Annotated in this window: 47 protein-coding genes, 1 tRNA gene and 1 pseudogene (2 of these 49 only partly in view); 13 read left to right on the top strand and 36 right to left on the bottom strand. The window is 67.5% G+C overall.

Going from position 1 to position 57,671, the window contains the following annotated elements; translation table 11 throughout:
- Positions 1 to 1,165, bottom strand: the 5' portion of a protein-coding gene (gene uvrB, locus CT688_RS07145) for an excinuclease ABC subunit UvrB (protein ID WP_107756332.1). It extends 971 nt beyond the left edge of the window; 1,165 of the gene's 2,136 nt are visible here — the first part of the coding sequence; the start codon lies at positions 1,163 to 1,165; its stop codon lies off the left edge, out of view.
- Between the two features lie 119 nt (positions 1,166 to 1,284).
- Between uvrB and CT688_RS07140 the strand changes: the two genes are divergently transcribed.
- Complete coding sequence (locus CT688_RS07140; RefSeq protein WP_107756331.1) at positions 1,285 to 2,706, top strand: DUF4185 domain-containing protein; 1,422 nt, start codon at positions 1,285 to 1,287, stop codon at positions 2,704 to 2,706.
- 1 nt (position 2,707) lies between these two features.
- Complete coding sequence (locus CT688_RS07135) at positions 2,708 to 4,258, top strand: DUF4185 domain-containing protein (RefSeq protein WP_107756330.1); 1,551 nt, start codon at positions 2,708 to 2,710, stop codon at positions 4,256 to 4,258.
- 31 nt (positions 4,259 to 4,289) lie between these two features.
- On the opposite strand, the gene coaE is transcribed toward CT688_RS07135, so the two are convergent.
- Positions 4,290 to 5,372, bottom strand: a complete 1,083-nt coding sequence (gene coaE, locus CT688_RS07130; protein ID WP_107756329.1) for a dephospho-CoA kinase — start codon at positions 5,370 to 5,372, stop codon at positions 4,290 to 4,292.
- A gap of 169 nt (positions 5,373 to 5,541) precedes the next feature.
- Positions 5,542 to 7,020: a 30S ribosomal protein S1 gene (gene rpsA, locus CT688_RS07125; RefSeq protein WP_107756328.1), complete on the bottom strand. Its 1,479-nt coding sequence runs from the start codon at positions 7,018 to 7,020 to the stop codon at positions 5,542 to 5,544.
- A gap of 43 nt (positions 7,021 to 7,063) precedes the next feature.
- Here rpsA and CT688_RS07120 point away from each other — a divergent pair, with 43 nt between their 5' ends.
- Complete coding sequence (locus tag CT688_RS07120) at positions 7,064 to 7,918, top strand: class I SAM-dependent methyltransferase (protein WP_107756327.1); 855 nt, start codon at positions 7,064 to 7,066, stop codon at positions 7,916 to 7,918.
- A 7-nt stretch (positions 7,919 to 7,925) separates the two neighbouring features.
- Here the strand turns inward: CT688_RS07120 and CT688_RS07115 are convergent, their stop codons facing one another.
- From CT688_RS07115 to polA, 4 genes are all read right to left on the bottom strand, one after another.
- The gene (locus CT688_RS07115; RefSeq protein ID WP_107756326.1) at positions 7,926 to 8,687 is read right to left on the bottom strand and encodes an amino acid ABC transporter ATP-binding protein; all 762 of its coding nucleotides are present in this window, start codon (positions 8,685 to 8,687) and stop codon (positions 7,926 to 7,928) included.
- Positions 8,684 to 9,667, bottom strand: a complete 984-nt coding sequence (locus CT688_RS07110; protein ID WP_107756325.1) for an amino acid ABC transporter permease — start codon at positions 9,665 to 9,667, stop codon at positions 8,684 to 8,686. The genes CT688_RS07115 and CT688_RS07110 overlap by 4 nt, the downstream gene beginning before the upstream one ends.
- Positions 9,668 to 9,678: 11 nt before the next feature.
- Positions 9,679 to 10,581, bottom strand: a complete 903-nt coding sequence (locus tag CT688_RS07105) for an ABC transporter substrate-binding protein (RefSeq protein WP_107756324.1) — start codon at positions 10,579 to 10,581, stop codon at positions 9,679 to 9,681.
- A 113-nt stretch (positions 10,582 to 10,694) separates the two neighbouring features.
- Positions 10,695 to 13,478, bottom strand: a complete 2,784-nt coding sequence (gene polA, locus CT688_RS07100; RefSeq protein ID WP_107756323.1) for a DNA polymerase I — start codon at positions 13,476 to 13,478, stop codon at positions 10,695 to 10,697.
- A 79-nt stretch (positions 13,479 to 13,557) separates the two neighbouring features.
- On the opposite strand from polA, the gene CT688_RS07095 reads away from it, so the two are divergent.
- Positions 13,558 to 13,634, top strand: a tRNA-Leu gene (locus CT688_RS07095).
- 12 nt (positions 13,635 to 13,646) lie between these two features.
- Here the strand turns inward: CT688_RS07095 and CT688_RS07090 are convergent.
- Positions 13,647 to 14,198 carry a site-specific integrase gene (locus CT688_RS07090; RefSeq protein ID WP_159077999.1) on the bottom strand — a complete coding sequence of 184 codons (552 nt, stop codon included), beginning with the start codon at positions 14,196 to 14,198 and terminating at the stop codon, positions 13,647 to 13,649.
- 748 nt (positions 14,199 to 14,946) lie between these two features.
- On the opposite strand from CT688_RS07090, the gene istA (CT688_RS07085) reads away from it, so the two are divergent.
- From istA (CT688_RS07085) to CT688_RS07075, 3 genes are all read left to right on the top strand, one after another.
- On the top strand, positions 14,947 to 16,515 hold the full coding sequence (istA, locus tag CT688_RS07085) for an IS21 family transposase (RefSeq protein ID WP_231750298.1): 1,569 nt from the start codon (positions 14,947 to 14,949) through the stop codon (positions 16,513 to 16,515).
- Positions 16,512 to 17,282 (top strand): ATP-binding protein, encoded by a 771-nt coding sequence (locus tag CT688_RS07080; protein WP_107755567.1) that lies wholly within the window; start codon positions 16,512 to 16,514, stop codon positions 17,280 to 17,282. The genes istA (CT688_RS07085) and CT688_RS07080 overlap by 4 nt, the downstream gene beginning before the upstream one ends.
- A 548-nt stretch (positions 17,283 to 17,830) precedes the next feature.
- Positions 17,831 to 18,898, top strand: a complete 1,068-nt coding sequence (locus CT688_RS07075) for a CHAT domain-containing protein (RefSeq protein ID WP_107756321.1) — start codon at positions 17,831 to 17,833, stop codon at positions 18,896 to 18,898.
- A gap of 104 nt (positions 18,899 to 19,002) precedes the next feature.
- Here CT688_RS07075 and CT688_RS07070 read toward each other — a convergent pair whose 3' ends face one another.
- Positions 19,003 to 19,407 (bottom strand): hypothetical protein, encoded by a 405-nt coding sequence (locus CT688_RS07070; RefSeq protein ID WP_107756320.1) that lies wholly within the window; start codon positions 19,405 to 19,407, stop codon positions 19,003 to 19,005.
- Positions 19,408 to 19,606: 199 nt separating this feature from the next.
- Here CT688_RS07070 and CT688_RS07065 point away from each other — a divergent pair, with 199 nt between their 5' ends.
- Positions 19,607 to 20,077: a hypothetical protein gene (locus CT688_RS07065; RefSeq protein ID WP_107756319.1), complete on the top strand. Its 471-nt coding sequence runs from the start codon at positions 19,607 to 19,609 to the stop codon at positions 20,075 to 20,077.
- Between the two features lie 102 nt (positions 20,078 to 20,179).
- Complete coding sequence (locus CT688_RS07060; protein ID WP_107755580.1) at positions 20,180 to 21,493, top strand: ISL3 family transposase; 1,314 nt, start codon at positions 20,180 to 20,182, stop codon at positions 21,491 to 21,493.
- Between the two features lie 474 nt (positions 21,494 to 21,967).
- Here CT688_RS07060 and CT688_RS07055 read toward each other — a convergent pair whose 3' ends face one another.
- Positions 21,968 to 22,855, bottom strand: a complete 888-nt coding sequence (locus CT688_RS07055) for a hypothetical protein (RefSeq protein ID WP_107756318.1) — start codon at positions 22,853 to 22,855, stop codon at positions 21,968 to 21,970.
- Positions 22,795 to 23,076 (bottom strand): hypothetical protein, encoded by a 282-nt coding sequence (locus CT688_RS17315; RefSeq protein ID WP_156607163.1) that lies wholly within the window; start codon positions 23,074 to 23,076, stop codon positions 22,795 to 22,797. The genes CT688_RS07055 and CT688_RS17315 overlap by 61 nt, the downstream gene beginning before the upstream one ends.
- Before the next feature lie 153 nt (positions 23,077 to 23,229).
- Between CT688_RS17315 and istA (CT688_RS07050) the strand changes: the two genes are divergently transcribed.
- On the top strand, positions 23,230 to 24,891 hold the full coding sequence (gene istA / locus CT688_RS07050; protein WP_231750410.1) for an IS21 family transposase: 1,662 nt from the start codon (positions 23,230 to 23,232) through the stop codon (positions 24,889 to 24,891).
- Positions 24,888 to 25,646 (top strand): ATP-binding protein, encoded by a 759-nt coding sequence (locus CT688_RS07045; protein WP_007633699.1) that lies wholly within the window; start codon positions 24,888 to 24,890, stop codon positions 25,644 to 25,646. Before istA (CT688_RS07050) ends, CT688_RS07045 begins: the two co-directional genes overlap by 4 nt.
- A gap of 956 nt (positions 25,647 to 26,602) precedes the next feature.
- On the opposite strand, the gene CT688_RS17465 is transcribed toward CT688_RS07045, so the two are convergent.
- The 19 genes from CT688_RS17465 to CT688_RS06950 all read right to left on the bottom strand — a co-directional run bounded on the left by CT688_RS17465 (position 26,603) and on the right by CT688_RS06950 (position 48,316).
- Positions 26,603 to 27,538: a hypothetical protein gene (locus tag CT688_RS17465; RefSeq protein ID WP_197431481.1), complete on the bottom strand. Its 936-nt coding sequence runs from the start codon at positions 27,536 to 27,538 to the stop codon at positions 26,603 to 26,605.
- A gap of 895 nt (positions 27,539 to 28,433) precedes the next feature.
- Positions 28,434 to 29,414 (bottom strand): pentapeptide repeat-containing protein, encoded by a 981-nt coding sequence (locus CT688_RS07035; protein WP_159077998.1) that lies wholly within the window; start codon positions 29,412 to 29,414, stop codon positions 28,434 to 28,436.
- 267 nt (positions 29,415 to 29,681) lie between these two features.
- On the bottom strand, positions 29,682 to 31,097 hold the full coding sequence (locus CT688_RS07030; RefSeq protein WP_159077997.1) for an MmgE/PrpD family protein: 1,416 nt from the start codon (positions 31,095 to 31,097) through the stop codon (positions 29,682 to 29,684).
- Positions 31,094 to 32,464, bottom strand: a complete 1,371-nt coding sequence (locus tag CT688_RS07025; protein ID WP_107756315.1) for an MmgE/PrpD family protein — start codon at positions 32,462 to 32,464, stop codon at positions 31,094 to 31,096. The genes CT688_RS07030 and CT688_RS07025 overlap by 4 nt, the downstream gene beginning before the upstream one ends.
- Entirely contained in the window at positions 32,461 to 33,855 is a 1,395-nt protein-coding gene (locus CT688_RS07020; protein ID WP_107756314.1) for an FAD-dependent oxidoreductase, read from the bottom strand. The genes CT688_RS07025 and CT688_RS07020 overlap by 4 nt, the downstream gene beginning before the upstream one ends.
- A gap of 87 nt (positions 33,856 to 33,942) precedes the next feature.
- Positions 33,943 to 34,698, bottom strand: a complete 756-nt coding sequence (locus CT688_RS07015) for an SDR family NAD(P)-dependent oxidoreductase (RefSeq protein WP_107756313.1) — start codon at positions 34,696 to 34,698, stop codon at positions 33,943 to 33,945.
- Entirely contained in the window at positions 34,695 to 35,450 is a 756-nt protein-coding gene (locus tag CT688_RS07010; protein WP_107756312.1) for an SDR family NAD(P)-dependent oxidoreductase, read from the bottom strand. Before CT688_RS07010 ends, CT688_RS07015 begins: the two co-directional genes overlap by 4 nt.
- Before the next feature lie 21 nt (positions 35,451 to 35,471).
- Positions 35,472 to 36,584: an alkene reductase gene (locus CT688_RS07005; protein ID WP_231750540.1), complete on the bottom strand. Its 1,113-nt coding sequence runs from the start codon at positions 36,582 to 36,584 to the stop codon at positions 35,472 to 35,474.
- Entirely contained in the window at positions 36,581 to 38,062 is a 1,482-nt protein-coding gene (locus CT688_RS07000; RefSeq protein WP_107756311.1) for an aldehyde dehydrogenase family protein, read from the bottom strand. Before CT688_RS07000 ends, CT688_RS07005 begins: the two co-directional genes overlap by 4 nt.
- A gap of 82 nt (positions 38,063 to 38,144) precedes the next feature.
- Entirely contained in the window at positions 38,145 to 39,257 is a 1,113-nt protein-coding gene (locus CT688_RS06995; RefSeq protein ID WP_107756310.1) for a Zn-dependent alcohol dehydrogenase, read from the bottom strand.
- 102 nt (positions 39,258 to 39,359) lie between these two features.
- Entirely contained in the window at positions 39,360 to 40,397 is a 1,038-nt protein-coding gene (locus CT688_RS06990) for an ABC transporter permease (RefSeq protein WP_107756309.1), read from the bottom strand.
- Positions 40,394 to 41,938 (bottom strand): sugar ABC transporter ATP-binding protein, encoded by a 1,545-nt coding sequence (locus tag CT688_RS06985; RefSeq protein ID WP_159077996.1) that lies wholly within the window; start codon positions 41,936 to 41,938, stop codon positions 40,394 to 40,396. The genes CT688_RS06990 and CT688_RS06985 overlap by 4 nt, the downstream gene beginning before the upstream one ends.
- A gap of 26 nt (positions 41,939 to 41,964) precedes the next feature.
- Entirely contained in the window at positions 41,965 to 43,110 is a 1,146-nt protein-coding gene (locus tag CT688_RS06980; RefSeq protein WP_107756307.1) for a substrate-binding domain-containing protein, read from the bottom strand.
- Between the two features lie 25 nt (positions 43,111 to 43,135).
- Complete coding sequence (locus CT688_RS06975) at positions 43,136 to 43,996, bottom strand: MBL fold metallo-hydrolase (protein ID WP_107756306.1); 861 nt, start codon at positions 43,994 to 43,996, stop codon at positions 43,136 to 43,138.
- The gene (locus tag CT688_RS06970) at positions 43,993 to 44,379 is read right to left on the bottom strand and encodes a cupin domain-containing protein (protein ID WP_159077995.1); all 387 of its coding nucleotides are present in this window, start codon (positions 44,377 to 44,379) and stop codon (positions 43,993 to 43,995) included. The genes CT688_RS06975 and CT688_RS06970 overlap by 4 nt, the downstream gene beginning before the upstream one ends.
- 233 nt (positions 44,380 to 44,612) lie before the next feature.
- Complete coding sequence (locus CT688_RS06965; protein WP_107756304.1) at positions 44,613 to 45,296, bottom strand: isochorismatase family protein; 684 nt, start codon at positions 45,294 to 45,296, stop codon at positions 44,613 to 44,615.
- Positions 45,293 to 46,714, bottom strand: a complete 1,422-nt coding sequence (locus CT688_RS06960) for a dihydroorotase family protein (protein ID WP_107756303.1) — start codon at positions 46,712 to 46,714, stop codon at positions 45,293 to 45,295. Before CT688_RS06960 ends, CT688_RS06965 begins: the two co-directional genes overlap by 4 nt.
- Positions 46,711 to 47,607, bottom strand: coding sequence for an oxaloacetate decarboxylase (locus CT688_RS06955; RefSeq protein ID WP_107756302.1), 897 nt, complete (start codon positions 47,605 to 47,607; stop codon positions 46,711 to 46,713). Before CT688_RS06955 ends, CT688_RS06960 begins: the two co-directional genes overlap by 4 nt.
- A 34-nt stretch (positions 47,608 to 47,641) precedes the next feature.
- Positions 47,642 to 48,316, bottom strand: coding sequence for a GntR family transcriptional regulator (locus CT688_RS06950; RefSeq protein WP_107756301.1), 675 nt, complete (start codon positions 48,314 to 48,316; stop codon positions 47,642 to 47,644).
- A 402-nt stretch (positions 48,317 to 48,718) separates the two neighbouring features.
- On the opposite strand from CT688_RS06950, the gene CT688_RS06945 reads away from it, so the two are divergent.
- Both CT688_RS06945 and CT688_RS06940 read left to right on the top strand, forming a co-directional pair.
- Entirely contained in the window at positions 48,719 to 49,189 is a 471-nt protein-coding gene (locus CT688_RS06945) for a MarR family winged helix-turn-helix transcriptional regulator (RefSeq protein WP_107756300.1), read from the top strand.
- Positions 49,186 to 51,036, top strand: coding sequence for an MDR family MFS transporter (locus CT688_RS06940; RefSeq protein WP_107756299.1), 1,851 nt, complete (start codon positions 49,186 to 49,188; stop codon positions 51,034 to 51,036). The genes CT688_RS06945 and CT688_RS06940 overlap by 4 nt, the downstream gene beginning before the upstream one ends.
- 58 nt (positions 51,037 to 51,094) lie before the next feature.
- On the opposite strand, the pseudogene CT688_RS06935 reads toward CT688_RS06940, so the two are convergent.
- The 6 genes and pseudogenes from CT688_RS06935 to pyk form a co-directional block, all read right to left on the bottom strand.
- A pseudogene (locus CT688_RS06935) lies at positions 51,095 to 51,543 on the bottom strand (SRPBCC family protein).
- A 76-nt stretch (positions 51,544 to 51,619) separates the two neighbouring features.
- Positions 51,620 to 54,373 carry a cation-translocating P-type ATPase gene (locus CT688_RS06930; RefSeq protein WP_231750539.1) on the bottom strand — a complete coding sequence of 918 codons (2,754 nt, stop codon included), beginning with the start codon at positions 54,371 to 54,373 and terminating at the stop codon, positions 51,620 to 51,622.
- 17 nt (positions 54,374 to 54,390) lie between these two features.
- Positions 54,391 to 55,050, bottom strand: a complete 660-nt coding sequence (locus tag CT688_RS06925) for an MBL fold metallo-hydrolase (protein WP_107756298.1) — start codon at positions 55,048 to 55,050, stop codon at positions 54,391 to 54,393.
- A complete protein-coding gene (locus CT688_RS06920; RefSeq protein ID WP_107756297.1) occupies positions 55,047 to 56,132 on the bottom strand; it encodes an S-(hydroxymethyl)mycothiol dehydrogenase in 1,086 nt (361 codons plus the stop codon). The genes CT688_RS06925 and CT688_RS06920 overlap by 4 nt, the downstream gene beginning before the upstream one ends.
- Positions 56,133 to 56,312: 180 nt before the next feature.
- Complete coding sequence (locus CT688_RS06915) at positions 56,313 to 57,035, bottom strand: M23 family metallopeptidase (protein WP_107756296.1); 723 nt, start codon at positions 57,033 to 57,035, stop codon at positions 56,313 to 56,315.
- A 177-nt stretch (positions 57,036 to 57,212) separates the two neighbouring features.
- Positions 57,213 to 57,671, bottom strand: the final stretch of a protein-coding gene (gene pyk / locus CT688_RS06910) for a pyruvate kinase (protein WP_107756295.1). It continues 960 nt past the right edge of the window; the window shows 459 of its 1,419 coding nt (coding positions 961–1,419); the start codon falls outside the window, past its right edge; the stop codon is at positions 57,213 to 57,215.

Here is a 57,671-nt window from a genome sequence, read left to right as displayed (position 1 = left end):
TGCGGGAGGCGTCGCCCTCGAACATCGCACCGATCTGCGGGACGGTCACGTGGGACTCGTCGATGACGGTGAGGAAGTCCTCGGGGAAGTAGTCGATCAGCGTCGCCGGAGCGCTTCCCGCCGCGCGACCGTCGATGTGTCGCGAATAGTTCTCGATCCCGGAGCAGAACCCGACCTGCTGCATCATCTCGATGTCGTACGAGGTGCGCATTCGCAGGCGTTGCGCCTCCAGGAGCTTGCCCTGGTTCTCCAGCTCCGCCAACCGGGCCTCCAGCTCCTCCTCGATCGAGGCGATGGCCTTGGCCATCCGCTCGGGCCCGGCGACGTAATGCGTCGCCGGGAAGATCCGCACCTCGTCGACCTTCCGCACGACATCGCCGGTCAACGGGTGGATGTAGTAGAGCGCGTCGATCTCGTCACCGAAGAACTCGATACGCACGGCGAGTTCCTCATAGGTGGGGATGATGTCGACGGTGTCCCCCTTGGCACGGAACGTGCCCCGCGTCATCGAGACGTCGTTGCGCTCGTACTGCACGTCCACCAGCAGTCGCAGCAGCCGGTCACGCTCGACCTCCTGACCCACCGCCAACGAGACGGACCTGTCCAGGTAGGACTGTGGCGTGCCGAGACCGTAGATGCACGAGACCGAACTGACCACGACGACGTCGCGTCGCGAGAGCAGTGACGACGTCGCGGAGTGCCTGAGCCGCTCCACGTCGTCGTTGATGGACGAGTCCTTCTCGATGAAGGTGTCCGTCTGGGCGATGTACGCCTCGGGTTGGTAGTAGTCGTAATAGGAGACGAAGTACTCGACAGCGTTGTTGGGGAGCATCTCCCTCAGTTCGTTGGCCAGCTGCGCGGCGAGGGTCTTGTTGGGGGCCATGACGAGGGTCGGTCGCTGGACCTGCTCGATGAGCCAGGCCGTCGTGGCGGACTTACCGGTACCGGTGGCGCCGAGCAGCACGACGTCCCGCTCGCCTCGCCCCAGGCGCTCGGTGAGCTCGGCGATCGCCGTCGGCTGGTCCCCGGACGGGGTGAACTCGCTGACCACTTCGAACCTGCCGGTGGACCGCTCGACATCCCCGATGGGACGGAACTCGGAATAGGACAGGACGGTCGGGTCTGCGGGGATCCCGTCGTCGGGGATCTCGGTCGCGAAAGCCATACCGCAAGCTTACGAGTCGACACCGACACCCGCCTCTCGACGAAAGAGCCCCCGCATCCCGGGTTGCCATTACTCTGCACACAGACTCCCCTCATCTCGTCCCCTCGTCTGGAGAATCCGTGTCCCGCAGCACACCTCGTCGTCGTCCCCACCTGTCCCGTCGGACGCGGGCACCCCTGGCGGCGGGTACCGTCGTCGCTCTCGCGATCGGCGCGCTCACGGCGCTGACGGCACTGCCCCCGGTCGCGTCCGCGGCGCCGTGTGACCCGTGGCCCCCGACCGGCGGGACCGGACTCGGCTCCGGTTCCCTCTCCGGATCCGCCGCCATGCCGACCGACGCACCGGCCACCCCCTGGGCGAACGGGGCCAGTGGCTACATCCCCATCCTCCAGGGACGCACGACGACGGTGGAACTGCTCACGGGGCCCACGAGTCCCAACCGGACGGTCGAACGGTTCGGCATCTCAGGAACCGACCTGGGAATCATGTGGAAGAACGGGGACGCCTCGAACCCCCAGGTACTCATGGCGCTCGGGGACACGATGGGCGACTGCAGCCTCCCCGGCACCCAGTGGCGCAGCAACATCCTGTTCCGCTCGTCCGACCGGATCCTGTCCAACGGGATGCGGGTCGACAACGCTCCGATGGAGCGCAGCGGTCTGGCCAAGTCCATCCTTCCCCGCTCGAATCTGCCGGGCGAGGTGACCGTCATCCCGACCGCGGGTGTGGAGGTCGCCGGTACGCAGTACCTGCGGTACATGTCGGTCGCCAGCTGGGGCGCCCCCGGTGAGTGGGTGACCAACTACTCCGCGCTCGCCGAATCAAGGGACAACGGGGAGAACTGGACCCCGGTGGCGGGCACCGCCCGGACCGGGACCGGCAGCGCTCGCCTCATACCGTCGGATCTCGGCGCCCCGTTCACCACCCACACCGCCGGCCAGATGAGCGCGTTCCTCAAGCACGACGGCTTCGTCTACGAGTACCTGACCCCGTCGGGCCGCAACGGCGCCGTGACCCTCGCCCGCGTGCCGGAGCGGTCGATCAGGACCATGTCGGCCTACGAGTTCTGGACCGGTGCCGGCTGGGGCCGCGACCACCGCTCCGCCGCGGCGGTGATGCACCCCCGTGTGAGTGAACTGTCCGTCTCCTGGAGTGCTCGACTGGGTCGGTTCATCGCCCTGTACACCAACGGGAACAACGACATCGTGATGCGGCAGGCCGCGAGGCCCGAGGGTCCGTGGTCCGGGGAGGACATCCTGCTGTCCTACCGGCACGTGCCCACCCTCTACGGTGCGTTCGTCCACCCGTGGAGTCCGGCGGTCGAGACGGTGGGATCCGACCTGTACTTCACCATGTCCACCTGGGACGCCTACAACGTCTTCCTCATGCGGACCGACCTCGATCTGATCCCCCCACGGACCCTCCCGGCCGCCGACTCCCGCATGCGCGTCGCGGACAACAGCTGGACCACCGACACCCCGGACCCCGCCGAGACAGGCGAGACCGTGCTCGTCGAGCGGCGTCCGATCCCGAGAACCTGAGATGAGCCGGGCACTCCAGCGGCTGGCCGCGACCGCACTTGCTGCGGTCGCGGCCTCCGTCGCCGCGATCGCCGTCACCGGGTCGGGCACCGCCACGGCCGGGCCGTGCAGCGTCATGTTCGGCAACTTCGGTTCCCTGCTGGAGAACCAGACCGGTGCCGGGATGGGCGGGGGTTCGCTGGGACCACCCGGATCGGGGTCGACCGGGCCCCTCGGGTCCGCCTCGCGGGCCCTGGGGTCGGCCGACCGCTCCGGGTCGCTCGTCCAGCAGCTCGAGACCGGGTCCCTGGGCAACGGCCTGTCCGGCTCCCTCGACACGGTCACCGGATCCGTGTACGGCATGCCGCCGTGGATCACCGGGGAGGAGGGCACAGTCCCCGTCCTCCGCGGCCCGACGCAATTCCTCCAGCTGGTCACCGGCCCCACAGGTCCCGCCGACACCGTCAGCCGCTACGGGGTGACCGGGACCGATCTCGGGATCATGTGGGACAACGGACACGCCACCGATCCGGAGATCCTCATGGCGTTCGGCGACACCATGGGTGACTGCACCCTCCCCGGGAGCCAGTGGCGGTCGAACGTCCTGTTCCGGTCCGGTGACACCGACCTCGGCGACGGGCTGTCCATCGACTCCGCGGCCACCGGTCCCGACGGCCTGGCCAAGTCCATCGTTCCCCGTTCGGGACTTCCCGGGGAGGTCACGATCATCCCGACCGCGGGAATCGCGATCGAGGGGGTCCAGTATCTGCGCTTCATGTCGATCGCCCACTGGGGCCAACCGGGGTCGTGGACCACCAACTACTCGGGGTTGGCCTATTCGACGGACAACGGCGAGAACTGGACCGTCGTGCCCGCTCTGGCACGGCCGATCACCTCCGCGGTCCCGGTCGGCGACGGCGCACCCCCGGTGGACCCTGTCTGGCGGGACTCGCAGATGAGCTCGTATCTCACCACCGACACCCACCTCTACGAGTACCTCACGCCGTCGGGTCGGCAGGGCTCAGCGATCCTCGCCCGCGTCCCGCTCGCCGGGTCACCGTCTGCGGAGGACCTCGACGCAGCCGGCGGGGCACCTCCGGCCGCGGGCGTCCTCGACCCCGCCGCTTACCGGTACTGGGACGGCGCGGAGTGGGTGGACGATCCGTCGGACGCCGCGCCGGTGCTGCCACGCCCGGCCAGCGAGCTCTCCGTGATGTGGAACCGTCACCTGGGCAAGTACATCGCCATGTACTCCCAGGGGTACAACTCCGTCGTGATCCGCACCGCAGACCGCCCGGAGGGCCCCTGGACCGGACCCACCGCCCTAGTGGACTACTCCATGCTCCCCGGTGTCTACGGCGCGTTCATGCACCCCTGGGCCCAGGGAGAGGATCTGTACTACCTCGTCACGACCTGGAACGCCTACAACGTGTTCCTCGTTCGCACCAGGTTGTCGGACGTCCTGCCCAGCAGACTCCGCAGCGCGGCGGCTCCCGCCGGGCCCGCCGCGTCGGAGGTCGTCAGGCACGTGCCGGTCTCCGAACTCGTCGACGGCGCCGTCCCCACGGAGTGACGGCGGCGCCGACACCGGGCCCCGCGACCGCTCAGCGCTCCGACGCCTGGCAGCGGGTCCGTTCCCATTCCCGTGTCTCCTCGCGGTCGGCCCGACGGAGGATCTCCGAGTATTCCGCCCGCGCGCTCGGATCCGAGCCGATGGCCTCGGCCATCAGGAGCGCGAACTCGTGCTCCGGATCGTCCTCCGCGAGGATCGACACCTCGAGGGGCCGAGCGGGGTCACACCAGTGCAGGAGCGGGCGCTCGGTGGTGCGGTCGCGCACGTATCCCGCGTCGGTCAACAATGCCAGCGCACGCTCCACCGCCGCCTCGTCCCGCACCGTCACCTGCAGGTCCACGATGTCCGGTGCGTCCAAGCCCTCGACAGCGGTGGGGCCGACGTGGTCGATGCGGGTGGCGACGTCCCCCAGGACGTGGCGGAGCCTCGCCATCGCCCTCGCCGCCTCGGCCGCCCACTCCGGCCGGAACGGCACCACGGTGCGGTCGCCCACCACGGGCGTGCCCGTCCGCAGGTTGTGCTCGAACGGCTGAAGTCGTAGCTCGACGAGCATCCGGACGATGTCGCGAACCGGTTCGCGGTCGCCCGAGTTGTCGATCAGGACGTCGGCTTCGGCCCGGCGGGCCTCGTCGGTCGCCTGGCGAGACATCCGCGCCCGGGCGTCGTCCTCCGGCATGCCGCGCTGGTCCACCAGCCGTCGGAGCCGGATCTCGGCGGGGGTGTCCACCACGATCACCAGGTGATAGGCGGGAGTCAGTCCGCCCTCCACCAGCAGGGGCATGTCGTGGACGACGATCGCGTCCTGCGGCGCCGATTCGATGAGCTCGGCCGTGCGCTCCCCGATCAGCGGATGGGTGATCGCGTTGAGCGCGGCGGTGCGCTCCTCGTCGACGAAGGCCCGGGCGGCGAGGGCGGCCCGATCAAGAGAACCGTCGGGCCCCACGATGTCGTCACCGAACTCGGCGACGAGCATCGCCAGCCCCGGGGTCCCCGGTTCGACGACCTCCCTCGCGATCCGATCCGCGTCGACGATCACCGCGCCGGCCTCCGCGAGAATCGCTGTCACCGTCGACTTGCCCGCCCCTATTCCACCGGTCAGACCCACCATCAGCATGAGACGAAGTCTAGGTGACCGCAGGTCTCGCCTGCGGACGCGACCTCCTTCACGGCACCGCGTCCGACCGGCGGAGACAGGCCACGGCCCCGGTCGGTGCCCCACCGAGGTGGGACGACCGTCCGGGGCCGTGGACGTCAGGCGCCCGTGGCGCCGTCAGGCAGAGAGGTCACTCACCGCCGGCGAGCTTGGCACGCAGAGCGGCGAGCTGCTCGTCGGACGCCAGCGAACCACCGGTCGACTCGGCCTGAGTGGCCTCCGCGGCAGCGGGACGGCTGGACGACGGCGCGGACTCCGACGAGTAGTTGGTCGGGGCGGCCTCCGCGGCCTCCGCGGCAGCGGCACGACCCTTCTCGATCTGAGCCGTGTGCATCTTGTGACGCCGCTCGGCCTCCGCGTAGCGGTTCTCCCACTCCTCACGCTGCTTCTCGAAGCCCTCGAGCCACTCGTTGGTGTCGGGATCGAAGCCCTCGGGGAAGATGTAGTTTCCGGCCTCGTCGTAGCTGTCGGCCATGCCGTACTTCGACGGGTCGAACTCCTCCGTGTAGTCCTCGTCCGCCTGCTTGAGCGAGAGCGAGATACGGCGACGATCGAGGTCGATGTCGATGACCTTGACCATGGCGTCGTCGTTGACGGACACGACCTGGTCGGGCACCTCGACGTGGCGCTCGGCCAGCTCGGAGATGTGGACGAGGCCCTCGATGCCCTCGTCGACGCGCACGAATGCACCGAAGGGGACGAGCTTGGTGACCTTGCCCGGAACGATCTGACCGATCGCGTGGGTCCGGGCGAAGTGCCGCCACGGATCCTCCTGCGTGGCCTTGAGCGACAGGGAGACGCGCTCGCGGTCCAGGTCGACGTCGAGGACCTCGACGGTGACCTCCTGGCCCACCTCGACGACCTCGGACGGGTGGTCGATGTGCTTCCAGGACAGCTCGGAGACGTGAACGAGCCCGTCGACGCCACCGAGATCGACGAACGCACCGAAGTTGACGATCGAGGACACGACGCCCTTGCGGACCTGGCCCTTCTGCAGCTGATGCAGGAACTCCGAGCGGACCGCCGACTGGGTCTGCTCGAGCCACGCGCGGCGGGAGAGCACGACGTTGTTGCGGTTCTTGTCCAGCTCGATGATCTTCGCCTCGAGCTCCTGCCCCACGTAGGGAAGGAGGTCGCGGACGCGGCGCATCTCCACCAGGGAGGCGGGAAGGAAGCCGCGCAGACCGATGTCGAGGATCAGGCCACCCTTGACGACCTCGATGACGGTGCCCTTGACGGCCTCGTCCTTCTCCTTGAGCTCCTCGATCGTGCCCCAGGCGCGCTCGTACTGGGCGCGCTTCTTGGACAGGATCAGCCGGCCGTCCTTGTCCTCCTTGGTCAGAACCAGGGCCTCGACCTCGTCGCCCACCTCGACGACCTCACCGGGGTCGACATCGTGCTTGATGGAGAGTTCGCGCGAGGGGATGACACCCTCGGTCTTGTAGCCGATGTCGAGCAGGACCTCGTCACGGTCGACCTTGACGATCGTGCCCTCGACGATGTCGCCATCGTTGAAGTACTTGATCGTGGCGTCGATGGCGGCGAGGAAGTCCTCCGCGGAGCCGATGTCGTTGACGGCTACCTGCGGGGAGGTGGTGTTGGTGGTCATATGGTGGGGTGCTCCGGAGTGGATAGGAATCGTAGGTGGGCAGATGTTCGCGAGCGTGTACGCACGCGACCGTCAACTGTACTCTGCCAGCGTGACGTCCACAAACCCCCCCGACCACGGTGAGTCCGTCCGCGCCTCCCGCGCGTGGTGGGACGCCGAGGCGGTCGACTACCACCACGAACACGGGGAATTCCTCGGTGCCCACTCCCCCGACGGCGAGTTCGTGTGGTGCCCCGAGGGCCTGCACGAGGGCGACTGGGCGCTCCTCGGCGACGTCGCCGGCCGCGACGTCCTCGAGATCGGCTGCGGATCGGCGCCGTGCTCACGCTGGATCGCCGGCCGCGGGGCCCGCGCCGTCGCCGTCGACCTCTCCGCCGGGATGCTCCGGGTGGGTGCCCGGGCCGCGAGCCGGTCGACCGGCCCGGCGGCCCGGGTGCCGCTGCTCCAGGCCGACGCCCGCCGCCTGCCCTTCGCCGCCGACAGCTTCGATGTCGCGTTCTCCGCTTTCGGGGCCATCCCCTTCGTGGCGGACACCGCCGGGGTGATGGCGGAGGCGGCTCGCGTGCTCCGCCCCGGCGGACGGTTCGTCTTCTCCGTCAACCACCCCATGCGGTGGATCTTCCGGGACGATCCGGGCCCCGAGGGTCTCGTGGCCGCGTTCCCGTACTTCGACCGCACGCCGTACACCGAGTACGACGAGGAGGGCGGCCTGACCTACGTCGAACACCACCGCACGGTGGGCGACCGGATCCGCGAACTCGTCGGCGCCGGATTCGTGGTCCGGGACCTGATCGAGCCCGAGTGGCCGGAGTGGCTCGAGCAGGAGTGGGGGCAGTGGAGCCCGCTGCGCGGCAGTGTGTTCCCCGGGACCGCGATCTTCGTGGCCACCCTCGGCTGATCGCCGACTACAGGATCTTGGACAGGAAGTCCTGCGTCCGCTGGTGCCGGGGCGCCCCGAGCACATCGGACGGACGCCCGGCCTCGACCACCGCCCCGTCGTCCATGAAGGCGACCGTATCGGCCACCTCCCGGGCGAAGCCCATCTCGTGGGTGACCACGATCATCGTCATGCCCGCGCCGGCCAGGTCCCGCATGACGCCCAGCACCTCACCGACCAGCTCGGGGTCCAGGGCCGAGGTGGGCTCGTCGAACAGCATGAGCTTGGGCTCCATCGCCAGCGCCCGGGCGATCGCCACCCGCTGCTGCTGCCCACCGGACAGCTGCGCCGGATAGGCGTCCGCCTTCGCCGCGAGCCCGACCGTGTCGAGCAGGGCCCGTGCCCGCTCCGTCGCTTCCGCGCGGGATTCGCCCTTGACGAGCATCGGGGCCTCGATGATGTTCTCGAGGGCCGTGCGGTGCAGGAACAGGTTGAAGTGTTGGAACACCATCCCGATGTCGCGGCGCTGCCTGGCCGCGTGCCTCGGCGAGATCTCGTAGAGCTTGCCGCCCTTCTCCCGGTACCCCACCAGGTCGCCGTCGACGTAGAGCCGACCCGCGTCGACGCGCTCGAGGTGGTTGATACACCGGAGGAAGGTGGACTTGCCGGATCCGGACGGACCGACGAGGCACAGCACCTCCCCGGCCGCCACCTCGATGTCGATGCCCTTGAGCACCCTCAGTGAGCCGAAGCTCTTGCAGACCTGTTCGGCTCTGACCATCGGGGTCATGGCATTCCTCCCGACTGATCGGTACCCCTGGCCGCGGCGAGCCCAGAGGGGGTGAGTCCGTCCGCCTCGGCCAGCGCGCGCAGCTGTTTGGCCGTGAGCTGACGGGTGGAACCGCGGGAGAACTTCTTCTCGAGGAAGTGCTGGCCCACCATGAGCACGCTGGTGATCACCAGGTACCAGGTGGCCGCCACGAGGAGCAACGGGATCGGTTGGAAGTTGACCCCGGAGATGTCGCGGGCCTGACCGTAGAGCTCACCGGAGAACGGGATCGCCACGACGAGCGAGGTGGTCTTGAGCATCGAGATCAACTCGTTCCCGGTGGGCGGGATGATCACGCGCATGGCCTGCGGCAGGATGGTGCGGCGCATGGTCTGACCCCATGACATGCCGAGCGCGGTGGAGGCCTCGGCCTGGCCCTCCGGAACGGACGAGATCCCCGCCCGCACGATCTCGGCCATGTAGGCGGCCTCGTTCATGGCCAGACCCACCACCGCGAGCCAGAACGCGGAGTACAACACCATCGTGTCGTCGAAGCGGATGATCTGGAAGTCGGTGAAGGGGATGCCGAACTGCACCTGCCGGTACAGCGTGAAGATCAGGCCCCAGAACAGCAGCTGGACGTAGATCGGGGTCCCGCGAAAGATCCACAGGTACACCCAGGCCACGGCCTTGAGCACGGGGTTGCTGCTCATCCGCATGACCGAGAGGATGACCCCCAGGATGACGGCGAGGATCATCGACAGCACCGTCAGCGCGATGGTGTAGAACACCGCCATGCCGAACCTGGTGTCGAAGAGGTAGCGGCCGTAGGTGCCCCAGCCATAGGCGGGGTTGGTCGCGGCGCCCCAGACGAACAGGAACACCAGGGCCAGGACGATCGTCGCCGACACCCAGCGCCACGGGTGCCGGAGCGGTACCGCCTCGATGGGGTCGGGCGCGTCCGCCCGGGGCGCGGAGGCGCCGTTGTGCGCGGTGCTCACCGACCGGTCACTCAGCCCTTCCGGATCTCGGCGTCGTCGATCAACCCGTCCTCGAGGCCCCAGTTCTGGGCGATCCTCTCGAAGTCTCCGGTCTCGATGAGCTTGTCGGCCGAGGCTTCGAGTGCGGCAGCCAGTTCGGAGCCCTTACGCACGGGCCAACCGTAGGGGGCGGAGTCGAAGACGTCGCCGGCAAGCTGCATCTTGCCCTCGGACTGCTTGACCGCGTACGCCGAGATCGGGGAATCGGCGGACATGGCGTCGACCTTGCCGAGCGCCACGGCGGTGGAGGCCTCGTCCTGCGAGTCGAACTGGACCTTCTCGATCGGCGGATCGCCGGCCTCCACGCACGCCTCGCTCCGTGCGGGCACGTCCTCCTGGTCGGAGACCGTGGTGCGCTGGACGGCCACGCTCAGTCCGCAGGCATCGTCGGGGTCCACGTCGTTGCCGGCCGCCGACGCCCACTGGATACCGGCCTCGAAGTAGGTGACGAAGTCGACGGTCTGCAGTCGCTCGTCGTTGACCGTGAACGACGAGGCACCCATGTCCATGGTGCCGCCCTCGATCGCGGGGATGATCTTCTCGAAGTCCGACTCGCGGAACTCCGCGCGCAGTCCCATGAGCTGGGCGGCGGCGGTCATCACGTCGATGTCGAAACCGACGATCTCCCCTCGCTCGTTCTTGAACTCGTTGGGGGCGTACGGCGGGTTGGTGCCGATCACCAGCACGCCCTTCTCGCGGATCTCTGCTGGGACGAGGGCCGCGATCTCGTCGTCGGTCTCGAGCGAGACCTCCTGCCTGGGCTCTCCCGAGTCCTCGGGCCCCTCGGTGTTGGTGGTGCAGCCGGTGAGCGCGAGGGCCGCTGTGGCGGTCAGTGCCAGTGCGGCACGGAGGCCGCGCCGTGAGGTGAGGGTCATGTGCGTGCCCTTTCAGGCGTCGGGTAGCCGAATCTGCAATGAACCTAGGGCATACACCGGGCACCACCAAACGCACCGCCCGCATTCGGTGTCAGTGGTTACTCACCGGTTACTCAGTGAGCGGCGGAGTCCCAGTCGGGCCCAGTGCCGGTGGAGACGTCCAGCGGCACGTTGAGTTCGATGGCGGAGTACATCCGGTCGACGACGAGGCCTCGGACCTCGTCGAGTTCGCCTTTCGCCACCTCGAGGACCAGTTCGTCGTGGACCTGGAGCAACAGCCGGCTCTGCAGACCCCGCTCGTCGAGGTCGGCGTCCACCTTGAGCATCGCGGCCTTGATGATGTCGGCGGCGGTGCCCTGGATGGGGGCGTTGAGGGCGGCGCGCTCGGCGTTCTCGCGCTTGAGCCGGTTGTCGGAGTTGAGCTCGGGCAGGTAGCGCCGGCGGCCGAAGAGGGTCTCGGTGTAGCCGTCACGACGGGCCTGGTCCACCACCGCGTGCAGATAGTCGCGGACACCACCGAAGCGGGAGAAGTAGGCGTCCATCTGCTCGCGGGCCTCGGTCTGGCTGATGCCGAGCTGCGCGGCCAGCCCGAAGGCACTGAGCCCGTAGGCGAGCCCGTAGCTCATCGCCTTGACCCGGCGCCGGAGCTCGGGGGTGACCTGGTCGATGGGCACCCCGAACGCCCGGGAACCAACGAAGGAGTGCAGGTCCTCGCCGGTCCGGAACGCCTCGATCAGGCCCTCGTCGCCCGAGAGGTGGGCCATCACGCGCATCTCGATCTGGCTGTAGTCGGCGGTGAGGATGCAGTCGTACCCCTCTCCCACGACGAACGACTTCCGGATCCGTCGACCGTCCTCGGTGCGGACGGGGATGTTCTGCAGGTTCGGGTCGGTGGACGACAGGCGTCCGGTGGCGGCGACCGTCTGGTTGAAGGTGGTGTGGATGCGCCCGTCGTCCCCGATGGTCTTGATCAGACCCTCGACCGTGGTGCGCATCTTGGTCGCCTCGCGGTGCAGGAGCAACGCCTCCAGGAAGGCCCGCCCGGGAGTGTCCCCCGTCTCCTTGGCCAGCAGCTCCTCGAGCGCTTTGGCGTCGGTGGTGTACCCCGTCTTGGTCTTCTTGGTCTTGGGCATGCCGAGGGTGTCGAACAGCACCACCTGGAGTTGTTTGGGCGACCCGAGGTTGATCTGCTCACCGCCGATCGCGGCGTAGGCCGCTTCTGCCGCGCCACGCCCGCGGTCGGCGAACCCGTCACGTAGGTCGTCGAGGGCCGCCGCGTCGACGGCGATGCCTTTCGCCTCCATCCTGGCCAGGACGGGGACGAGCGGCAGTTCCATGTCCGCGAGCAGCTGCGCCCCGTGCACCTGCTCCAGCTCCACGTCCAGGCGCTCGGCGAGGTCGATGACGGCGCGGGCCCGGGTGGCGGCCGAGTTGGCCGCCTGTTGCTCTGCCTCGGACTCGTCGACCTCGTCCAGGAGCGACAGCTGCTTCTCCGCCGCCTCCGGCTCGGGTAATTCGCGCTGCAGGTGGCGCTGGAACAACTCCGCCAGCCCGTAACTACGCTGACCGGGACGGACGAGGTAGGCCGCGAGAGCGACATCCAGCGTGACACCGGCCAAGCGGAGGTTCCGGCCCATGAGGGCGTGGGTGGCGGCCTTCGCGTCGTGGACCGCCTTGAACACCGCGTCGTCTTCCAGCCACGCCTGTAGAGCCTGCTCGTCACCCGCGTCGATGCGTCCGAGGTCGATGTGACCGGATGCCCCGTCCGCCGCGGCCACGGTGACCGACTGCGCGTCCCCCGCGCCCGGTCGGGATGGCCCGACGACGACGAGGCCGTGCCGGCTGCCGGCCGGCGCGTGCGCGGCGAGCCAGTCCGAGACCTCACCCGCGCGGAGGACCGCGGCCTGCTCGAGTTCGATCTCCGACACCGGCTCGGGCGCGCCCTCCGGGAGGAACGCCGAGAGGAAGCGGTCTCGGGCCTGGGGGCCGAACTCCAGCCGGTCGAACAGGGCGTTGACGTCCGCCCGCTCGGGCAGACGCCGGGTGAGTTCATCCAACTGAACGCCGAGGTCGAGGTCCCGGGTCAGTTCGGTGATGCGACGGTTGAGCTGCACCTGCGGGAGGTGTTCGCGGAAGCTCTCCCCCACTTTGCCCTTGACCTCATCTGCGTGCGCGATGAGTTCCGACAGGCTGCCGTACTGGACGATCCACTTCGCCGCTGTCTTGTCGCCCACCTTGGGCACGCCGGGGAGGTTGTCGGAGGTGTCGCCGCGCAGCGCGGCGACATCGGGGTACTGCGCGGGGGTCACCCCGTACTTGGCCTCCACCGCGTCCGGGGTGAATCGGGCGAGCTCCGAGACCCCCTTGACCGGGTAGAGCACGGTCACCTCCTCGGAGACCAGCTGCAGCGCGTCGCGGTCCCCGGTGCAGATGAGCGTCTCGGCACCGGTCGCCTGGGTGGCCAGGGTCGCGATGATGTCATCGGCCTCGTGCCCTTCCAGGGACAGCGTGCGGACCCCGAGTGCCACCAGCGCCTCCTGGATCAACTCGACCTGTCCCTTGAACTCCTCGGGAGCCGTCGAACGCGTGGACTTGTACTCCGGGTACTCGGCCGTCCGGTGCAGGGTCGCCCTGGAGACGTCGAACGCCACCGCCAGGTGGGTGGGTTCCTCTGTGGTGACCAGGTTGGCGACCATCGACAGGAAGCCGTAGACCGCGTTGGTGTGCTGCCCGGAGGCCGTGGAGAAGTTCTCTGCAGGAAGGGCGTAGAACGCACGAAACGCCAGCGAATGCCCGTCGAGGAGCAACAGACGGGTGGGGCCCTGCGCCTCGGAGGCGTCGCTGGACGCGGTGGTGGCGGCGGAACTGACTTCGGCGGTCTGGCTCGTGGTGCTCACACGGCCACTCTAGGGCGGGCGTCGGACAGCCGCTCACCGGTCGTCGGTTAGACTCCTCCACCAGCGGCTCGCCGCGATCGCCCCCGTAGCCCAATTGGCAGAGGCAACGGATTCAAAACCCGTCCAGTGTCGGTTCGAGTCCGACCGGGGGCACCACTACGCCGCAGCTCAGACGGCATTTTTGATCGGAACGACCGTCTTCTTCTCCCCCTCGGTACGCAGAGAGTACGCACGAGATTCACCAAGGTTCGCCGCGAGGTGGTCGAGGTCGTCGTCGAACAGGTGGCCGTACCGGTCCAGCGTCAGCGTGGCGGTGGCATGGCCGAGCATCCGCTGGACGGCCTTGATGTTCGCCCCCGCCTGGATCGCCATAGACGCCGCTGAATGCCGGAGATCGTGCGGTGTCATCTCCTTGTAGGGCCGTGCCGCATCGAACCTCGAGCGGTACGTCCACGACGTCAGGAACCCGCCTATGGGTGCCTCAAAGACCAGCTCGTCTTCGTCCAGCTCCTCGATGAGTGGCCGGAGTTCCTCGACGAGGAACGCGGGCACCGGCACCGGCACCGACCGGTGAGCGTACGACTTCGGAGGCCCGACCACCAGCTCTCGACCGACCCGCGTCGCCGACTCGGCAACCTCGATCCGTCCCCGGTCCAGATCGACGCGCCTGGCACAAAGTTCCACGGCCTCCCCCCAGCGCAGGCCGGTGTACGCCAGCACGAGCGTGAGGAGCCGCCACTCTCCCATCTGCGCTGCAAAATCCTCCCCTGGCGGTGCGTCAGATACCGGCGCTCGAGGCTCACCTTCCGCGGGAGATCCACACCCAGGGCAGGATTCACGGCAATGTGGCGGCGCTTCACAGCGTAGTCAAGGACGCCACGCAGCACTTGATATGCCTGGATCGTCCGCGACGGCGAGAGTCCCTTCTCGGTGTCTCTCACTCCGCTCGAGCGCATCTCCGAGATCCACGCCTGCACACCCTCGTGGGAGACGTCCCCGACCGGGACGCCGCCCCACTTTGGCAGGACGAGCGTGTCGAGCAGACCCCGGTACCCTTCTAGGGTTTTCGGCTTCAGCTCTGACTTCGTCCCGTACCAGCCCTCAGCGAGGTCCTGGACGAGGGCCTTCTTCTTCGCGGGCTGGAAATAGGTGCCAGTCACGAGATCCGCGGTCTTATGGTCCAACCATGATTCGGCGTCACGCTTCCGGGCGAACCGCTTGGTCGTTTCCCGGCCGTCATCGTCCACATAGCGGGCCCGCCAGCGCATCCCCTTGCCGCGTAGTCGGGTGGGCTGGCCGGTGGCTGGCGCGTAGGGCCTGATGGTTGCGCAGATCCATCGACCCGGTAGCAAGATTCTGGATACCCGGTAGGGGCGGGTTGGTGTGTGCTCGGCTGAGGGCGACGGCACAAGGGGTGTCGTCGTTCGTGGCATGAGAGGCGGGATCCGTGGCGGATTACCGAAGGATTATGGCGCTGTTGCTCCAGGGCCGCAGCTACCGGGAGGTCGTGGAGACGGCGGGCTGCTCGCACCGTGACGTCGCGCGGGCCAAGCAGGTGATCGGAATGAACGGCATCACCTCAGTGGAGGGCGTCTCGGATGCGGAGGTCGCCGGATGGTTCCCCGACGGGCGACGGCGGGTCTCGGATGAGTACGAGCGGCCGGAATTCGAATCTGTACTCCAAGCGCTCAAGCACCGTCGCCACTTCACCTTGCTGCAAGGGTGGCGTCGGTACGCCGATGCCGCCGGCACGGGGAAGAAAAAGTACGGATACGCGCAGTACTGCGCCCTGTTCTCCGAGTGGGCGCGAACGAATGACCTGGTCGCGGTCCTGCGCCACGAGCCGGGCCGGGCGATGCACGTGGACTGGGCCGGGGACACCCTCGACGTGGTGGACCGGGCCGACGGCGTAGTGGTCAAGGCCTACTTGTTCGTGGCGGTCCTGCCGTACTCGGGCGCGGTGTTCTGCCGGGCGTATCCGGACATGAAGTCCGAGGCCTGGCTGGACGCCCACGTCCAAGCATTCGCCTTCTTCGGGGGCGTGCCCCAGCTGGTGGTTCCCGACAATCCGACCACCTCGACGCACCAACGACACAAGGGCGATGCAGAGCGGGTCGTCAACGCCCGCTACCAGCAGCTGGCCGACCATTACCAGTGCGCCATCGTCCCAGCTAGAGCCAAGAAACCAAGGGATAAGGCTGCCGCAGAGTCCGCGGTGAACGTGGTGAACCTACGCGTCATCGGCTATCTCGAGGGCGAGACGTGGTTCTCGGTGTCCGAGCTCAACGAGGCGATCGACGAGCGGGTGCGCGAGGTCAACCGCGACCTGAGGCGAGCCGACGATTCCACCCGGTGGGAGCGCTTCGAAACCGAGGAGCAGCACCTGCTCACAGCCCTGCCGGATGCCCGGTTCGAGGAGGTGGCCTGGAAGCAGCTCAAGGCCGCCCGCAACTACCACATCACCGCCGACTACCAGCATTACTCAGTGCCGTACTCGCTGGCCGGGCAGCTGCTGCGGGTTCGGCTGACCTCGAGCCGAGTCACGGTGTTCAACGGCAACGAAGTCGTCTGCGAGCACCCGCGGCTGAGCGGCCGCAAGGGCCAGTACTCCACGCTCGCCGAGCACGTGCCAGACAAGCACCGCGACATCGACGGCCTATGGTCCAGGACCTGGTTCAGCGATCGCGCCCGCAGCTTCGGTCCGGCCACCCAGGAGGTGATCGAGCAGATCCTGGACCGCCACCAGATCGAGGCCCAGGGGTATCTGGACTGCCAGAACATCCTGGGCGGACTCGGCAAGAAGAACCGACAGCGCCTCGAGGCCGCCTGCGGAGAACTCCTGGCCCGCGGCGGCTATCCCACCTACACCACCCTCAAGCGACTGATGGCCGCGATCGACTCCGATGCCAAGGCGCCCAGGACCATCAGGCCCGCAGCCTCAACCCGCAAACACACCGAGACCCGAGAACCCGGACCCGAGGTCTACGTCCGCGACGCCTCCCACTACGAAATCGGCAGTCAGGGGGCAGGGCAGTGACGTTCACCGACATCGACTACGACAAGTTCCGCGCCCTGCGCGTGACCAGGGTCGCCGCCCGGCTGGAGCAGCTCATCGGCGACGAAGCCAACGACGAGCTGACCCCCGAGCAACTGTTCCTCACCGCCGTGGATGATGCCCTCGAAGATCGCCGGGCACACAAGGTCGACAAACTCATCCGGGCCGCCGGGTTGCCGATCCCGGAGGCGAATGTCGCCGAGCTCGACTACCGGGAGGGCCGAGGGATCAACCCGGTGCGGATGAAACGCTACGCCGCCCACGACTGGGCCGCCGACCCCACGAACCTGCTGGTCATCTCCCCAACCGGAGGAGGAAAAACGTACCTGGCCTGCGCCATCGGCATCGCCGCCTGCCACAACGGCCACGCCGTCACCTACGCCAGAATGGACTCGCTCGCACGGCAATTGGTCATCACCCGCGCCGACGGGATCGCACACCAGAAGCTGCTCAACGATCTGTCGAACACCGATCTGCTGATCATCGACGACTTTCTCACCGTCGGCATCGACAGCGACGCCGCCTCCGACCTGTTCGCCATTCTGGCCAACCGAGAACACCGCCTGCCGACGATGATCGCCTCGCAGACAGGACCGGCCCACTGGGTCGCAGAACTACCCGACCGGGTCGCCGCTGACTCCATCGTCAACCGTCTGGCCAACAACGCGCGGACGATCAACCTCGGCCAGATCGATATGCGCCGACAGCGCCAAGACCAGGCTCGCACCACCGACGGCTACTGGGAGTAAACGCCAGCGGCTGCGGCCCCGCCCAGAAGCAGGGGCCGCAACCGACCCCCCAGAACAGCGCTACCAACTCCGTGGACTCGCGCAACCGAGTAGCCCTACGCGCCAGGTGGCCTTAGAGGTCCACAGGTCTTCGACGCCGGAACGTCTGTTACGCACCATCGACACGCACCTCCCGGTCGTGTGCGCTCCCGACGTAACGAAGCCGCGGACGTTTGCTGTGGGCGCTCTGTATTGGCCAGAGTTCATTCAACCGCTCGTTGACGAGCTTTAACGACCCTTCACTTTGGATCGAGGAATACGTCTGGCGCACTGCGTTCATGAGATCATCCAGTTCCCATCGCAGGACGTCCAAGTAGTCGTCGCTCAGCGCGAGAGCCTCGCTCGACAAGGGCTTTGTCACGTGTCCCTGCTCGAAGCTCTCAGTATCGTGTTGAGCCCGGCCTCTGACACCGAGCGCGTGCCCGGGGGACACCCTGCGAATTGCCAGTATTGTCGGGGACCCGACGTAGCGTGAGAACTGCGGGCATGTCGATGTGAGGAAAAGGCAGATGAGCGCCAGCCAGCACCGACGAGAACTCGAACGCAAGCGGAAGCAGCGGGTCGACGCGGAGAAGAAGGCCGGGGACTACCGATCGAAGGAGTCCACGAAGCGTGCTGAGGCGGCCAAGGCCCGCCAGGCCGCAGCGAAGACTCAGAGCGAGACCACCATGAAGAGCAAGCGGCGGGAGGCCGAGCGGAAGGACAAGGAGGCTGAGACCGCGGGCAAGGAGTCGGGCCGTTGGCAGACCAAGGCCGCCAGCTACGCGAAAGAAGAGTTGACGATACAGACGAGGCTCACGCGTGCAGAGCAGTCCGAAGCCGATGCCGCCGAACGACTGCGCAAGCAAGAGCAGCAGCGGGCCGACCGGCGTGCCGCCGCCGAGAGAGCGGCGCTTGACTCACGCATGAGCCAGACCGAATCCGCCGTGGATCACGCTCTGCGGCAATTCCCCGCGCCGAAGCCCGAGAAGCTCCGAGTCCTGATCTTAGGAGCCTCGTCTCTAGGGGACCTCCGCGTGGGGCGTGAGCAGAAACGCATTCGATCAGCGGTCGACTCGGCCTTGCACCGCGACCAGATCGACCTCGACGTGCGGCCTGCAGCCACGACGTCCGATCTCCTCGACGGCGTCACGAGGTTCCGCCCCCATGTTGTGCACTTCTCCGGACACAGCAACGACGACCTCATCTTGTTCGAGGACGAGGATGATGAACCCCATGAAGGCGTGATCGTCACCGCAATGGCCTTCGCGAACGCCATCCGAGCAACCGACGACCCGCCGCTGTTGGTCTTGCTGAACTCCTGTAACTCCGCGTCACAGCTTGAAGCCCTCGTGGAGCAGGTGGTGCCATTCGCCATCGGAATGACCGATGAGATTGACGACGCTGATGCGATCAACTACGCCGCTCAGTTCTACGCCTCGATCGCCAACGGTCAGTCCATCAACTCGGCCCACTTGGCAGGAAAGGCTCGTCTCCAACTCGACGGCCTTGATGGTTCAGAGCTCCCGACGCTGGCTTGGGCTCTCGACGTCGACCCGACCGCAACCATCCTCGTGAAGGCAATTAGCTCAGAGTGAGCTAGTACTGCTGACCAGAGAACCACGAATAGACGGGACTACCGAAAACCCCTGACCCTGTCACCTCTCCGTGCATCAGCCCCCTACTCTAAAGAAGCAGGAAACTAACCCTCCCGGTACGCATCTCTCACCCTATCGACTTCCTCTAGGAAGAACTTGATGTCCTCTTCCCCAGAAGACATGCGGCGTAGATCCCGGGCGAGCTTGAAGAACCCTGCACCTGGCATACCGCCGGACTTGCTCAGCACAACGGCGGACAGCATGACTTTTCGATCCGCGTAGGACCGCCTCGACACCTCGGCCAGCAGCACCGACATTCCATTCTGGCCCCGCCAATTTCCAAGCTCGAACGGATCACCTAAGGCCTCATTGAGTTCAGAATAAAAGGTGAAGTCCTTCTCCCTCCCCCTTGCCGGACGACGCGCCACTTCCGCGAGAATTTCCTCCGCTCTGTCGACCAGCTCCTCCCAGTCCCCGTCGTACCACTGGTTCCCCTTGTCGGCGCTCATGACCTCACGCTACGACGATTTCTGGACGGTTGTAGCCGGTTAGCTTGCGGTGGCACACCTACGCCCAGCCTGTTCCGAACCCGAATACCTCTATCGATAGCCGCTACCTTGCGGCGACGAGGAAAGTCGACAACCTACTCAACAAGTTGAGTCACGAGTGCATACACTCGAAGTTCGCACCAAGCGAGGTGGACTACAGATGACCAACGACCAGCTTGTCCCCCACGAAGAAGCCAATCAAGGCCAGACCACCTGGAAATGGGTGGCGATTTCCGCCTTAGTGGCACTGGGGATCGCCATCGCGGTAGCAGTTATCGCGCTTACCCGACTGGACGCCTCAAGCGGGCTGGGCGGAGGCACAGCGTCGGCTCCCGAGAGCCCTATCCCAGAATCCGCACAGCCCCCCGCCCCGACTCAGTCGGACAGGTCGTTCGTCATGGATCAGCAAGGTTGGCAGGACTCCACTGCACGCTGCGACGACACCGACAGGACCCTTGTCACTGCTCGAACCGAGCACGCCCTCATCGCCATCTGTTCAACAAACAGCAGCCTCGTCTACAAGGGCGAACGCATACTGCAAGGGGACTCCGTTGAGATCGGCAATCTCATCGTCGATGGCTGGGGGTTCAGAGCACTTGATAACGGGCTCTTCCGGATCCGGAGTGCGTAGCGGGGATGCTGCGGTGATGCGGTGAGGCACAAGATGTAGGGGTCCTGGGGCGTGTGAAGATGCAAGTTCCTACACCAGCACTTCGCATCCCCAGGACCCGCTTTGAACGCTACCGCCAGCCTGCTCGCCGACACCATCTGCCGCACCGTCGAGCTCGGGGTGACCATCACCGACGCCGCTGTGGCTGACGAGCTCACGCACCTGTTCTGCGCCCCGGTCACACTCGACCCGATCTGCGCCGAGTGCGGGATGGCGGGCCGTTTGCGGGACCACGTCCAGCGGAAGGTCACGGATCTACCGATCGTCGGGCATCCCACCAGACTGCACGTGCGGGTACCGCGCTTCACCTGCGACAACACCGAGTGCGCTACGAGGATCTTCCAGCAGCGGATGCCGGCGTTGGCCGAGCCGCGGGCCAAGACCACCCGCCGCTGCAGCCGCTGGATCCTGCAGCGTCTGGCGATCGACCGCACCAGCGTGTCCGCCGTGGCCAAGGCCCTCGGGCTGGGGTGGGACCTGGTCAATGACCTGGCGGTCTCGGAGGTTCGCACGATGGTCTACGAGCAGCCCGGACACTTCGACGGAGTCCGCGTTCTCGGTGTCGATGAGCACAAATGGAAGCACGTGCGCGGCGACGGCAGCAGTGCGTTCGTCACCGTCCTGGTCGACCTGACCCCGGTCGTGGACGGCACCGGCCCGTCTCGCCTGTTGGACATGGTCCCGGGCCGTTCGGCGAAGGTCCTCACCGAGTGGCTGGACGCCCGTGACCAGGTGTTTCGAGACCGGGTCAAGGTTGTCACGATGGACGGGTTCGCCGGCTACCACACCGCCGCCGCCAGCGCGGTGCCCGCTGCCCGGACGGTGATGGACCCGTTCCACGTCGTGCACCTGGCCGCCGACAAGCTCACCGTGTGCCGCCAACGCATCCAGCAGGCCACCACCGGGCACCGGGGCCGCACGGGCGACCCGCTGTACGGCATCCGCCGCACCCTGCGAACCCGCGCTGAACTGCTGACCGACAAGCAGAAGATGCGCCTGTTCCAAGCGTTCACCGCCCATGACGCGCACGCGGCGGTGGAGGTCACCTACGGCGTCTACCAGCGACTCATCACTGCTTACGAAGCCTCGGGCAAGCGGGAGGGCAAGATCGCTATGTACAAGCTCCTCAAGTCGATCCGGGCCGGTGTACCCGCCGAACTCCCCGAGCTCGCGCAGCTCGGCCGTTCGCTGTGGAAGCGGCATCGGGAGATCCTGGCCTACTTCGACGTGGGCGCTTCCAACGGCCCCGTCGAAGCCATCAACGGACGCCTCGAGCACCTCCGCGGAATCGCCCTGGGCTTCCGGAACCTCAAGCACTACATCTTGCGGTCACTGATCCACTCCGGACAGCTTCAGGACCGGATCAATGCACTCTAAAACCGGAAGGGCCTGATAACGGCGTGAAGTATCGGGTCACCGACACAGAGTTGACTACAAGTTCGGGAGGCTCCGTTCTTTCGGAAGACTCATTCATCGAATACCGAGGCAACGACCAGTCCCAACCCGCCCGCACAGACTTCCTTCCACAACCGCAATCACGCTCGGTGGTTCCACCGTTGCCGGGCGCTTCAAAAGAACCAATAAGTAGCGACAGCCCGAACGGCACCGGCGAACAGAACGGCTACGGGAAGTACGAGACCTGGGGCGAGTACGCGACACATTGGCAATGCGTCGTAAACCACACGCCATCCCAGATCTGCCGAGAGCTTGTAGCAAAGTACGGACCAGAGGCCGAAGGGGTCGGATAGGGGCTCCGCCGGCGGGCGCTCACGGGAGCGGGGACACGGTCACTCCTCCAAGACCCCAACCGTCCCAATTCGGGAGAGTGCGATCTCATTGGTACCTCCGGGGTCAGTATGGAGAGTTCGCGTTGCAATACTCGGCGGTGTTACCCGCCTCGATGCAGTCGCTCCAGTAACTCGCATCAGCGAGATCCTCGGGGCTATAGGTGATCGCCGGGGAGCCGTCCTCTAGGAGGTACGGGCCACCTGCAGACTCGTTGCAAGTATCCAGGTAGGTCGTGGTGCCGTCTGACATCAGCGCAGTCCCATCAGCGAGGTAGCACTCGACGAAGGTAGGGGCGGCTGGAGCAGCAGCCGGAGCGGTATAGGCAGGAGCAGCCTCGGGGGCAGGCTCAGTGGTCTGCTCAGCAACCTTCGACTCCGGGACCGGCCAAACGAAAGCGTGGTCCTCGTACGGCTCATCCAGGAACCACTCGGCAGGCAGGGTGTCCACCCAATACTCCTCCATCGCCCGTGCCGTCGTCCCGGGAAGGACACTGTCGATGAACGTCTGGACACCAGCAACCTCGGCTTCGGCGCACTCGTACGCAGGCAACACCTCGATGATGTTCCGCTCGTGGTCAGCGGCCACCCATTGTGGGATGGAGAAGCTGTCCGGGGACTCACGCACGTCGATCTCCCCCGACACCTCGATGAAGTAACCGTCCGTCTGGCCGGACCAACCCGGTTCCCCGCCGTAGTCGACGACTCCGTAGCGGCACTGGTCGGACACGGTGATGTCCGTGACGGTCACGTCAATGTCGCGGGGACCGTTCGCCCCGAGGACGAGATTGGCAGTCTCACCGAGGTCAAGCTCGATGGGTCCAGATTGGGTCTCGGACGTGGTCGGGGCAGTGACCTCGGGGGACTCGGTGTCGGAGGTGGTAGCGCAGCCGGTCACCAGTAGTGCGGTGGCGGCAGCAGCGACCAGTCCCTTGATGGTCTTGCTGGTGGCCATGATGTGCCTTCCTTCTGTTCGGCCCGGATCTGGCAGATCCGAACTCTGTTGACTCCCGAGGCCGAGACGATCTCGGTCACGGGGACCTTCGCTTCGAGCGCGTGGAGGATGAATTGGTCTCGCTCCCCCATGAGCTCGTTGCGCTGGTGGTCGAGCCTGACGATGAAATCTCGGAGCTCTTCGATCTGGATCAGTAGCATGCGCTCTTCTCCAATTCCCATGCAGCGGATGTTAGGGACGTGCTTCGGATAGCAGGGTTCTGATGATCGGGTAGCGCGAGTATGAGCATCGGATAGCGGTGCCGGTCCTCGTGTGCTCGTGTCGGTTCTACGCGTGGCAACCAGGCTGCGCGTGGATCCGAACAGGAGGCACGGGTGACTGATTACCGATTGGTGATGTCGCTACTGCTGCAGGACAGGTCCTACCGGGACATCGAGGCGATCGCGGGTTGCTCGCATCGCACGGTCGCGAAGGCGAAGAAGGTCTGCCACGAGCACGGGTTGACCGCCACGAGCCAGGTCGAGGCGCTCAGCGTCGAGGAGATCGACGTCTTGTTCGCCGATGGGCGCAAGACGCCGTCGAAGGAGTTCGTCGCCTTCGACGTGGCGGCTGCCGTGAAGAAGCGCACGGGCAAGAAGAAGCTGCCGCTGCGGGTGCTGTGGGCCAACTACCTCGACACTGACGGCACGCCGGGGCAGCGGCACTACAGCTACCAGCGGTTCTGCCAGATCATCGGCGAGTACGTCGAGGTCAACGAGCTGACGATGCGGATCACGCACGTGCCCGGGCACACGATGCAAGTCGACTGGGCGGGCACGAAGATGGCCATCTTCGATCCCGTCACCGGCACCAAGACCACAGTGTCGGTGTTCGTGGCGTCGCTTCCGTACTCGGGGATGGTCTTCGCCTGCGGCTGTCTGGACGAGAAGATGCCGAACTGGCTCGACGCGCACTTGCGGGCGTTCGAGTACTTCGGCGGCGCGGCGCAGGTGATCGTCCCGGACAACGCCTCGACGGCGTCGAACCAGATCGCCCGCGGTGACCGGGCCCGCGAGGTCAACCGTGAGTACCGGGACTTCCTCGAGTATCACCAGACCGCTGCCGTGCCCACTCGGCCGGTGCGCCCGACAGACAAGGGGAACGTCGAGGCCGGAGTGAAAGTGGTGACGAACTGGGTGATTGGACGCCTGGCCGATCGGCGCTTCGCGAGCCTGGACGATGCGAACGACGCGATCGCCGCCGAGGTGGAGGCGATCAACGACCGGACCCCGTTCCGCGGCCAGAAGACCAGCCGCCGGGAGCTGTTCACCGAGCACGAGCAGTCGGAACTGTTCGACCTTCCCGAGGCCCGCTGGCAGCCAGTCATCTGGAAGAAGTCCAAGGTCAACAGGGATTACCACGTGGAGATCGCCACGGTGAAGTACTCGGTGCCCTACACCTTCGCTGGCCAGCACGTCGATGTGAAGATCACCGGCCCCACACTCACGGTCATGGCTGGCGGGGAGGTCATCGCCTCCCACGCCGTCTCCGGTAGGCGACATTCCTTCGTGACCGACCCTGACCATGTTCCCGCGCAGCATCTGCAGACCTCGGACCTATGGTCGCGGGCGTACTTCGTGCGCCAGGCCCACAAGATCGGACCGCACACCGTCGCCGCGATCAGCGAGGTCCTCGATCGCCAGCGGATCGAGGCTCAGGGCTATCGCTCGTGCCAGAACATCCTCGCCCTGGCCCGCGGGGACAACAAGATGCTGCTCGAGCGGGCCTGTGGCCAACTCGTCTCCGAGACCTCCCGCCGGGCGATCAGCTACACCGCCGTCAAGCAGCAGCTGGCGGCCCTGAGGACCCAGGCCGCCGCCCGGCCCACCACCACGCAGCCGGCGGTGGCGGCTACGACGGACCGGCTGGAGCCGCCACCGGGTCGGCGAGATACCACCGGGGCGCATCTGGCCGGGCCCGAGCAGTTCAGCCTCGCCGCCCTCACAGGAGGCCCGAGCCCGAGCAGCGGCACCGCGGGGCAGGAGGAGCTGCAGTGACTGATCGTCATCTCACCGACGCCGACATGCCACTGTTCACCCAGTTGCGGATGACCGCGTTCGGCCAGACCGTCATCGACTTGGCCAACGATCCCGCCTGCGACGAGTGGACCTTCTCGGAGAAGATCTTCCACGCCCTGGACAAAGAGATCACGGCCAGGCAGGAACGCCGGACCCAGAAACTACTCAAGGCCTCCAGATCGCCAAACCCTGACGCCTGCGTAGAAGAGATCCGCTACCTGCCTGACCGCAACGTCAACCGCGAGCTAATCGCACGACTTTCCAGCTGTCAATGGATCGACGCCACTCGTAATCTCGTCGTGCTCGGCCAGTCCAGCGTGGGCAAGACCTACCTCGCCCAGGCACTGCTCAATGCCGCGTGCCGAAAGTACTACACCGCGAGGTTCTTCCGACTCGACGACCTGGCCAACCGGCTCGCCGTTCTGGAGCCGACCTCGCAGCGCAGGCTGGACTTCCTCACCGACCTGCACAACTGCGACCTGCTGGTTCTCGATGACTTCCTGACCACGCCGGTGGCTCCGCACACAGCGGCGGAGCTGCTCAACATCCTTGCCGCTCGGGAAGGCCGGGGCTCGACTCTGGTGACCTCGCAGTTCGATCCGCCCGATTGGTACAAGTCGCTCCAAGACGCGGTCATCGCCGAATCGATCCTCAACCGGATCGTCGCCGGCGCCGAGATCATCGCCCTCGACGGCCCGAACATGAGACGACACCTCGCCACGGCAACGCCATAGCGGCCCAGCGGTCGGACGGGCAGATGCCGCTATCCGATGCCCGTCCGACCGCTACCCGATCATCAGAACCGCGCTTTCCGAAGGGCGTCCCAAACAGCGGATAGCAACTAGCCCCCTGTGTCTAGTATGCGGACCGAGGGCACCCCTCTAAGGCACCCCTCAGCATCAGATACTGGGTGCCGGTCCGACGTGTGAACCCTGCGGGAAGAGGGCTCAGGAGAACTGGCTCAACTACAAGCGGAGGCAGGTCGAGCACAACGCACGGCAGCGGGAGAATGAACAGCTCCAGAGGGATGCATTCACTTCAGAAGGCGGAGTCCTCGGGGCACCCTATGAGTGTGCCCAGTGTGGCGAGGACTACTGGCTGGACCGTCCCCACTTCCATACGCACCCGACCACCCAGCACCTCTGCGACACCTGCGAACACATCTACTGGACCGTCAGTCTGTACCAGCACAACTTGAGGCGCGATCATGGACAAGCGAGTAGCAAGCTCCGGCGAGATCAGAAGGCGAAACGAGGTCTCCGTTCGGAATTGCGACGAGCACAACGCTGAACTGCTCGCCGCCGTCACGGCCTGACGAATGGCACCCGAGAACTTCGGCAGACTGACATCCGGCGGCGGCGAGGGCCTCGTCATGCAAGCTAAGCCACGATAGACCCACGAGCCCTCATCTCGACCCTGAACACACCACCTGATAAGCGCATACGACTCTACTGGTTGGACTTCAAGGACTTCCTCGCTGTACGGAATGCCGCCGCAAACGTGCGTTTTCACAAGGCCGAGCTGTGAAGGGTTCAGCTCGGCTCCCACGGCACCCGCCTCCCAGCGCGGCTCACGGACGAGCAGTGCCGAACCAGGACCCGATGGGCAGGAGCGACGCGGGTCGGACCCCCACGAAACGCGCTTGTTCATTGACGAAAGCTCGGGAGCGACTCACTCCGTCTTCTAGCGTCTACTGGATGGGGCTTCCTACCGCAGCACACAACTCGGCATCGGTGATATATCCCTGTTCGCAACCGTATTGGGATTGAATTTCACCCGAAGACGGATTCCGGTTTCCGTCCTCGTCGTGCCCGTACCCGCACAAGGCGGCTGGGCAGGTGCCGCCGTCTGCGATCGGCACGCCATCGTGGGCAGGCTGCTGACTTGCGCCCCCGAGTCCCGATCGTCCCTCCTGCTCCAGGTACGCAGGTCCACCCATCTCGTGAAAGCAGTAGTCGGTACTCCGAATCGTTCCGTCTGACATTCGGGATGGGCCAGGAGTGCCGAATAGGCACTCAACAACGTACGGTTCAGACGCGGCCGCGGGGTCCGCGGGAGTCGCCGCAGGAGTGGTAGACGCCGAAACGAAGTCGAGCTCCGATAGGTCGAGCACGAACACCTGCATGATCGGCCCTTCCCCTGTAGGGGCGTTGATCAGGATCTCGGACTCCGGGTCGACGTCGTCCTTGAGCCAGATGATGCCTCGGTACTTGTCGCCGGTCTGGGCGTTCATCGCGCCGAGTTCGTCAATGCCATCGCATGATTGCGAGACGGTCCGTTCCTTCTGGATGTACCCGTCGGGTGTTCGTTCCCGGATCGTCCCTGTGTTGAGGACCTCTCTCGTGCCGTCGCCGGAGGTCACCTGGACGTCGGCCTCGATCGCCGGGTTCTCGTTTAGTCGCTCGCCGCACATCGCGGGGATATAGACCCGCTCGATCGTGATGTCGACGGTGTAGTTCGGACCCTCGATGGTGAACGGCTCTCCGAGGGCAATTGGGGTCTCTGTCGCTTCGACGGCAGCTTGCGTTGTCTCGGCGGGCGTGGGGACCGGGTCGAGTTCAGAATCGTTGGTGCAACCGGCGAGGACGAGGAGTGTCGCCGCCGCGGCGGTGAGGGCAGCGCGCATTTCAGGCCTTTCGTGAGTTAGGTCAGATGTTAGGTCGGTTCACTCACCGGATGACGGTTTTCCAGCGGGGTTTACTTCCATCGGCTATTCGGCTTCCACCTAATGACCGCTCCGCACTGGCGGCACTCGTGAACTCGCGTACCTCCTTCGAGAGTGCCAGCGCGCGCGGCGACCCAGCCGACGAGGACGCGGTCCGGGCCGAGCTCGGCGACCCAGCCGACGAGGACGCGGTCCGGGCCGAGCTCGTGCCCGTCAGGGCAGTGGGTGGGGGCGTCCTCGGTCCAGCGCATGAGTAGAACGTAGAACGGACGTGCGACACCGGGCCCGTTGCAGAATGAGCGCAACGTTGCCTTCCTGGTTGCTGATCGCCCGAGCGACGCCAGGACTCCGCAGCGAAAGGCCCCATGGGGTACCACTGTCTTCACCTGCATCAGGGCTCTGGAGTTTCCTTCGGACTGCGGGAGCCGGACTCCTGGCAAGGCGCCCGAGACGCGAACGTAGCGGTCTCGACGTGGAGAGTCGGAGGATGACGGTGCGTCTCGATAAAGGACGCCTCCCTTCGGCGAGCGACCACTAGCTCCGTAGTCTCCCCGGTGTAACGGTTAGCAACCGCTGGAAGGCTGACGGTACGCAGAGAGTACGCAGGAGCTCCGGGAAGGCACCGCACGTGCCAATAACCGCCTCGAGATCTCCGCAGGTAGAAGCGCTTCTGATCTGAACGGCCATCACTCCCCCACTTGGGACAACGCCCTTAGAGCGGATTCAAAACCCGTCCAGTGTCGGTTCGGGTCCGACCGGGGGCACCACTGAGCCGCGGGTCACGCCGACGTTATCGGCTGGTGTGAGGCAACGAAGATCTCCGTCGAATCCCTCTGGGGAGCACGCATTCTCCAACCTAGCTGCGTCCGAACAGTGCCAGAACCGACGATCCGGATCCGGGTTCCGGACCCACGGGCGGCGGCTCGGAGAGATCGGGGCCGGGCTCAGGAATCGTCACCTGGGTGGGTGGCACGAGCCCCAGGTAGTAGGTCGTGGCCAACAACCGACTGTCCGTGGTCCCGTCCCCGCCTTCACACTGCCACTCGATACCGAGCGGACCGACCCCCGCGTTCTGCACCAACTCGACCGAACTGTTCGGCGAGACGGTGACGGTCGGCCCCGGATACGGGGCGAGGCCGGTGTAGTTGCCCTCCGCGTCGGTCGGGCGGGCTTCGAAGGAGCACTCGAACGATGAGGTGCTGGACTTGTTCGTCCAGGTGGTCTTCAGCGACCACGCGGCGTACCCCTTCTCCGCCGTTGCTGCCAGTGCAATCGGTCCGCTGTCCGGCGCCGGGGGCGGAGGCGAAGGCGTGTACCCGGGAGGGCCTGCGAGCGGCGTCCCGGTGGAACCAGCCAGGTCAACCCCGATGGCGTCGGTGAAGATCGCGCCTGTGACATCGGCGTAGATCCTCGCACCCGTCAGATCCGCGCCCGTGAAGTCCGCACCCGTCAGGTCGGCCATGTTGAACTGCGCGTTGGTCAGATCCGCGTCAGCGAATGTCGCGTCCCGTGCATTGGTCTGCCACAACCGGGCGCCGGTGAGGACTGCACCCGTCGCGTCCAGCATCTGCATACCGGCATTGTTGAAGTACGCGCCGACGGCGGAGACCGATCGCAGATTCGCGGCAGCCAGATCAGCACCGGAGAAGTCGGTGCCTACGGGGAATGCGCGCCCCTCCATGTTCACGCGTTCGAATTCTCCACTCACCCAGAGCACGTCGACGAACGGTGGGGTGGAGAGGTCGTAGCCACTCAGGTCCGCACCGAAGCAACTGGCGTTCACGCCTCGGACATAGGGCAGGGTGCACCCGGGGACGGTGACACCGCTGCTGTCCACAATCGGGTCCGCCGGAGCGGCATACGCCGCGGGCAGCGCAGGCCAGAGACCCGCCGCGACGACGAGCGCCACGACGCCCACCCGTAGTGCGCCCCGCCCTGATACCGACCCGAAGCTAATGACAGACGTGGACATCGGTGGGATTCCTGACGCTCTGGCCTCGACCGGGGAAGACCCCCGTGACTACGCCAATGGTTACCACGGATCTCGCGGACTCGTGAGCGTTACCCGATCAGACGACGAGTCCGGGCGACGCTGCCTGGACAGCTACCGGTGGCCGGCCCCGTCCGCCCCCCGTAACCGGGCGCTCAGCGCGGGGAGATCGAGGGACGGGGTGTCCACGAGCAGTTCGATCAACCCCGCGGCCTCGTCCGCCGTCCAGCCCGCCAGACGCAGGTTCCGGTCGGCCTTCGCGCGGATCGCCTCTTCGGGGACCGGTCGCCCGGCCCCTCCGAGGACGTCGCGGACCGTTGTGGTGAGCACGCGACCGTCTGTGGTCCGCGCGTCGACACGAGCCGGGTACCGGGCGGGGAACCCGGAATCGTCCCAGAGCTCGTAGGTCATCCGGCCGGCCACCGCGGCCCGCTGCCCACCGATCGGGTCGGTGAACAGGGAGTTCCTGACCTCGCCGTCCACCAACCGAGCCGCGAGGACGTACGGGAGGCTCCACCGCGCGTCGTGTCCGCTCGGGGGCGACTGTCTGGCACCCCACGGTTCGGCGATCACCGGTGCGGCCCCGGTGGGGACGTGACAATGGAGACTGTCGATGTCCGACGGCCGGAGACCCTCCGCGAGCAACTGCTCGACGGCCTCCACGAACGGATGGATGAAGTGACAACACGGGATCAGCTTGTACGCGGCGTCCGGGAGATGCCATTTGTCACCGAGGTCGCCCAGCAGCACGTCGAGCCTGGCCGGCGCCTCGGGATCGTCCGCGAACAAGGTGTAGAAGCCGTGGTCGCCGTCGAGAACTCTCGACGGCCCGGTGATCCCCGCCCGGGCGAGCTCCGCCGCCCACAGTCCCGAATGTGCGGCCCACGCCGGCTGTGCGGCCTTGACCGTCGCCCCCTCCGCGAGGAAGGCGAACGTTCCGCCGGGTTGGCTGCCGGCGATGCCTAGGGCGTCGGCGCCGTTATCCGTGTCCCCTCGGATCAGGATCGACACCAGTGCGGCGGCGAACGGGCCGGCGGCGCTCGTGGTCTGGAAGCCGCGGGACTGCAGCGTTCCCGGGCTGGCCAGGCCCATCCGGATGAGGACCTCCCACCCGACGGCATAGGCGGCGGTCATCCGGTCGCCGTCCGCGCCACTGGACTCGGCCGCGGCCAGCGCCGCCGACGTCAGGGTCGAACTCCCGTGCATCACCGAGGCGACGTGGGTGTCGTCGAACTCCAGGGAGTGGATGAGGGCACCGTTGGCCAGAGCCGCGACCGGGGCCGGTGCGCCGTCCTGTCGTCCGAGGACGGTGCAGGGGCCGTGACCGGACGAGTCGGCGATGCTGGTGACTGTCCTGACAGGACCGCTGACGGATCCCAGGATCCCGACGCCCAGGCTGTCGAGCAGATGGAGCCTGGCGGACGCCAGGACGGGGTCGGGGACCGAGGTCATCGCCTCCGCGGCCGCTGCCACCAGCTTCTCCGACAGCGTCAGTCCGCCGTCGAGCACAGGATTCACGTTCGAGTTCATCGACAGGCCTCCGGGAGGAGTGAGGTCAAGACTGCTGACCACGGTGCGTTCCCCGCCACCTCGCCGTTGACGATCTGCGCGGCGACGCCGGCGAAGTCGGGAAGGTGCCTGGACGTGAGGTCCGCCGCCTTCTGTAGCACCTCGGCCTCGCCCAATGGCCTGTCCGGACCGCCGACGGCGCTGAGGCATTCGGCGTCTCGCCGCGACCCGTCGGTGTATCGGACCGTCACCCTGGCGGGACGGTCGTGGGGCGGTTCCGGCAGGGGGTCGTACGGCGTCAGCTGGACTAGATCACGCAGTGCCGCGACAGTGGGGTCGCCCAGACCGCCGGAGGCGAAGACGCGGGCGTCACCGGACCCGGACGCCAGGACCGCCGCGACGACGTGCGGAACGGAGAACTTGCCACCCAGGGCCGTGGTCGGGGCGCGGTCGTCGAGGGCCATCGCCAGCGGATGGGTGGCCACCTCGATCGCCGCCACCTCGTCGGGGGACGGAAGCGGCGCTCCGCCGGTGATCTCCAGCGCGCACTCGAGGGCCGCGTGGGTGTACTGACAGGCGGCGTACCGTTTGTGGTAACCGTCGATGATGGCCCATGAGTCGCGCTCGGATGCCAGCTCTGCGGGATCGACGCTCTGCCCGTAGGTCGAACCGAAGACGTCGAACAGCGTGACGGCGTCTCCGCGGAGGCCGGCTGCGGCGGCGTCGGAGGCGAGGAATCCCAGCACCGCTCCTCCCCCGGCCCAGACGTTGCGGACCTGGGCTCCCACCGTGGCGTGACGGAACGGCCCGGCCATGCTCATGGTGGCCGCCGCGTCCACCGCGCCGAGGACGGCCCCACCGCTCCGCGTCCTGAGCCAGGTCACCGCCGCGGCGGCGCCGATCGGCGACAGAGTGGCGTGCGGATGCAGGGTCAGCGGACGAGGTGCGGGAAACCCCCTGGCCACCGCCGTGGCGACCTCATAGCCGACGACCACCGCATTGAGAAGGTCGTCGACCGACGCATCGGTGACCTCGGCCTCGGCCATCGCGGCGGGAATGGCGTACAGCCCTCCATGACACGTCGCGGGCCGGTACCCCTCGTCCAGCTCGTCCCATCCTGCCGCGACGGCGTTCGCCGCCGCGGCCCGCTCGCGCGGGGCACGGCCCCCCGCGACGACGGTGGCCTCGCCGCGCACGTCACCACGGGACATCGCGTCGGCGAAGGTCCGGATCTCGTCGTGCTGTCGACCGAACACCATCGCGGCGAGGTCGTCGACGAGCACCAGCGCGGCCTTGCGCCTGAGCCGGGGGTCGGCACCGACCGGATCACCCGACAGCCGGTCGGCGAGGCGGTCACGCCACTCGACCCACCCCTTAGCGCCGCTCATCTGGCGGCCGCCGCGGCGGCACCGGCCAGCTGACCCAGACCGATCGCCGTGAGCAACCCGTTGCCGGACGAGTACCCGCGGCCTCCGCTCTGACCGCTCACGCCGGCCGCGACGCCGCCCACGGCGAGCAGACCCGGGATCGGGGAGCCGTCGGCCCGCAGGACTCGCCCCTCGTCGTCGATCCGGAGCCCGCCCTGGGTGTGGAACAACCCCGGGGTGACCCTCGCCGCGACGTAGGGGGGCTCCAGCGGCGCCATGGCGAACTCGTTTCGTCCGTGTTCGTCAGCGCGTTCTCCCCGGGCGGCCGCCTCGTAGTTCTCGAGTGTCCGGATCACCGCCTCCTCCGGCGCGCCCGTCACCGCGGCGAGCTCGGCGGTCGTCGCACACTCCTTGGCACCGCCCATCTCGACGAGGTCCCGGAACTCGTCCTCGAGCGAGGTCACGTCCCTGATCCGGGTGTCGAACACCGCCCAGATGGGGCCCTGACCGGCCAGGACCTCGGTCGTGAAACCGGAGTATCCGACGATCTCGTCGCCGAGCCGGCTACCGGTCGAGTCGATGAGCACCCCGCCCTTCTCGACCGTGGTCCACGACAGGATATTGCCGTACGGGTAGGCCACAGCGGCGTACCCCTGGTAGGCCGCACGGTTGTCCATCTCGCCGCCGAGCTCGAGTCCCCACTCGATCGCCTCCCCCGTCGATCCTGGTGCACCGAAGTACTCGAGCCCGACGAGTTCGGGGGCCCACTCACCGACGAGGGTGCGATTGGCCGCGAACCCGTTGGCGGCGAGGATGACCGCATGGGTGCGCAGCGTGTACTCCTGCACCCGCTCCCCGGCCACCCGGACGCCGCGCACGACCCCGTCCTCCACGAGCAGACCCGCGACGGGGTTCCCGGTGACCACCTCGACGCCCGCGCGGCCGCACGCGGCCACCAGGTCGTCGACCAGGTCCTGACCGCGACGGGACGGCGGGGCGTGGAGCCGGTTGACCGAGTGGCCGACGTGCTTGTACTCCATGATCAGCTTGAGGTTGATCCCGTGGGTGTCCACGAGCCAGTCCACCAGCCCACCGGACGATCGGGCCAGTCGTCTGGTCAGATGTTCGGCCTCGTGCGGTCCGCTCTGGCGGAGCAGGTCCGTCGTCATCCGCTCGGCGTCGTCCTCCACACCCGCCTCTCTCTGTTGGCGGGTACCGGCGCCCGGCACCGATCCGGTGGACAGCGCGGTGTTACCGCCGGGGACGTCGAGCTTCTCCAACACGACCACGGAGGCGCCGGCGTCCGCGGCCGCGAGGGCGGCGGTCAGACCGCCTCCGCCTGCTCCGACGACCACGACGTCGATATCGACCTCGGTATCGACGTCGGACTGGGGTGAGAACTCGTTGACCATCTGAACGGAACCTGTTGCTTTCTACATCGGTGAGTCAAGTGTTGTCCGGTCGCCACGACCGTCGGCCGTGCTCGTCGTTCCCGCCGGTTATCCGGGCACCCGTGCCATGAGGCCACCGTCGACCAGAATCGGCGTACCGGTCACGAAGGCCGCATCGGGTGAGAAGAGGAAGGAGATCGCCCCGGCGACGTCCTCCGGACTCCCCATCCGGCCCAACGGGGCGGCAGCAGCGGCGCCGTCGGCAGACCCGGACGGGTCGTCCTGGGAATCGAAGAAGCCCTGGAGATTGGGGGTCAGGATGAAACCGGGGCACACGGCGTTCACGCGGATGCCGTGGGGCGCCCCGTCGAGGGCCATCGCCTTGGTGAGGGCCAGCACGGCTCCCTTGGACGCCACATACGCGGCGTCCTGGGGGAACGCTGCGAACGACGCGGTCGAGGCCACCAGAACGATGCTGCCCCCGCGCGGGACCATCGCGGGCCACAGATACCTGTTCAGCGCGTAGATGCTGGTGAGGTTGACGTCCATCTGACGTTGCCACTCGTCCGGCGTGAGCTGGTCCAATGCCCCGACTATCGTCTGCCCGGCGTTGTGCAGCACGGCGGTGGGCGGTCCGTGCTCCTCGATCAGCGCCGGCAGCGTGGTGCCGACCGCGGCGGGATCGGTCACGTCGAAGGCCGCGTACCGGGCGTCGTCTCCACACTCCGCGGCCGCCTCGGCGAGCCTGGACTCGTTCCTGCCCAGCAGGACGACCCGGTAGCCGTCCGCCGCCAGACGCACCGCGGCTCCCCGGCCGATCCCCGAACTCGCCCCCGACACGTAGGCGGTGCCGCGATCACTCATTCCGCACCACCCATCGGCAACGCCGGCTCACCGGCGGTCCAGCCGCCGTCGACCGGCATGACGACACCGGTGACGGCGGAGGCCGCGGGGGACGCCAGGAATGCGATGACCGCGCCGATCTCCTCGGTCTCGAACATCCGCCCCAGCGGGACCCGGCGCGACACGGCGGCGTCCAACTCCGGGGTCATCTGCTGCTTGGCCATGGGGGTGAGGGTGAAGCCCGGACAGATGGCGTTGACCCGGACGCCCGCCGGGGCCCAGTCGATCGCCATCGACCGCGTGAGCGCCGCGACGGCGCCCTTGGACGCCGAATAGGCCGACTGGTCGGGCAGGCTCACCAGAGCCGCCTGGGAAGCGATGTTGACGATCGCCCCACCTGCGGCCGCCAACGCCGGATGCAGCGCCTGGCTGGCATGGACGATGCCCATCACGTTGACGTTGAAGCACCTGAGGAAGTCCTGCGGGTCGACGCGCTCGAACGGCAGGTTCTCGGTGATCACACCGGCGCAGTTGACCAGGGCGTCCACTGCGCCGTGATCGGCGAGCACGGCCTGCGCGGCCGACTGCACGGATTCGGGGTCGGTGAGATCGAGCGGGCCCGCCTCGGGCGTACCCGCCAGGTCCCACCCGACGACGGTGGCACCTTGCGCGCGGAGGACCTCGACCGCGGTGGCACCGATTCCGGAAGCCGCCCCGGTCACCACCACCACCTTGCCGCCGAGTGGAGCCGGAATCGTTCTCTGTTCGGACATGGTCTTCTCCTGCCGAGGTCGTTAGTGCTGCACTGCCGGGTAGTCGATGTACCCTCTGTCGCCACCGGTGTAGAAGGTGGATTCGTCCCACCCCACCCGCTCGATCCCGCGCCTCCACCGGTCGAGTAGATCCGGGTTGGAGATGAACAGCCTGCCGACGCTCACCAGGTCGGCCTGCCCGGCCTCCAGGAGTGGCTCGAGGTCCCCCCGCTCGCTGGGCCCGTGGAATCCGGTGTTCAGCATGTAGGTGGTACTCCACCGTGCGCGGAGCTGCTCGTGCAGCGGCGTCGACCGGCGACGCAACGTGTGTAGGTAGGCGATCCTCAGTTCGTCGATCTGGTCGATCAGAGAGAGGTACGTCTCGTCGTTGCCCTTGTCCGCCATGTCGTTGAACTGGCCTCCGGGCGAGATCCGCAGACCCACCCGGTCGTGGCCGATCCGGTCACAGACCGCCCGCAGCAGCTCCACCACGAACCGTGACCGGGCCTCGGGGCTGCCCCCGTAGGAGTCGGTGCGGTGATTGGTCCCCGGGGAGAGGAACTGGTGGGGCAGGTAACCGTTGGCCCCGTGGATCTCCACTCCGTCCATCCCGGCGCGCACGGCCCGCTCGGAGGCGTCGGCGAAGTCCCGGATGATCCCGTCGATCCCGTCCTGGTCGAGCTCGGTCGGCACGGGCGCCGGGACCATCACGCGGTCGATGGTCTCGACCTCGATCTCCGCGCGGATCGGGCTCGGCGCGACCACCTTCGCACCGGGCGGCATGAAGCTCTCGTGGCTCATCCTCCCCGTGTGCATGAGCTGGCAGAAGATCTTGCCACCGCCGGCGTGCACCGCGTCCGCGACCCTCGCCCACTGCGCTTCCTGCCGGTCGTCGTGGATCCCGGGCGTCCCGGGGTAGCCCTGCCCCGCCGCTGAGGGCTGGGCGGCCTCCGAGACGATGAGGCCCGCTCCGGCACGTTGTCCGTAGTAGGTCACCGCCGAGTCCGGGAGCACTCCGGCCCTGTCGGCTCGGTTCCGCGTCATGGGAGCCATCACGACGCGGTTCGCCAGTTCGATACGACCGAGCTGCCATGGCTGGAACAGCAGCGACGACTCCGTGGACTGCGCGTTCACGATCCCACCGGTCCCGTTCACTCGGCGATGTCCACGCAGACGGTCTTGAGGTCCGTGTAGTCGTGCAGGACCTCGTGGCCCATCTCCCGTCCCCAGCCCGACTCCTTCATGCCGCCGAAGGGCATGCTCGGGTCGAAGATCCCGTAGGTGTTGACCCACACCGTGCCCGCCCGGAGCTTCGCGGCGACACGATGTGCCCGGCCGACGCTGCCCGTCCAGATCCCGGCCGCGAGCCCGTACCGGGTGTCGTTGGCGAGCTCGACGACCTCGTCCTCGGAGCTGAACCGCGACACCACCACCACCGGCCCGAAGATCTCCTCCTTGACGATCCTCGAGTCCTGACCCGCGTCCGCGAGGACGGTGGGTTCGATGAAGTACCCGCGGTCGCCCTTGCGCGAGCCGCCGGTGAGGACGGTGCCCTCGGAGCGGCCGATCTCGAGGTAGGACGAGACGGTGTCGAACTGGGTCCTGCTGGCCACCGGGCCGATCTCACTGGCGGGGTCGAAGCCGTCGCCGACCGTGATCGCCTCGGCCTTGGCGACCAGGCCCTCCACGACCCGGTCGTACACGTCGTCGTGCACGTACAACCGCGCACCGGCGGCGCATGCCTGTCCCGCGTTGTAGAAGATCGCGTTGGCCGAGCCCGCGATGGCCTTGTCCAGGTCCGCGTCCGGGAAGATGATGTTGGCGCTCTTGCCGCCGAGTTCGAGGGTGACCCGCTTGAGATTGCCCCCCGCGGCGTCGAGGATCCTGCGGCCCGTGGCCGTCGAACCCGTGAACGAGACCTTGTCGATGCCGGGGTGCTCGGAGATCGCCTGCCCGGCGGTCGGTCCGAAACCGTTGACCACGTTGAGGACCCCGGGAGGGATGCCGGCCTCGAGGGCGAGGTGGGCCAGGCGCAGCGCCGAGAGAGGGGTGGCCTCGGCGGGCTTGAGCACCACGGTGTTGCCCGCCGCGAGGGCCGGCGCCAGCTTCCAGGCGGTGATGACGAGAGGGAAGTTCCACGGCACGATCAGGCCGACGACGCCGAGGGGTTCGCGCCGCGTGTAGGTGTGGTACTCGCCCGCAGCGGAGATCGGGATCGTCTCGCCCTCGATCTTGGTCGCGAAGCCGGACATGTAGTGGTACAGACCGGCGGCCGTGGGGACGTCGCCGTCCCGGGCCGCGAGGTACGGCTTGCCCTGGTCGAGAGTCTCCACCCGGGCCATCTCCTCGGCGTCGGCCAGGAGCAGGTCGCCGAGTCGCCAGATCGCGGCGGCGCGCTCCTTGGGCTTCATCCTCGACCACGGCCCGTTCTCGAACGCCTCCCGGGCTGCTGTGACGGCCCGGTCGACGTCCTCGGCGCGGCCCTCCGCCACCGAGGCGAACGCCTCGCCGGTGGCGGGGTTGACGGTGTCGAACTCAGCGCCCGCGAGGCCGTCCACCCACTGCCCGCCGATGTGCAGTCGGGTGTGCTCGATCGGCCTACCGGCGTCGGGCTGGTTCTGCGAAGTCGTCATCACATTCCTTACGTAGCTGCGTGTGTGCCACCGGTTCGCGGTGTGCGGGGACGGGTCACCCTGGTGGGGAGTGCGACCGTTCTCAGTGCTCGTGGACGACGACGCCGCGGATGTTGCGGCCGGCGTGCATGTCCTCGACGGCCTGGTTGATGTCGTCCAGCTTGTATCGGGTGGTCACCAACTCGTCGAGCTTGATGCTGCCCGTGCGGTACATGTCCAAGAGCCGCGGGATGTCGCCCAGGGGACGGCAGTTGCCGTACATCACGCCCTTGATGGACTTGGCGAGATTCGTCATGTCCTGGGGGCTCACGCTCAGCGAGCGCTCGTGCGAGCCCACGGACACCAGGACGAGGCTCCCCGCCTTGCCGACGGTGTCGAATCCCTCGCCGATGATGTCGCCGTCCACCCGGCCGACCGTGACGATGGTGACGTCCACGCCCTGTCCATTGGTCAGCTGGGCGATCAGCGGGCGCGCCTCGTCGATGGAGGTGAAGGCCGCGGTGGCACCGAAGCCCGTGGCGAGCTCCATCTTGTTCTCGGCGGGGTCCACCACGATGATGTGATCGGCACCGGCGTGCTTGGCCCCCTGGACCGCGTTGGCGCCGACGCCACCCAGTCCCATGACCAGGACGACGTCGCCGGGCCGGACCGGAGCGGCGTTGACGGCGGCACCGTAGCCGGTCGCGACTCCACACGAGACCAGGCACGCGAGGTCGAACGGGATGTCGTCGGGCAGTTTGACCGCCTGTGTCTCGTGGCAGACGAGGTAGTTGGAGAACGACCCCAGCCGGGTCACGCCACCGATCGGGTTCCCGTCGGTGTCGTGGAACCGGGCGGTGCCGTCCATCGCCATCCCGGTCTCCATGCCGGCGCCGTTGTTACAGATGTAGCTCTGACCCCGGACGCAGTACTTGCACACCCCACAGGCGGGGATGAACAGCGTGGCGATGTGGTCGCCCGGCTTGACCCGGGTGACGCGCGAGCCGACCTTCTCGACGATGCCGGCGCCCTCGTGTCCTCCGACCATGGGCAGGTTCACCGGGATGTCGCCGGTGACGAAGTGATCGTCGGAGTGGCACAGGCCACTGGCCATCACCTTGACGAGGATCTCGTCCTCAGCCGGTTCGCTCACCTCGAGGTCCTGGACCTCCCACTGACCGCCGACCTGGTGGATTACTGCGCCGCGTGCCTTCATTTCTCGTTCCCTTTCCGTTGCCGACCGGTGGTCGGTGGTGTCGCGCCGTCCCGAGAACCGGGACGCCGGGCCTTCTGTGGCCCGAGGTGGACGCTGGTATGACTACGCGTTCTGGACCTGTGACCTGCGGATCCGCTCACCGCGGGTGCGGATGACCTTGGACAGGATGACGGCGATGACCAGAGCGCCGCCGTAGAAGAGCTCCTGCACGTACTGCTGGGCGCCGAGGAGCTGCAGTCCGGTGATCCCGGTGACCAGGAAGTACACCGCGATGAACGTGCCCCACGGGTTGAACCGCCCGATCTTGAGAACGGTCGAACCCAGGAAGCACGCCGCGAACACCGGGAGGAGGAACGCGCCCCCCGAGACGGGATCCGCGCTGGCAGTCGTGCCCGCGTAGACCACGCCGGCGAGACCGGCGAAGCCCGAGGAGATGATCAGTGCCCGCCAGCGCAGTCCCTTGACGTTGACGCCGTTGAGTCGGGCGACCTCGCTGCCCTGACCGACGAAGAGCAGCCGCTGGCCGAAGGCCGAGTGGTCGAAGATGTACCAGACCAGCAGGCACAGGATCACGGCGTAGTAGAAGCCGATCGGTACCGACAGGAACGGTCGGGTGAGGACCGCGTCGGTGAGCTCGCGGTCGATGCCACTGATGGTGACCGATCCCGAGATGAAGTAGATGAAGCCCTGGACGACGGTCCCCACGCCGAGCGTGACGATGAACGAGTGGATGTCGAACTTGGTGACGATGTATCCGTTGACCACCCCGACGACCAGGCTCGCCAGTATCGCGACGATCACCGCGGCCCAGATGTTCCAGCCCTGTTTGACGTTGAGGACGGCCACCAACACCATCGACATGTTGAGGGTGGTCGCGACCGACAGGTCGAAATCCCCCGCGCGCAACGGAAACACCAGTCCGAGAGCCAGGATCAGCAGGACGACCTGAGACCCGAGCATGTTGGCGACGTTCGCCGTGGTCGGGAACGTCTGAGGGGCCAGGACACTGAACGCGATGATGAGGACGACCCACACCCCCAGGAGCGCGAAACGCTCCGGTTGAGCCGGTCTCTTGACCGCCTGCGACGGCCGTCGGGAAGCGACCGTCGTTCCCGCATGATTCTTCTCCGAGGCGGTCATGCCACTTCCTCCGAATAGACGGCGGACGCGAGGGCGTCCTTGGTAATGTGAGCTCCGCGCAGTTCCGCACGGACCTCGCCTTGGTCGAGGACCACGACTCGATCGGCCATTTCGACGAGCTGTTCGTAGTCCGTTGTGGCGCACAGCACCGCCATGCCCTTCTGGGTGGCCTCGCGGACGAGTTTGAAGATCTCGCGGCGGGCCCCCACGTCGACGCCCTGCGTCGGCTCGTTGAGCAGCATGACCGTCGGCTGCGTGTCCATCCACTTCCCGATCAACACCTTCTGCTGATTACCGCCGCTGAGGTGCCCGAACATCGCTGAAGAGTCCTGGGGTTTGACCTGGAGACGGGCGAGCATCTCGTCGGCCTGCCGCCGCAATCCGCCCCAGTCGATCAGCGCACCGCGGGCCCGCCGGCCGAGGAAGGGCAGAGCCGTGTTCTCAAGAACGCTGAGCTCCAGGGAGCCGCCCTGTTCCTTCCGGTTCGCGGGGATGAGGACTACCCCCGCCTCCATTGACCGAGCCGGGGTGGGTTCGTGCACCTGAGCGCCACGGTGCTCGACGGATCCCGACTTGGCGCTACTCGCGCCGAACAGCAGGTCGGGAAGCTCCTCGGTTCCGGATCCGGCGAGTCCGGTCACACCCACGACCTCACCCGCATAGACCTCGAGGTCGAGGTTGTTGACCCGCTCCCCCGTGAGTGCGCGGGCCGCCAGCACCGGCGGCGCACCGGAATCGACCACCGCGTCGTGTTTGGTCACGTGCTCCGCCTTCGACCCGAGGATCAGGCTCACCAGATCGTCCCGAGTGGCGCCCTCCGTCTCGCGGGTGCCGGCCAGTCGACCGTTCCGGAAGACGGTCACCCGGTCGGTGACCTGCAGGATCTCGTCGAGGTCGTGGGACACGAGCAACACCGCGTCGCCGCGATCGCGCAGGCGATCCAGTACGGCGAAGAGGACGTCCACCTCGTGCCGCGGCAGGAAGACGGTGGGCTCGTCGAGGACCAGTATCTGGGGACGTCCCGGCTCCGACTTGAGCTCCTGCCCACCCACGGCGCGGACGACAGCCAACATGGCGCGCTGGACGGGGGTGAGCATGTCGATCGTGGCATCCGGGTGGATGTCGATGCCGAACCGGTCGAGCAGTCCGGAGACACGCTCGCGTTCCTGCCCCCACGGCACCCGCCTGAGGCCCACCGACGACCCACCCGAATCCAGGGCCATGTGCTCGAGCACGGTTCCGGAGGGGGCCAGTCCGAGATCCTGGTGGACGAATCCCAGTCCGTGATCACGGAGGCCGCGGGCACCGAACGGGGTCGACACCCGCGTGCCGTGCACCGTGACCTCGCCCCCGTCGGCGTCATGGACCCCGGCGAGAACCTTGATCAGGGTCGACTTGCCGCTGCCGTTCGCGCCGAGCAGACCGTGCACTTCCCCGGGATACATCGCCAGGTCGACCCCGCTCAACGCTGAGACTCCGTTGAAGGACTTGGTGAGCCCGCGGATCTCCAGAAGCGGGACGGATCCTGCGGCCGCGCCCACTGAGGGAGGATGCTGGACGACCATGATCAGATCAGTCCCCACAGCTCGCGGTAGGCGTCCCGGTACTCGTCACCGAAGCCCTCGCCACTGCGCGGCGGGTTGCCGGTCTCCTCGACGTTCGTCTCATCGATGACGCGGACCGGTCCGGAGACGCCCTCGATGGGCTCCTCTCCGAGCATCGCCCGGAAGGCGGTGTCCATGTTGACGTAGGCGACCCAGTCCGGATTCTCTGCGACGTTCATCGCGACGGTGCCGTCGGCCACCATCTGGAGGATGGACGGCGTGCCGTTGAACGTGAAGATGGGCACATCCCGTCCGGCCGCGGCCTGCTGGATGCCGGGAGACGCGTAGGTCGCCATGTTGTCGTAGATGGGGAGCACCGTGTTGATCGTCGGATCGCGGAGCAGGTTGGACTGGACCTCGTCCTGGATCCGTGTCGACCACTGCGGGACGGACACGTTCATGACGCTGGCCTTGGAGCCCTCCGGACCGAACTCCTCGAGCGTCTCCTCCATCGTCTCGACCATGCCCGCCGATGGGCCGGTCTCCGAGGACTGGATGATGAGCGCGTTGACCGGGGCGCCTTCGTGATAGGCGATCGCGTCGAGTGCCATCAGACGCGCGGCGAGGTTGAAGGGGGCGAACGCCTCGTACTCGAGTCCCTCAGACGTCCCGCTGTCCATGTCGTTGATGTGCAGGGGCACCACCGGGATCCCGGCGTCCCGCGCAGCGTCGATCTGCGGGCCGAGCGTCTCCGGCAGGGGCCCGTTGAGCAGGATCGCGCCGGCCCGCGCATTGATCGCCTGCTGGATGCCCTGCTGGTAGGACGTCTGGGTGCCATCAGCGGGGAATGTCACGTAGTTGATGCCGGCGTCTTCGGCCACGGCGGCCATGGCTGCCTCGCCGTCGGCGTAGAACTCCGCGCCGCTGTCGATCGGGATGCTGTAGATGGTCTCGCCCTCGAGCTCACTGATGTCGATCGGGGCGCCGAGATCGTCGGGGCTCGGAACACCCCGGTACTCATCGACCATGGCCGCGGCTTCCTCGGCCAGCGCGGCGCCGTCGGCGGTGGCGGCCGACGATCCACCGTCCGACCCGGACTCTGCTCCGCATCCCGCCAGGACAAGGGCGGTGGCGGCGGCCAGTGCCGCCACGGATTTGCTGATCTTCATGCTTGCTCCATCATTCGGGGGGGTGTTACCGGGCGAACTCGGGCCGCTCGGAAAGGTCGTGGTAGATACGTGCGATCGAGTTGCGCTGAAACATCTCGATGAGTGAATCCGGATAACCGGTGTAGCCCTCGTTCCCGACGTGGATCAGATCCGCGAACCGGATCTCGTCGCAGGCCTGCTCGAGGGTCCGCCCGGCGTCGATCGCGGCGGCGACCTCCCCCGCCACGTCCCGTCCCCACTGCCGGTACCGCTCGACCGCGCTGCGGTCGGTGACCTCACCGTGTCCGGGGACGAGGACGTCGAAGTCGTAGGACTCGACGGCGTCGATCGCGTCGAACCAGTCCCACAGGCGGCAGTCCTGGAACGACGGGAGGCTCGACTCGCACACGATGTCGCCGGTGAAGATCACGCCGTCCTGGGGGAGGTAGGCGAGCAGGCTGTTCGCCGTGTGTCCGGGTTGGAAGCGGAGTTCGAGATGGACGTCGCCCAGGTGCAGATCGAGACGATCCTGGAACACCACCTCGGGGACGCGCACGGAATAGGACGGGAGCAGATCCACCGCGTCCGGGTCGATCACCTCGAACAGGTCCCGTAGGTACTCCTCGGTGGGTGCATCCCGCAGGAGCCGATCGCGGGTCCCACGGTGGGAGACGACCTCTCCACCCATCCAGAAGTTCCCGATGGTGTGATCGGGGTGATGGTCCGTGTTGACCACGAAGCGGGTGGTCCCGAAGCCCTCGACGACCCGTCGCCATGCCTGCGCGTCGGTCGGTTTGTGCGGGGTGTCGACCAGCGCGACCCCGTCCGTGCCCACGATGATCGAGTTGTTGGATCCCAAGTACGCGGTCTCCACGTGGACGTGCGGACTGACCTGCGTGACGCTCATGCGCCCGTCCCCTCGTCCGGATCGGGCATGGACGAGGACCCGACGAAACCGACCAGGTTCTCGATGCGGGTGGGGGCGAAGATCTCGATGAACTCCGCCTCACCCTCGATGCTGCGGCCACCGTGGGGAACGTTGCGGGGAAGAATGGCGATCTCGCCCGGCTCGAGGGTGAACTCGTCGTCCTCGACGGTGAAGATGACCCTCCCCTTGGTGACGATCACCGTCTGTTCGCAATCCGGGTGGGAGTGGGTGGGGACGACCGTCGGGTGGATCCAGCGGATCCGGTTGACGCCGGTCTCCTTACCGGTCATCGCGGTACGGAAATTGTTGGTCAGCACTTCCCTCTCGGGAAGGTCGTCCCATCGTGCTCGAAACGAGCTCATCGGACCTCTCCTGTTCCATTGAGGCACCCGTGCGGGCTGCCACTGCGGACCGCCCTTTGTGACGGAACCCACATTATTCTGTCGTCTGCTAACTGTCAACAGTTTTCTGGCCATTCTCGGTGTCCATCGTGTTACACCGTCGCGGGCCCGGTAACGGCGCCGAAACACCATCGACCTGCGGCGATTCGACTCACTGCCGCAGCCCGGTCACCGTCACCTCACGCGCCCAGCGGTCAGTGGCGAGCAGGAACCCCGTCCAGCGCGCTCAGAAGAGCGTCGGTGGTAGATACGTCAGCGTATTTCTGGGCCATGTCGAACAGATTGACCTCGTGGACCGTCGGACTCCGGTCGTACACCGCATCCGAGGGCACCGCGACCTTGTAGTTGTACGAGAAGGCGTCGACGACGCTGGCCCGGACACATCCCGAGGTCGTGCATCCGGTCACGACGAGCGAATCGACATCCGCCTGGACCAGATAGCTGGCCAACGGCGTGCCGAAGAACGCGCTCGGATGGCGCTTCGGCAGCAGGACGTCGCCGTCCCGCGGCGCGACCTCGGCCACGAACTCGTACCCCTTCGCGGGGATGGACATGATCCCGGGGACCTTCGCCCCGAGGGCGCCCTGGTCGTACTCCTTCTTGGGAGCAACGTGCGGGTAGAGGACCGGCCACCCCTTCGAGCGGAACACCGCCAGGAGCCGTTCGATGTGATTGACCGCCTGCCAGCCGACCTCGCCGCAGCTCGTGGGGAACTCGTCGAGTGCGTCGTCGAAGGGCATCGGGGTGGTTCCGACGGTGCGGTACTGCACATCGATGATGAGCAGACCGGGACGACGGCCCAGGCCGACCGGCCGGCCGAAGCCCGCGGCCTCGTACCGTCGGCGGGTGAGGTCATCGATCGTCGAGGGCTCGTTCATCGCTCCTCCTTCGGGAGACTGGTCAGCTCGGCGAGTGCCGTCGCGCCGCTGTGGGGACGGGGAATGTACTCGCCGGTGGTGGTCGCGGACAGTTCACCGTCGCGCATCGCGAAGTGCCCACGGACCAGGGTGTGCACGACCCGCATCGGTACCCGCGTCCCCTCCCAGGGCGTGTACTCGGCGGCGGAGTGCTGGGTCGCCGCCTCGATCACGGTCTCTCCCGACAGGTCGACCACCGCGAGATCGGCATCCGATCCGACCTGGATCGTGCCCTTTTTCGGGTACATGCCGAACAGTTGGGCGGACCTGGTGGACGTGGCGTTCACGAGCCGGTCGAGCGGGACCCCTCGGCGAAGCCCCTCCGTCAGGGTCAGGGGCAGGACGCCGCCCACCCCGGGGAAGCCCGCACTGGCCTTCCAGATGTCCTTCTCCTTGTGCGTGCGGTGCCGGGCGTTGTGGTCGGAGCCCACGGTGTCGACGTCGCCGTTCGCCAGTCCGGTCCACAACGCCTCGAGGTCCCTCGGTTCACGGAGCGGAGGGTTGACCTTGCCGTAGGTTCCCGGCCCGGGATCGGTCTCGGTGGTCAGCGTCAGGTACTGCGTGCACGTCTCGACGAAGAGGTTCTCGTAGGACTCCCGCTGACGCAGGACCGCGTCGAGAGCCAGCGCGCTGCTGGTGTGGACCGAGTACATGGAGGCGCCGGTGACCTGCGCCATGAACGAGACCCTCTGCACCGCTTCCGCCTCGACGAACGACGGTCTCGACATGTTCCAGGCGTGCAACGGGCCGCGGGACTCGTCGATCGGACGGCCCTTGAGCTTCCAGACCAGTTCGATGTTCTCCGGGTGGGGGTTGATCATGGCTCCACGATCGGCAGCCATACCGAGCACGTCGTACATGTAACCGTCGTCGTTGCCGGGGAGCCCGAGGTACGCGCCTTCCTCACCGCGGAAGTTCATGAAGAACTTGAAACTCGAGACACCGAACTCGTCGATGTAGTGAGGCATCTCCTCGTAGTGCGCCTCGGAACCGACGACGATGTGGAACCCGAAATCCACGTGGGAGTCACGTGACATCACGTCGCGGGACCCAGGGAGCACATCCGAATAGGACTCGCCGCTCATCAGGTAGACCAGCATCGTGGTGACGCCGCCGGCCACGGCCGACGCGGACTCCAGGAGGGCGTCATCGGGATCGCGGGGGACCCTGATGTCCTTTCCCAGGTGCACGTGCGGGTCGATCGCCCCCGGGAGGACGAGCTTTCCGTGAAGGTCCACCACCTCGGCGGCCTCGACCTCGACATCCGGGGTCACCACCCCCGCGATCGTCCCGTCCTTGACGAGTAGGTCCACCCGGCGGACTCCCTCCCCGTTGAGGAAGACGTCGCCGCCGTGCAGACGAAGGTCATACGTGGTCATACGACTGCTCCATTCTCCGTGTTCTGCGCCACCGCGTACTTCGTGTCGAGCTCGTCGAACTCCGGTTTGCGCACCAGGGCCTGACGGTCCGTCCAGCTGATCATCAGCTCGCCGGCATCCCGGGTGTCCCCGATCTCCGCGAGGTGGTTCATCACCTGACGCATCCCGGCCACCGCGCCCCGCATCGCTGCGTTCGCGTAGAGGGCCACCGCGAAGCCGAGTTCCCCGAGTTCGTCCCGGGGAAGCAGCGGGGTCAGGCCACCCTCGACCATGTTGGCCATGTGGATCCCCGGCACGGATGTCGTGATCCTGCGCATCTGGTCCACGTCTCGGGGGGCTTCGACGAAGAGCACGTCCGCCCCGGCCTCCAGGTACCGGCCGGCGCGGTCGATAGCCTCATCGATCCCCTCGATCGCCAGGGCATCAGTCCGGGCGATGATGACGAAGTCGTCGTCTCTCCGGGCGTCGACGGCGGCCTTGATCTTTCCGACCATCTCGTCCGCCGAGATGACCTCTTTCCCGGTGAAGTGGCCGCACTTCTTGGGGCTGACCTGGTCCTCCAGTTGGAGGGCGGCCGCCCCGGCCCCTTCTATCAGCCGGACCGTGCGCTGCACGTTCAGCGCGTTGCCGAATCCCGTGTCACCGTCGACGACAACGGGGATCTGCACCGCGTCGGCGATCGCGTTGACGTGACCCACCAACTCGCTCAGGGTGATGAGTCCGAGGTCGGGGGCCCCGAGGTAGGAGTTCGTCACACCCGCACCGGTCACGTACACGGCTTCGAATCCCGTCTCCTCCACCACCCGGGCGGTGAGGGCGTTGGGAGCACCCGGCACCATCAACGGCGGCCCCCCCGACGAGAGGAGACCTCGCAGCTTCTTGGTTGTCGTCATGGGTTGTTGCACCTTTCCTGGCCCATCTGAGCCGCTATTCGGATGTGATCCCCAGCGCGTCCACGGCGCTCTTCCGCGCCTTGTCGAGGTGCAGTCGCAGGATCTCTGCCGCACGGTCCTCATCGCGCTCGACGATCGCCGCGACGAGTCGCTCGTGCTCGGCGAGCGCCTCACGGGCTCGATCGGGCTTCTTGGCCGATGTCTGCCTCGCGAGGGAGATCTGACGCTGGACCTCGACCGTCGCGGCGGCCAGTGCGTCGTTGCCGCTCATCCACGTCAACCGGGTGTGGAGGTCCCGGTCGGCGGGATACGGGCGTTCGGGATCCTGGGACAGCTCCTCCCCCGCCTCTCCGACCAGCTGCTCGAGCTCCCGCAGCTCCTCGTCCGTCGCCCTCCGGCAGACGAGACGGACACTGTGTGTCTCCAGCGCGGTACGGAGCTCGTACAGATCATCGACCTCACCGGGCTCGAACGTCTTCACGAAAGCGCCGCGGTGGCTCACGATCGTCAACAGGCCCTCGCCCACCAGTCGCTGAATGGCCTCGCGCAGGGGCCCCCGGCTGATCCCGAGCACCTCGGCGATGGACACCTCGTTCAACCGCTCCCCGGGAGGGAGCGTGCCGTCGAGGATCATCTCCCGAACCCGCTCCTCGGTCCGACGGGCGAACGTCCCGTCCCTGGTCAAAGGGGCACTCGTGGACTTCTTCATCCCTACTCCTCTATTCGACTCGATCACTCTCACCGCGGAGGCACCGGCCAACTCACCCGGGCGGTCCCCAGCAGGATGTACTCGGCCCCCTGGGGCACCGCCGTTCAGGGCACACCTATTGTGATGCACATCTCTGTCAACTGTCAACAGTTAGCGGCGCATTGGCCACTCTCATGAACCGCGGGAGCCCACGCCCGCCTCCCGCGATCCACACCCGCCGCGGCGTGCGCGTTGCGCAGGGTGGCCCTCGACGATGTTAACGCCGATGCGGCGCCGTGCCCCACCGGCAGGCAGCTCGAGACGATTCCCGCGCGCCTCGGTTGAGCGCCGAGTTGCCGGCCGGCGGAGAACGGCGTTATGGTTGCTTGCTGCAAGCAACTTAGTTGACCGCGGGAGGTCGGAATGGCGATAGACGCCGAGCAGGGCGGCAAGCTCGTGGTGGACCTGTCCCGCGTGGTCAAGATGCTCCGCGCACTCAACGCGTCGGCACCGCGACTCCACGACTCCCTCGAACCGTCGACCCATCCCCTGCTGTTCGCGATCCACGACGAACCCGACAGAGTCACCGCCCTCGCCGAGCGCGTGCACACCGACATCTCCGTGGTGAGTCGTCAGGTCCGCCACCTCGAGGCCCTCGGCCTGGTCGCCAAGGTCCCCGACCCGGATGACGGGCGCGCGAGCGTCGTGACCCTCTCGGCCGAGGGGCGCGAGCTGGTCACCCGGGTCCTCGACGGACGCGGGCAGTGGATGGCCGATGTCCTGGCCGACTGGACCCCCGAGCAAGCGGCCTCGCTCGACCGGGGGTTGTCGCGCCTCGCCGACTCTCTGCGCTCCGAACTCGACGCCCTCACGTCCGCCAAGGAGAACCGATGACCACCCCTGAGACACGATCCGCCAGCGCTGCCGCGGGCCCGGGCGAGGACGGCGAGTTCTCCCACCGGCAGATCCTCGTCATCCTCGCCGGGTTGATGTCCGCGATGTTCCTCGCCAGCCTCGATCAGACGATCGTCTCGACCGCCATCAGGACCATTGCCGATGATCTCCAGGGGTTGGACGCCCAGGCGTGGGTGACCACCGCCTACCTCATGACGTCCACGATCTCGACGCCGCTCTACGGCAAGCTCTCGGACATCTACGGGCGCAAGCCCTTCTTCGTCATCGGCATCATGATCTTCGTGTTCGGCTCGCTGCTGTGCACACTCGCCGACTCGATGTACACCCTCGCACTGTTCCGCGGCATCCAGGGACTGGGCGCGGGCGCCCTCATGTCGCTCTCGCTGGCGATCATCGGCGACATCATCCCGCCCCGCGAACGCGCGAAGTACCAGGGTTACCTGCTCGCCGTATTCGCCTCGTCCTCGGTCATCGGTCCGGTCGTCGGCGGCTTCTTCGCCGGCGCCGAGACCCTCTTCGGAATCAGCGGCTGGCGATGGATCTTCCTCATCAACGTCCCCATCGGCGCCATCGCACTGACCCTGGTGTTGATCACCCTCAACGTCAAGAACGCCCGCGTGGACCACCGGGTGGACTGGGCGGGCGCCGCCACGATCGTCGTCGGACTGGTACCGCTGCTGCTGGTGGCCGAGCAGGGGAACACCTGGGGCTGGGGCGCGCCTGCCGCCCTCGCCTGCTACGTCGTGGGCCTGGCCGGGATCGGCCTGTTCCTCATCGTCGAGGCGCGCGCGGGCGACGAGGCACTCATCCCACTTCGGTTGTTCCGGGACCGCACCTTCGCGATCGTCACCGCCGGCGGGGTGATCGTGGGAATGGCCATGTTCGGCGGGCTGATGACCCTCCCGCTCTACATGCAGATCGTCCACGGAGCCGACCCCATGGAGTCCGGACTCATGATGCTGCCACTGGTGGCCGGGCTGATGGGCGCCTCGATCGTCTCCGGTCAGCTCATCTCGAAGACCGGGCGGGTCCGCGAGTTCCCGATCTTCGGCACCGCCGTCGCGGCCGTCGGCCTGTTCCTGCTGTTCACCATCGACGCCGACACCTCTCTCACCCTGGTGATGGCCTACATGCTGGTCCTCGGCGTCGGCCTGGGCAACTGCATGCAGCCGCTCACACTGATCGTGCAGAACGCGGTGAGCCCCCGCGAGATCGGTGTGGCCACCGCGTCCGCGACGTTCTTCCGGCAACTCGGCGGGACCGCCGGGGTGGCCGTGTTCCTGTCGATCCTGTTCAGCCGGGTCGGAGGCTCCATCACCAGCGAGCTGCAGAAGGCGGGGGCGGACGGCAGCCTCGCGCGCGGGGTGCAAGAGGGCCTGGCGGACCCGGCACTGCGCGACGACCCCGAGGCTCTCGGGATCGTGCAGGCCCTCGCGGACCCGGCATCCGGCGCGGGCGCGGGTGCGCTTGAGACGGTCACCAAGGACTCGTCCGTCATCAACCGCCTGCCCGAACTGGTGGCCCACCCCTTCGAGCAGGGCTACGCGCTCAGCATGTCGGAGATCTATCTGGTCGCCGGCATCCTCGCCGTCGTCGCCTCGGTGATCCTGGTCTTCCTGCCACCGATCGTCCTCCGGACCGGCTCGGCGCAGGCCGAGGCAGCCCGCGAGGCCGCCGCGGCGGCGGCGCCGTCCGGAACCGATGTCGCCGCGGCAGACACAGCGGCGGGCGGCCCCCCGGAGGGTGGAGAGGTGACCGGGACCGCCGCCCCCAGGCGTGAGGGGTCTGGAACGACGACGAGGCCGACGCCGGACGAGGGCCGCTGACGCGGGGCCTACCCCACCGCGCTGACGCGGGGCCCACCCCACCGCGCTGACGCGGGGCCTACCCCTCGATGTCCGCCTTGAGGTTGGCCAACAACTGGTGCTGGATCCGCTTGAGCCCGGCTGGGGCGAAGGTCCGCTCGAAGAACCCCCCACTCCCCCGGCCCCGTCCCACGACGTGGTCATCTCCACCAGCGCACCCCCGGTGGCCTCGCGGACCGTGTAGGTGGTGGCCATGGACGAATTGGCGTCCTTCTCCACCAGCGACCAGTGCGCCGCGGCCTCGTCCACGGTCACCGTGGCCTTGACGTCCCGGCTGCGCTTCTTGGTGGCCTGGAGGTTCCACGCCGCCACGGTGCCGTGCCCCTGGCCGCCCTCGATCAACCTGTACGCGGTGAACTGCTCGGGCTGGATCCGGGGACGGACCTGGGCGTAGTCCGCGATCGCGGCCGTCACGGCCGCGACGGGCGCCTCGATGACGATGGTGTTGCTGGCGGTGACCCTGCCCATGATCGTGACTCCTCCTCTGCCTGACCACATCGCGCCCGCCGGAATCGCCGGTGGCGGCGCCCTCGACAGGGGCGCGTCAGACCCCCACCATCGTGCCCGATCCCTCCTGCCGCCGAGCACGCCACCTCGCCACGACTTTCCGGAGTTCCTCGAGCCAGAGGATCGACGAGCCCACCGCGACCGCCAACAACCACTCGTCCGCGTGCAACGGGGTGGTGTCGAAGATCCCCTGGAGGAAGGGCACCTGGACCACGGCCACCAACAGCAGCGGGACCGCCGCCAGGGCCACCCAGATCGGGGCGTTGTGCGCCATGTCCCGGGAGAACACCGAGCCGTCCGTGGAGCGGACGTTCATCAGGTTGAACACCTGGAAGAACACGAAGGCGGCGTAGGCGAGAGTGGTGGCGAACAACGGCACGCCCGCGCGTTCGGGGAAGATCGTCTCCGCGAACGCGAGGACCAGCAGTGTCCCGGTGGCCATGACCACGCCCAGCCACAGGATCCGTACCAGTCGTGACGGGGTGAGGATCTGCTCGTCGGCGGGTCGGGGCGGCCGCCGCATCGCGTTCTTCTCCACGGGCTCCACGCCCAGCGCCATGGCCGGCGGGCCGTCCATGACGATGTTCACCAGCAGGACCTGCAGGGCGGTGAACGGCACCGCGGCCAGACCCAGCAGCCCGCTGGCGAGGAACACCAGCACGAACGCCCACGCGGTGGTGAGCTGGAACTTCACGAACTTGACGATGTTGTCGTAGATCCCGCGGCCCTGTTCGACGGCCGAGACGATCGTGGTGAAGTTGTCGTCGGTGAGGACCATGTCGGCCGCGCCCTTGGACACGTCGGTGCCGGTGATCCCCATCGCGATCCCGATGTCCGCCTGACTCAGCGCGGGCGCGTCGTTGACGCCGTCGCCGGTCATGGCCACCACGTCCCCGCCGGACTGCAGCGCCCGGACCATCCGGATCTTGTGCTCCGGGGACACCCGGGCCAGGACTCCCATTCCGGGAGCCCGCCCGCACAGCTCGTCGTCGTCGAGTCCGTCGAGATCGACCCCTCGCACCGCCTCCCCCTCGATCCCCAGGTCGCGGGCGATCGACGAGGCCGTGACGAGGTGGTCTCCGGTGATCATGTGGACGGAGATCCCGGCCGCGCGCGCCACCCGGATGGCCTCGGCGGCCTCGGGCCGGGGCGGGTCGACGATGCCCACCACCGCGAACACGGTCAGCCCCCACACCTCGTCGAGGAGCCTGCTCTCGTCCACTGCGACCTCGTCGGTTCCGTCCTTGAACGGACGCCCCGCGACCAGCAGGGTCCGTAGCCCATGTCCGGCCAGCTCATCGGTCGCGAGACGGATCGCCTCGTGCAGCTCATCGGTGAGCTCCACGGCGTCCGTGCCGTTCCACACGTGGGTCGACCGGGGCAGCAGCGCACCGGTCGCGCCCTTGGCGCTGAGCGCGAGCCCCCCGCCCGGTGAGCGGTTGACGGTGGCCATGAACCTGTAGTCGGAGTCGAAGGGCACCTGGGCCACCCGGGGCCGGGCGGCACGCAGTCCCTCCACGTCGAGCCCGCACTTGGTGGCGGCCACGAGGAGAGCGCCCTCGGTGGGGTCGCCGACGAGTTCGCCGTCGGTCACGATCGCGTCGTTGCACAGCGTCATGGCGACCGCCGCCCTCCGGAGGTCCGGAACGGCATCCGGATCGGACGACAGGACCGTGCCGGTCGCCTCGTACCCGGTCCCGGTGACGGTGTAGGCGGAACCGCCCGCGACGATCCGCGTCACGGTCATCTCGTTGAGGGTGAGGGTCCCGGTCTTGTCGGTGGCGATGTGGCTGGTCGACCCGAGGGTCTCCACCGCCGCGAGGTTCTTGATGATCGCTCCCTCACGGGCGAGCCTCGAGGCGCCCATCGCGAGGGTGAACGCCACCACGGCGGTGAGGCCCTCCGGGATGGTGGCCACGGCGAGCGAGACGGCACTGAGGAGCATGTCCTCCCAGGACTGCCCGCGCACCAGTCCGATCCCCATCACCAGCGTCACCACGACCAGCGCGATCACGGTGAGGACCCGGGCCAGGACCCCGATCCGCCGTTGGAGCGGCGTCTGCTCGCCGCCCGCCCCGTCGAGCAGCTCGGCGATCGCCCCCATCTCCGTGCGCTCACCGGTCCCCGTGACCACTACGCGAGCCCGACCGCGGGTGACCTCGGTGTTCATGAACACCATGCCGGTGCGGTCACCGAGCGGCGCGTCCGCGGCGGCCACCGCTCCCGCCGTCTTGTCCACGGGGACCGACTCGCCGGTCAGGGCCGACTCCGCCACCTGGAACCGGGACGCCTCGAGAACGCGTCCGTCAGCGGGGACCCTGTCGCCGGATTCCACCACCACGACGTCCCCCGGGACGAGATCCGCGCTGTCCACCTCCACCTCGCCGCCGTCCCGCACCACCCGGCTGTGCGGCACCGCCATGTCGCGCAACGCCGCCAGGCTCTCCTCGGCCCGCGTCTCCTGCACGTAGTTCAGCACTGTGTTGAGCACCACCACCAGGAGGATGACGACCGGGGTCTCCCACTCGCGCGAGATCACGGCGCTCACCACGGCGGCCACCGCGAGAACCATGATCATGGGGTCGCGGAGCAGCCGCAGGACCCGCCTCCAGGCCGGCACCCCGGCCGCCACCGGCAGGGTGTTGGGACCGTGCACGGCGAGGCGACGGGACGCCTCGGCGCGGGTCAGACCGTTCGACCCCGCGCCGAGGCGGGAGACCACCTCCGCGGTGGGCAGTGCGTGCCAGGGGGTGCGCAGATCCGTCTCCGGGGCGCGGTCCGTCGTCGTCACCCCCCCATCGTGCCCGGTCAGCTGCCCCGGGCGATCCACTCCTCCAGATGCGGGGACTCTTCACCCACCTTGGTACCGTCGCCGTGGCCGGTATGGACCAGTGTCTCGGCCGGCAGGGTGAGGATGCGGTCCCTGATCGAGGTGATGATGGTGGGGAAGTCGGAGTACGACCGACCGGTCGCGCCGGGCCCTCCGGAGAACAGGGTGTCACCGGAGAACAGGACGCCCGCCTCGGGGACGTGGAAGACGCACGAGCCCGGCGAGTGACCGGGGGTGTTCATGACCGTGAACCCGGTCCCGGCGATCTGGAAGGTCTGCCCGTCCTCGAGGTCCTCGTGGGCGACCGTCGGGTGGGTCTCCTCCCACAGCATCTGGTCACCGGGATGGACGAAGACCCGGGTGTCGAGCTCCCGGGCCAGCTCCGGGGCCACGGTGATGTGGTCGTTGTGGGCGTGCGAGCACAGGATGCCCTTCACCGTGCGCCCGGCCACCGCGTCGATGATCGGCTGGGCGGTGTGGGCGGCGTCGATGACGTACACCTCGGAGTCGTCGCCGAGGATCCAGATGTTGTTGTCCACCTCCCACTCGCCTCCGTCGAGGGCGAACACGCCGCTCGTCACGACCTTCTCGATGCGCAGGCCACCGGCATTACCGGCACTGGTGTGGGTCTCGCTCACAGGGTCACCACCGATCGGAGGACGGAACCGGACTTCATGGCACCGAACGCGGACTCGACCGCGTCCAGGCCGATGCGCTCGCTGACGAACTTCTCGAGCGGGAGCCGACCCTGCAGGTGGAGATCCACCAGCATCGGGAAATCGCGCTCCGGCAGGCAGTCGCCGTACCAGGAGGACTTCAGCGAACCACCGCGGCCGAAGAAGTCCAACAGCGGCATCTCCAGGCGCATCTCGGGCGTGGGCACCCCCACCAGGACCACGGTCCCGGCGAGATCACGAGCGTAGAAGGCCTGCTCGTACGTTTCGGGCCGGCCGACCGCGTCGATCACGACATCGGCGCCGACGCCGCCCGTGAGCTCCTGGATGGCCGCCACTGGGTCCACCCCGGTGGAGTTGACCACGTGGGTGGCACCGAAGTCGCGCGCCCACTCGAGCTTGGTGTCATCGATGTCCACGGCCACGATGGTCGAGGCACCCGCCAGACGTGCGCCCACGACCGCGGCGATGCCGACACCACCGCACCCGATGACCGCCACGGACTGGCCCCGCGTGACATTGCCCGTGTTGACCGCGGCACCGAGGCCGGCCATCACGCCGCACCCCAGCAGTCCCGCCACGGCCGGGTCGGCCGCGGGGTCCACCTTGGTGCACTGCCCCTCATGGACCAGGGTCTTGTCGATGAACGCGCCGATCCCGAGAGCCGGGGTGAGCTCCGTGCCGTCGGTGAGGGCCATCTTCCTCGAGGCGTTGTGGGTGGCGAAACAGTACTGCTGCTGCCCGCGCTTGCAGGCCCGGCACTCACCGCACACCGCTCGCCAGTTCAGCACCACGAAATCGCCCTCGGCCACATGAGTGACGCGGTCACCGACGGTCTCGACGATCCCCGCGGCCTCGTGGCCCAGCAGGAAGGGGTACTCGTCATTGATGCCGCCGTCGCGATAGGCCAGGTCGGTGTGGCAGACGCCGCACGCCTGCACGCGGACGACGACGTCGTTCGGCCCAGGATCGGGGACCACCACGTCGACCAGCTCGACGTCCGCGCCCTTGCTACGGGCGATGACGCCCTTGACGGTCTGTGACATTCCGGATTCTCCTCGAGATCAGTACAGCTCGGGCAGGTGTCGGGCGATGACCGGCACCGGCATCTCCCACCCTGCCACACATGCAGATCCCGCCATCTTTCCTCCCGCCAGACGGCCGGGGCCCCGGACACTCACGGTGTCCGGGGCCCCGGGGGACGAGCAGGCTGCTCGGAGGTCCGCTCAGACGGCGACACCCTGCGCACGCAGCCACGGCACGGGGTCGATCCACTGGCCGGCCGGGTTGCGCACGCCGAAGTGCAGGTGCGGGCCGGTCGAGTAACCGCGGTTGCCCACGGTTCCGATGACCTGACCGGCATGGACGCGCTGGCCCACCGAGACGTAGTTCTGGTCGTTGTGGCCGTACTCGAGGAGGTATCCGTCGTCGGTCTGGATGCGGATCCACAGTCCGTAGCCCGAGGCCGGTCCCGCGGCGACGACCGTGCCGGACTTGGCGGCGAACAGGGGCGTGCCGATCGGGGCGCCGAAGTCCGTGCCGTTGTGGAAGGTTCCCCACCGCGGTCCGAAGCCCGAGGTGATGGGGCCGAAGGTCGGGGCATGGGCTCCGCCGACCACACCGGCGGGGATACCGAGCGAGCCGAACAACGCGGGATCGAGGGCGTACTCCCGCAACTGCTGCTCGTTCAGACCGATGCCCTGGGCGAACTCCTGGGCCATCTGGCCGATCTGGTTCACGTCGATGTCAGCGGACTGGGCGGAGGCGGCGGGGGCTGCGGCCATCGCGACGCCACCGGTGAAAGCGGCACCGGCGACTGCGCCGGCGACGATGCGGCCCATCCCGCTCGCGGACCGGGCTGCGCGGTGGCGGCCGGCGGTCGCGCCGGAGCCGGCCACACCGAGTCGATCGGCGAGCTCGGTGAAGGTGATTCGAGTGGCGTCGGACATCAGGGGAAACCTCGGAGTTCGGTGCGTGGGCGAAGCGGCGGGCCGACCGGCTTCCCCGGTGGCCTCCAAAAAGGTAACAGATGTATCTCGGCCCTGTCACGTCAAAAGCACGAATAGAGTCGAAAGCGCCGGTGAGCGGGTGCCCACCGGCGCTACCGAGTTGTTACCCGAAGGTGATCAGTGGTCCGCCTCGCCCATCCGGTGTACGAGGATGAAGTTGGTCGACCCCTCGACGCCCGGCACGTTGCCCGCGACGATCACGATGAGATCGTCCTCGTTGTACCCCTCGAGGGGGAGCAGCAGTTCGTCGGTCACCTTGACGAGCTCCGCCGTCTCGTGGACCCGGTCGGTCAGGAACGTCTCGGTGCCCCACGTGAGAGCCAACTGGCTCCGGATGCGCGGATCACCGGTGATGGCGATGAGCGGCAGGTGACTGTGCAACCGGGCGAGGCGGCGGACCGTGTCCCCGGTCGAGGTCACGGCGACGAGCGCCTTGGCGCCCAACCGCTCTCCGATCTCCCGCGCCGAGTAGGAGATGACCCCGCGTTTGGTCCGGGGGATGTGGACGAGGTCCGGCGCGGCGGTGGAATCGGACTCCACCGCGAGAGCGATCGACGACATGGTCCGCACCGCGTC

The sequence above is a fragment of the Dietzia sp. JS16-p6b genome, from assembly GCF_003052165.1.
In the GTDB taxonomy this organism is placed as follows: Bacteria; Actinomycetota; Actinomycetes; order Mycobacteriales; family Mycobacteriaceae; genus Dietzia.
The sequence above is the reverse complement of the archived record's forward strand: the minus strand, read 5'-3'. Positions and strand labels throughout refer to the sequence as shown.

What these genes read in the sequence shown, in the direction of transcription:
- CT688_RS07135 (WP_107756330.1), top strand. Translation starts at nt 2,708, where the DNA reads ATGAGCCGGGCACTCCAGCGGCTGGCCGCGACCGCACTTGCTGCGGTC.
- coaE (WP_107756329.1), bottom strand. Translation starts at nt 5,372, where the DNA reads ATGCTGATGGTGGGTCTGACCGGTGGAATAGGGGCGGGCAAGTCGACG.
- rpsA (WP_107756328.1), bottom strand. Translation starts at nt 7,020, where the DNA reads ATGACCACCAACACCACCTCCCCGCAGGTAGCCGTCAACGACATCGGC.
- CT688_RS07120 (WP_107756327.1), top strand. Translation starts at nt 7,064, where the DNA reads ATGTTCGCGAGCGTGTACGCACGCGACCGTCAACTGTACTCTGCCAGC.
- CT688_RS07115 (WP_107756326.1), bottom strand. Translation starts at nt 8,687, where the DNA reads ATGACCCCGATGGTCAGAGCCGAACAGGTCTGCAAGAGCTTCGGCTCA.
- CT688_RS07105 (WP_107756324.1), bottom strand. Translation starts at nt 10,581, where the DNA reads ATGACCCTCACCTCACGGCGCGGCCTCCGTGCCGCACTGGCACTGACC.
- istA (WP_231750298.1), top strand. Translation starts at nt 14,947, where the DNA reads ATGGCGCTGTTGCTCCAGGGCCGCAGCTACCGGGAGGTCGTGGAGACG.
- CT688_RS07075 (WP_107756321.1), top strand. Translation starts at nt 17,831, where the DNA reads ATGAGCGCCAGCCAGCACCGACGAGAACTCGAACGCAAGCGGAAGCAG.
- CT688_RS07070 (WP_107756320.1), bottom strand. Translation starts at nt 19,407, where the DNA reads ATGAGCGCCGACAAGGGGAACCAGTGGTACGACGGGGACTGGGAGGAG.
- CT688_RS07065 (WP_107756319.1), top strand. Translation starts at nt 19,607, where the DNA reads ATGACCAACGACCAGCTTGTCCCCCACGAAGAAGCCAATCAAGGCCAG.
- CT688_RS07055 (WP_107756318.1), bottom strand. Translation starts at nt 22,855, where the DNA reads ATGGCCACCAGCAAGACCATCAAGGGACTGGTCGCTGCTGCCGCCACC.
- CT688_RS17315 (WP_156607163.1), bottom strand. Translation starts at nt 23,076, where the DNA reads ATGGGAATTGGAGAAGAGCGCATGCTACTGATCCAGATCGAAGAGCTC.
- CT688_RS17465 (WP_197431481.1), bottom strand. Translation starts at nt 27,538, where the DNA reads ATGCGCGCTGCCCTCACCGCCGCGGCGGCGACACTCCTCGTCCTCGCC.
- CT688_RS07030 (WP_159077997.1), bottom strand. Translation starts at nt 31,097, where the DNA reads ATGAACTCGAACGTGAATCCTGTGCTCGACGGCGGACTGACGCTGTCG.
- CT688_RS07025 (WP_107756315.1), bottom strand. Translation starts at nt 32,464, where the DNA reads ATGAGCGGCGCTAAGGGGTGGGTCGAGTGGCGTGACCGCCTCGCCGAC.
- CT688_RS07020 (WP_107756314.1), bottom strand. Translation starts at nt 33,855, where the DNA reads ATGGTCAACGAGTTCTCACCCCAGTCCGACGTCGATACCGAGGTCGAT.
- CT688_RS07015 (WP_107756313.1), bottom strand. Translation starts at nt 34,698, where the DNA reads ATGAGTGATCGCGGCACCGCCTACGTGTCGGGGGCGAGTTCGGGGATC.
- CT688_RS07010 (WP_107756312.1), bottom strand. Translation starts at nt 35,450, where the DNA reads ATGTCCGAACAGAGAACGATTCCGGCTCCACTCGGCGGCAAGGTGGTG.
- CT688_RS07000 (WP_107756311.1), bottom strand. Translation starts at nt 38,062, where the DNA reads ATGACGACTTCGCAGAACCAGCCCGACGCCGGTAGGCCGATCGAGCAC.
- CT688_RS06995 (WP_107756310.1), bottom strand. Translation starts at nt 39,257, where the DNA reads ATGAAGGCACGCGGCGCAGTAATCCACCAGGTCGGCGGTCAGTGGGAG.
- CT688_RS06990 (WP_107756309.1), bottom strand. Translation starts at nt 40,397, where the DNA reads ATGACCGCCTCGGAGAAGAATCATGCGGGAACGACGGTCGCTTCCCGA.
- CT688_RS06980 (WP_107756307.1), bottom strand. Translation starts at nt 43,110, where the DNA reads ATGAAGATCAGCAAATCCGTGGCGGCACTGGCCGCCGCCACCGCCCTT.
- CT688_RS06975 (WP_107756306.1), bottom strand. Translation starts at nt 43,996, where the DNA reads ATGAGCGTCACGCAGGTCAGTCCGCACGTCCACGTGGAGACCGCGTAC.
- CT688_RS06970 (WP_159077995.1), bottom strand. Translation starts at nt 44,379, where the DNA reads ATGAGCTCGTTTCGAGCACGATGGGACGACCTTCCCGAGAGGGAAGTG.
- CT688_RS06965 (WP_107756304.1), bottom strand. Translation starts at nt 45,296, where the DNA reads ATGAACGAGCCCTCGACGATCGATGACCTCACCCGCCGACGGTACGAG.
- CT688_RS06960 (WP_107756303.1), bottom strand. Translation starts at nt 46,714, where the DNA reads ATGACCACGTATGACCTTCGTCTGCACGGCGGCGACGTCTTCCTCAAC.
- CT688_RS06955 (WP_107756302.1), bottom strand. Translation starts at nt 47,607, where the DNA reads ATGACGACAACCAAGAAGCTGCGAGGTCTCCTCTCGTCGGGGGGGCCG.
- CT688_RS06950 (WP_107756301.1), bottom strand. Translation starts at nt 48,316, where the DNA reads ATGAAGAAGTCCACGAGTGCCCCTTTGACCAGGGACGGGACGTTCGCC.
- CT688_RS06945 (WP_107756300.1), top strand. Translation starts at nt 48,719, where the DNA reads ATGGCGATAGACGCCGAGCAGGGCGGCAAGCTCGTGGTGGACCTGTCC.
- CT688_RS06940 (WP_107756299.1), top strand. Translation starts at nt 49,186, where the DNA reads ATGACCACCCCTGAGACACGATCCGCCAGCGCTGCCGCGGGCCCGGGC.
- CT688_RS06920 (WP_107756297.1), bottom strand. Translation starts at nt 56,132, where the DNA reads ATGTCACAGACCGTCAAGGGCGTCATCGCCCGTAGCAAGGGCGCGGAC.
- CT688_RS06915 (WP_107756296.1), bottom strand. Translation starts at nt 57,035, where the DNA reads ATGTCCGACGCCACTCGAATCACCTTCACCGAGCTCGCCGATCGACTC.